Consider the following 57,671-nt stretch of genomic DNA (forward strand, 5'->3'; position numbering starts at 1 on the left):
CATGTCCTGTGCGGTTCATATCGTGGATACTCGCGGAGAAGGTATTACCAAAGTCAAAGTGCTTTAGACCCAAGCACTATCTAAAAGAGAGGTATCCCCAAATACCTCTCTTATTTTTAACTTCCGTCAGAGAAGTAAATAGCGATACGAGGAGAAAGATGTGAATGTATTGATATTAGGTGTAGGTAACCTTCTCTTGAGTGATGAATCCATCGGTGTTCATGTCATCAACCATCTTGAACAAAACTATCAGTTCCCAGAAGGCATTGAGCTGATGGACGGTGGCACAGCTGGAATGGAGCTACTGGATTACATTGCCAGCAGAGAACATGTCATCATTATCGATGCGGTACTGACCGGAGATGCTCCGGGTACTGTCGTTGACTTGTATGACGATGAAGTACCAGCCCTGTTCAACAATAAAGTCTCACCCCACCAGCTAGGATTATCTGATCTTCTTGGTGCTCTCAAGCTAACAGACGAATCTCCTGAGAACATCTACCTTGTTGGCATTATCCCAGAGTCAGTAGAACCTGGACTCGAAATGACCGATACCGTATCAGGACAGATGGAAAACATGACACAACGAGTTCTTGCTTATCTCGATAAGATCGGTGTTCAGCCAGAATTCAAAGAAGACGCTGTATGTGTATAGGCGTACCCGCTAAGGTCATCAGCATATCGGAAGACGGAAATTCAGCAATTGTTGATGCTGAAAACAAAGACTATCCAATAAGCCTTCTAATGATGGACGTTGATGTCCAGGTAGGCGACTACCTGCTCATTCAAGTAGGTGGTTTTGCTGTAGAAAAAGTAGAGCCCGAAGAGGCGATAAAAGCGATCGAACTACAGAAAGCTTTAGCAGAAGGAGATTTTGAACGTGCCGCAGAACTATATTGATAATCCCTCTTCTATCATTGAGGAAGTATTCGGGCAAATTCATCAAAATCAGATGAATGAAATGCCATTTGTAAATGAAAAATTGCAGGTTAAAGCTGTCGGTTTTTCTGAGTACGAAGGTGACTGGCTTGGCGTTCTTCTTACTCCTTGGACTTTGAGCATCATGCTACTTCCTGGTGAAGATAGAGATTGGCGTGAGTTTGATATCGGAGAAAAAGTCGGAATTCGCCTGCCTGCTGGTGATTATAATTTTATCTATGGTGAACATGAAAATCTTGGGCATTACTTATCCTGCTCGGTCCAATCACCTGTTCAGGACTTTACTAGTCAGGAAGATGCTCTAAGAGTAGCTGGAGATGTTCGAAAGTTGATCACAGCGATTCAGACCACAGATATTGCCGATAAATCCAAGCGGAGCCTGTTTAGAAAACTGGCCAGCGGTCAGGCTGCACTAGAGAGTGAATAATGACAGCAGGTTCTTCAGCTAATTTCGTCGGAAAGTTAGTGCTCACTATAGAGCTTAATGAGACATGTACGATTACAAGTGTCTCAATCGATAACTCTCGCCCGACGAAAATAGGACAGCTACTCTGCGGTAAAACTCCAGAGCAGGCGATCCAGTTGATACCTAAGGTTTTCTTACTCTGTTCTCAGGCACAACAAGCTGCTGCCACAGGTGCTATCTTTAAAGCTCAATCTCGTGAACTATCACCCGAAATGAGTGACTCTCTGGCTGAGAGATGTGCATTGGAATGGCTGAAAGAGCATTGCTGGCAAACGTGGCAGATGCAGAGAGAACTGTTTGGTAGTGAGTATGCGATGAAAGAGAGCATTAGCCTGAATAGGCTGTTGCTGCAATCGCTACAGGCACTTCCACCTGTAACACTAGATGATCAGGGCAGTTCTAAGGTTTCTGCGGATAAATGGATTCAGATTGAAGCTCAACTTGAGTCGTTATTTGGAATTCGTCCATCTAAGTTTCGCTCTCTGAAGTGGTCTGAGTTTATAGACTGGACGCAGACAGATGCACCTTATGCGCACCACTTTTCAGTGAACTTACATAATGCGGCTTCACTGGGATCGGATGATAACTGGTCAGAAGATCTTGAGTCCGGAAGTCTGGTAAGACAGAAGAATCACCCATTAATCCAGCAAGCTCTCGATTGCTGGGGCTCAGGCATAGTTACCCGTATGTTAGCTCGGTTTATCGAAATCAGTCGGATTACCGAAAATCCGGAGTTAGCCAGAATGCCAGAGCCAGGTATGGCACATGCTTCTCGAGGTGTTTTAGCACATACCGTGAAGCTAAGTTCTGATGGAGTTATTCAATCTTATGAAATCAATGCCCCAACCGATCGTTACTTCGACAAAGGCGGCGTGGTTGAACAGGCATTAATGAATCAACAGTTGGAAACCAGCGATCCTAGCTGGGTTCGACAGCTTATCTGGGCTATCGACCCTTGTGTCGAGTTTCAGATAGAAGTTAAGGAGTAACAGACTATGCATGAGATGTCTCTTTGTGAAAGTCTGGTTCAGGTAATCGAAGAGCAGGCCACGGCTCAGGGATACAAGCAAGTGAAAACTGTATTTCTTGATGTTGGCCCCTTTGCAGGCATTGAAACCGATGCAATGCATTTCTGCTTCGACGTTGTTTGCAGAGGTACTATCGCTAACAACGCAAAACTAGAAATAAACGAGCTTTCTGGCAAAGCATGGTGCTTTGACTGCCAGAAAGAAGTCAGTATCAGTGACAGATTAGACCCCTGCCCTGACTGTGCTGGCTTTAGCCTTCAAACCAAGGGTGGGGATGAAATGAAGATTCGTGAATTGGAGGTAATCTGATGTGTACTACATGCGGTTGCGCAGCAGGCAACGTTAAAATTGAAGGTGGTCATAGCCATGACCACGACCATTCACATGAGCACTCACACGATCATCACCATCATGATCACTCTCATCAGGCACAAATAGTTCACCATCATCACTATCACGGCCCGGTTCATATTCATTATCACGTCAATGGTCAGGAGCCTCATTCTCACGACCATCCGCATCATCACGAACCACATCACCATGACCATGGGCATAGTCATGATCACCATCATCATTCACATGATGACCATACACATGATCACCATCACGAGGCTTTTAAGCCAGAAAAAGACGGTGATGACCTGCATTATGGGCAAGGGCCTGCGCACTCTCATGCACCGGGCATGACTCAGAGCAGAATGGTGCAGATCGAACAGGATATTTTGGCTAAAAACGATGAGATAGCGGAAAAGAACCGTTCTTTCCTGGCCAACAGACAGATCAAGAGCCTGAATATGGTATCTAGCCCAGGTTCAGGTAAAACCACCCTTCTTACGGAAACGCTGAAGAAACTTGATCATACTAAATGTGCAGTCATCGAAGGCGACCAGCAAACCACAAATGATGCGGATAGAATTCGTGAAACCGGAGCAAAAGCCATTCAGGTCAATACTGGTAAAGGATGCCATCTGGATGCTGCAATGGTTTCGGAAGCTATCGCGAATCTGGCACCTGAAACAGGTACAACACTGTTTATTGAAAATGTAGGCAACCTAGTTTGCCCTGCCGCATTTGATTTAGGAGAAACACACAAAGTAGCCATTATCTCGGTAACAGAAGGCGCGGATAAACCACTTAAATATCCTGATATTTTTGCCAATGCAGAACTGATGGTAGTAAACAAAATAGACCTTCTGCCATATGTAAACTTCGATGTGGAAGCATGTATTCAGAATGCTCAGCGTGTTAATCCAAATATCAAACATATGACACTTTCTGCGACAACAGGAGAAGGTATGCAGAGCTGGTTAGACTGGCTGGAGGCTCGTTAATTATGTGCTTAGGTATCCCCGGAAAAATCGTCGCTATCACTGATGCGGAAAGCATGCTCGGTACGGTAGAAGTAAGCGGAATTAAACGCGAAGTAAACCTTTCATGCGTAGTCGATGGTGACCCAAATGCACTTATCGACAAGTGGGCATTAGTACACGTTGGCTTTGCTATGTGCATTATTGATGACGCACAAGCTAAAGAAACACTGGCAGCGCTGGAATCTATGCAGGCGCTGGATCATGAAATCGATGACTTTAGTCAGAGGCAAGCAGTAGGTGATTAGAGATGCAATATGTAGATGAATTTCGCGATCCGGAGCTCGCAAAAACGCTGGTTAAAAAGATAGAAGCAGTACTGGCAGAAATCCCACATGAAAAGAAACCTCTGCAGATTATGGAAGTCTGTGGTGGTCATACCCATACCTTGTTTAAATTCGGTATCGTACAACTTATCTCTGATAGTCTTGAGTTTGTTCATGGCCCGGGTTGCCCGGTGTGCGTTTTGCCTAAATCGCGCCTAGACGAATGTATTTCGATAGCCGATCAGCCTGACACTGTTCTTTGCACCTTTGGTGATGCTATGAGAGTACCCGGCTCTAATGGTTCTCTCCTTGATGCCAGAGCTAGAGGCTGTGATGTACGAATTGTATACTCGCCAATGGATGCTCTGCTACTGGCAGAAAAGCACCCCGATAAACAGGTTGTGTTCTTTGCGCTTGGTTTTGAAACAACGATGCCCGCAACGGCAATGACTCTTCTGGAAGCGAAAAGAAAGCAAGTCCCTAATTTCAGAATCTTCTGTCAGCACATCACCATAATGCCAACCTTAGAGGCGCTGCTGGATCAAGATGATGTTCGTATCGATGGCTTCCTGCTTCCGGGCCACCTTAGTATGGTTATCGGTAAGAACCCATATCAACCTCTGGCGACCAAATATCACAAGCCGTCTGTTATTACCGGGTTCGAACCACTCGACATGCTTCAAGCCCTGTTAATGGTCATCACTCAGATCCGAGATGCTAAGTGTGAAATTGAAAATCAGTACTCCAGAGTGGTTTCGGATCATGGCAACCCAAATGCTCTAAATGCTGTCTCTGAAGTCTTCGAAGTGAAGGAAGAGAGCGAATGGCGCGGGTTAGGCGTGATCAACGAGTCAGGTGTTAAGCTGACAGAGCAGTTCTCTGAATACGATGCAGAGCTATTCTTCGAAACTAAGAAATCAGACTCCAAAGATCCTGAAGGTAGCCGCTGTGGTGAAATCCTAGCAGGGCGATGTAAGCCAACAGATTGCCCATTGTTTGGAACCAGTTGTAAGCCTGAAACTGCCATCGGTGCATTGATGGTATCTTCTGAAGGTGCATGTGCCGCTTACTATAACTACGGGGCTAAATATCCAGAGAAAGAGGGAGAAGCGTAATGACTGACAGAATCACCCTTGCACACGGTAGCGGCGGTAAAGCGATGCAACAACTTATCGCTCAAATGTTTGTTAAACACTTTTCTAACGACACACTGGATAAACAAGAAGATCAGGCAAGACTACCTATCGACCAGTTTTCAGCTGTTGGCGAGCAGATTGCGTATTCTACGGATTCATTTGTAATAGACCCTATCTTCTTCCCTGGTGGCGATATTGGCAAGCTGGCTGTTTATGGCACTGCTAATGATGTTGCTATGAGTGGCGCTAAGCCTTTATTTCTGTCTGCTGCATTTATTCTTGAAGAAGGTCTGGCAATTGATGAACTTGAGCAAATCGTTGCTTCTATGGCCAAAGCAGCAAGTGAAGCTGGCATCACAATAGTAACCGGAGATACTAAAGTGGTTCCGAAAGGTGCTGCTGATAAAGTTTTCATTAATACAAGCGGACTTGGTGCTGTGCCTCAAGGTATAGAATGGGGAGCCGACACCATACAACCTGGCGACAAGATTATTGTTTCTGGCACAATAGGTGATCACGGGGCAACCATACTTAACCTTCGGGAAAACCTCGGGCTCGATGGACAGTTAGAAAGTGACTGCCAACATCTATATCCACTTGTAGAATCTCTTATTCCCTTAAAAGGTGTCAGATGCCTGAGGGATGCAACCCGAGGCGGTGTTAACGCGGTATTGCACGAGTTTATGCAAAGCTCAGGCTGTGGTCTTGAGCTAGATGAAGATGCTATTCCGTTGACACCTCAGGTAAGAGGCATCTGTGAACTGCTGGGTCTAGAAGCTATTAACTTTGCAAACGAAGGTAAGCTGATTGCCATCGTATCGGAAGAAGATGCTCAGGCCGCAGTCGAAGCATTACGAAAAACACTTGGAGGCGAGAATGCAGCTATCATCGGTAGCGCAAATGGCTCGAAGCAAGTGACCATCAAAAACCTGTTTGGTGGAAGCCGCTGGCTGGATCTTCCTTCCAGTGAACCTATGCCAAGAATCTGCTAAGGGTATTGGTTATGAATGGTGTTGAGCTAAGAGTAAAAGGAAAGGTTCAGGGCGTTGGCTTCAGACCCTTTGTCTGGCAATTAGCTCATGAGCTAGCACTATGTGGTGAAGTTCTTAATGACGGTGAAGGTGTTCTGATACGCTTTGTAAACAGCGACAATCTGCATACGTTTCAGACTAAGCTTGTTAACGAACTACCTCCATTAGCTCAGATAGATTCGGTGCATTCTCAAGATTTTGAGTGGGATACCGTTCCTAGTAATTTCAGTATCGCCAAGTCAGAAGCGACTGCAATGGATACTCAGGTAGTGCCTGACGCTGCTTCCTGTCCGGAATGTATTCAGGAGCTTCACGACAATAAAGACAAACGCTACCAGTACCCATTTATCAATTGCACTCACTGCGGCCCAAGGTTCACCATCATCAATGAACTGCCTTATGATCGTCCAAAGACCGTTATGAAAGATTTTCCTCTCTGTCCAGATTGCCTATCAGAGTATGAAAATCCCGGTGATCGACGTTATCACGCCCAACCTGTAGCATGCGACGACTGTGGTCCTGAGGTATGGGTATGTAACTCAAGTGGCGACAAGCTAGAAGGTAATTGGTTAAGTCATGTAATTAGCGCATTAACTGATGGAAACATTATTGCGATTAAGTCAGTAGGGGGATTCCACCTCGCCTGTGACGCTACCAATCAAACCTCTATTCAGTTGTTAAGAGACAGAAAACACCGGCAATATAAGCCGTTCGCTATTATGGTGAACGAGTTATCCAGCATAAACGAGATTGCTTACTTCAATGAGCAAGAGCAGGAATTGCTTGAGAGCCGTATAGCACCAATCACACTCTTAAGTAAAAAAGGCAATAACTACATCGCCGAAAACATTGCACCAGAGCTGAATGAAATAGGAGTCATGCTTCCTTCCAATCCGGTCCAGCATTTGATAGCAGATGCATTCAAGAAACCACTGGTTATGACATCCGGCAATGCTACAGGACTTCCACCGGCACTTTCTAACGAAGAAGCAATACGGAACCTCGCATCAGTTGTCGATATCTTTGTGCTTCATAACAGAGAAATCGTCCAGCGCTGTGATGACTCCCTCGTCCGGGTTAATAAAGACTCCTATGAAACTCTCAGACGCTCCAGAGGCTTTGTACCAGACGCAGTGAATCTACCAGAAGGTTTTCCAAATGCAGATGGGTATCTGGCTTATGGAGGCGATCTTAAGAATGCCTTTGCTATCGGAAAAGGCAATCAGATCATAGTAAGCCAGTACCTTGGAGATCTGTCCAATATAGAAACCCAGACTCAATACAAAGAGGCGATTAACCACTTTGAATCTTTGTATCAGGTCAACATAGACAACCACGTCTTTGACAAACATCCTGGATACTTTAGTCATCAGTATGCTAAGTCTCGTAAAGGATCTCACATAGAGATTCAGCACCACCATGCTCATATCGCTAGCTGTCTTCTAGAGAACGGCTGGCAACCAGAACAAGGTAAAGTCATGGCACTTGCCCTTGATGGTTTAGGTTACGGAGATGATGGGGAGCTATGGGGGGCAGAGCTGATGATCGCTGACTACTCTGAATGCCAGAGAATTGGAGGCATTCCATCTATAGACCTTGTAGGAGGTGACTTCGCCGCTAAGCAGCCCTGGCGAAGCTTACATGCGCACCTGCATAAGTTCTGTAATCTCTCTAAAGAAGAAATGAACAGGCTGTTTCCGAACAAACCCTTGGATCTTATTGAAAAAGCTGTCGCTCAAAACCTGAATTGCCATCCAACAAGATCTGCCGGACGATTATTCGATGCAGTCGCAGCATCTCTTGGTATTGGATTTGATGGTATTGAGTACGAAGGGCAAGCAGCTTGTCAGCTTGAAGCTCTGGCCTCCAAAAACACTGAATCAAGTTTCGCTGTAGAGATACCAACGAAAGGACTAGAACTGGATATCAGTTCATTCTGGAATAGTTGGTTAAATAATCGCTCAGAAACCAGCGCGAAAGCCTGGGGGTTCCATCATGCTATGGCGAAAGCCTTAGCGGAAATATCAATTAAAGCTAAAGAGCAAAATCAACTAGAGCACTTGGTCGTTACTGGGGGAGTATTCCACAACAAGCTTCTTAACACGCTTCTCGAAGAGCACTTAGGTGGGCAAGTAAGTATATTGAAGCACCAACAATTTTCATGTGGCGACGGAGGTTTGGCCTTAGGCCAGCTCGCTATCGCACTAAATCAGAACAATTATCCCAAACAGGGAAATAGCTAAACAATAAAGGAAAGAAAAATGAAAAAACTACTAACTCTGATAACGTTATTCCCAACGCTTGCTCTGGCTCACCCAGGAGCAGCACATACCCATCCTGAAGAGCTAACTGGTGGTTTAATCTTGTTAGTAGCAGCTGCAAGCGCATACTACTTGTGGAAGAAAAAGTAGCTAGCTACTGGATTCAATGAAGTCTCGAAGCCCCACAACCTGGGGCTTTTTTTGTGTATCGCCGATATAGAGCCTATTGTGGAGAATACAATACTGTTTCGTTCGTTGACTTCAAACGCAAAAAAGCCTTGTCTTACGACAAGGCTTCAGAAGAAGTGGCGGAGCGGACGGGACTCGAACCCGCGACCCCCGGCGTGACAGGCCGGTATTCTAACCAACTGAACTACCGCTCCGCACTGGTTAGACCTAAAGTCTAAATTTAAAGCCTGGCGATGTCCTACTCTCACATGGGGAAGCCCCACACTACCATCGGCGCTATTGCGTTTCACTTCTGAGTTCGGCATGGAATCAGGTGGGTCCACAACGCTATGGTCGCCAAGCAAATTCTTTAATTCGGAAAACTGATGTTAATTAACTGTTCTATACACATTCAACGTTCTTATTCGAGTCCACAAAACCCTTTGGGTGTTGTATGGTTAAGCCTCACGGGCAATTAGTACAGGTTAGCTCAACGCCTCACAACGCTTACACACCCTGCCTATCAACGTCGTAGTCTACGACAACCCTTTAGGACACTTAAAGTGCCAGGGAGAACTCATCTCAAGGCTCGCTTCCCGCTTAGATGCTTTCAGCGGTTATCGATTCCGAACTTAGCTACCGGGCAATGCCATTGGCATGACAACCCGAACACCAGAGGTTCGTCCACTCCGGTCCTCTCGTACTAGGAGCAGCCCCTTTCAATTCTCCAACGCCCACGGCAGATAGGGACCGAACTGTCTCACGACGTTCTAAACCCAGCTCGCGTACCACTTTAAATGGCGAACAGCCATACCCTTGGGACCGACTTCAGCCCCAGGATGTGATGAGCCGACATCGAGGTGCCAAACACCGCCGTCGATATGAACTCTTGGGCGGTATCAGCCTGTTATCCCCGGAGTACCTTTTATCCGTTGAGCGATGGCCCTTCCATTCAGAACCACCGGATCACTATGACCTGCTTTCGCACCTGCTCGAATTGTCATTCTCGCAGTCAAGCGGGCTTATGCCATTGCACTAACCACACGATGTCCAACCGTGTTTAGCCCACCTTCGTGCTCCTCCGTTACTCTTTGGGAGGAGACCGCCCCAGTCAAACTACCCACCAGGCACTGTCCTCACCCCAGATAATGGGGCTAAGTTAGAACATCAAACATACAAGGGTGGTATTTCAAGGATGGCTCCATGCATACTGGCGTACACACTTCAAAGCCTCCCACCTATCCTACACATGTAGGCTCAATGTTCAGTGCCAAGCTGTAGTAAAGGTTCACGGGGTCTTTCCGTCTAGCCGCGGGTACACTGCATCTTCACAGCGATTTCAATTTCACTGAGTCTCGGGTGGAGACAGCGTGGCCATCATTACGCCATTCGTGCAGGTCGGAACTTACCCGACAAGGAATTTCGCTACCTTAGGACCGTTATAGTTACGGCCGCCGTTTACCGGGGCTTCGATCAAGAGCTTCGACCTAAGTCTAACCCCATCAATTAACCTTCCGGCACCGGGCAGGCGTCACACCGTATACGTCATCTTACGATTTTGCACAGTGCTGTGTTTTTAATAAACAGTTGCAGCCACCTGGTATCTGCGACTCTCGTCAGCTCCATCCGCAAGGGACTTCACCAATAAGAGCGTACCTTCTCCCGAAGTTACGGTACCATTTTGCCTAGTTCCTTCACCCGAGTTCTCTCAAGCGCCTTGGTATTCTCTACCCGACCACCTGTGTCGGTTTGGGGTACGATTCCTTACAATCTGAAGCTTAGAGGCTTTTCCTGGAAGCATGGCATCAATGACTTCACTACCGTAGTAGCTCGACATCGTGTCTCAGCCTTAAAAAGAGCCGGATTTACCTAACTCTTAAGCCTACGCACTTGAACCTGGACAACCGTCGCCAGGCCCACCTAGCCTTCTCCGTCCCCCCATCGCAATTGTAAGAAGTACGGGAATATTAACCCGTTTCCCATCGACTACGCCTTTCGGCCTCGCCTTAGGGGTCGACTTACCCTGCCCCGATTAACGTTGGACAGGAACCCTTGGTCTTCCGGCGTGGAGGTTTTTCACCCCCATTATCGTTACTCATGTCAGCATTCGCACTTCTGATACCTCCAGCAAACCTTACGATTCACCTTCAACGGCTTACAGAACGCTCCCCTACCCCGCAATCAAAGATTGCAGCCGCAGCTTCGGTTTATTACTTAGCCCCGTTACATCTTCCGCGCAGGCCGACTCGACTAGTGAGCTATTACGCTTTCTTTAAATGATGGCTGCTTCTAAGCCAACATCCTAGCTGTTTTAGCCTTCCCACATCGTTTCCCACTTAGTAATAATTTGGGACCTTAGCTGGCGGTCTGGGTTGTTTCCCTCTCCACGACGGACGTTAGCACCCGCCGTGTGTCTCCCGGATAGTACTTACTGGTATTCGGAGTTTGCAAAGGGTTGGTAAGTCGGGATGACCCCCTAGCCTTAACAGTGCTCTACCCCCAGTAGTATTCGTCCGAGGCGCTACCTAAATAGCTTTCGGGGAGAACCAGCTATCTCCAGGTTTGATTGGCCTTTCACCCCTAGCCACAAGTCATCCGCTAATTTTTCAACATTAGTCGGTTCGGTCCTCCAGTTGATGTTACTCAACCTTCAACCTGCCCATGGCTAGATCACCTGGTTTCGGGTCTATATCCAGAGACTGAACGCCCAGTTAAGACTCGGTTTCCCTACGGCTCCCCTAAACGGTTAACCTTGCCACTGAATATAAGTCGCTGACCCATTATACAAAAGGTACGCAGTCACCCCACAAAGGAGGCTCCTACTGCTTGTACGTACACGGTTTCAGGTTCTATTTCACTCCCCTCACAGGGGTTCTTTTCGCCTTTCCCTCACGGTACTGGTTCACTATCGGTCAGTCAGGAGTATTTAGCCTTGGAGGATGGTCCCCCCATATTCAGACAGGATATCACGTGTCCCGCCTTACTCGATTTCACTGAAAATGGTTTGTCGGTTACGGGGCTATCACCCTTTATTGCCATGCTTTCCAGCATGTTCACCTGAACCATTAAAAGCTTAAGGGCTAATCCAATTTCGCTCGCCGCTACTTTCGGAATCTCGGTTGATTTCTTTTCCTCGGGGTACTTAGATGTTTCAGTTCCCCCGGTTCGCCTCATTAACCTATGTATTCAGTTAATGATAATTGCTTATGCAATTGGGTTTCCCCATTCGGAAATCGTAGACTCAAGTGGCTTTTACTGCCTTATCTACGCTTATCGCAAGTTAATACGTCCTTCATCGCCTCTGACTGCCAAGGCATCCACCGTGTACGCTTAGTCACTTAACCATACAACCCCAAAGAGTTTCCAAGAAACCTTTAAGATTGTTTAATCAAACAACCAAAGTTGTCTGCAATTTTTATACATGTGCAGACACGATTTTGCCGGACTCAAATTCCAAGAACACTTGAATGTGTGTTGGTACCTATATCTTTAAAAGACATAGGATTTGAGAACTTTTAATTGAATAACAACGCATATCTAAAAGATATGGGGATTGTTGTTATTCGTCAGCTTTCCAAATTGTTAAAGAGCAAAAGTACATAAAGCACTTTCTAAATAATCTCAGAGTCGTAAAAACAACCAATAATCAACACCATTGGTTTGGTTACAGCACCAAAAATACTTAGAGAGTGGTGGGCGATACCGGGCTCGAACCAGTGACCCCCTGCTTGTAAGGCAGGTGCTCTCCCAACTGAGCTAATCGCCCACATTGTTTTAATTCCCGTGGAAGAGAATGGTGGGTCGTGCAGGATTCGAACCTGCGACCAATTGATTAAAAGTCAACTGCTCTACCAACTGAGCTAACGACCCAATGGTATCCCGTAGGGGAGTCGAACCCCTGTTACCGCCGTGAAAGGGCGGTGTCCTAGGCCTCTAGACGAACGGGACACTAAAACTTGAAGGTGTTGGGCACCTTCTACTCTAAACTTTCTAAACCTAATCAATCTGTGTGAACACTCATCAATGCACAATCTATATCGTTAAGGAGGTGATCCAGCCCCAGGTTCCCCTAGGGCTACCTTGTTACGACTTCACCCCAGTCATGAACCACAAAGTGGTAAGCGTCCCCCCGAAGGTTAAACTACCTACTTCTTTTGCAGCCCACTCCCATGGTGTGACGGGCGGTGTGTACAAGGCCCGGGAACGTATTCACCGTAGCATTCTGATCTACGATTACTAGCGATTCCGACTTCATGGAGTCGAGTTGCAGACTCCAATCCGGACTACGACGCACTTTTTGGGATTCGCTGACTCTCGCAAGCTAGCAGCCCTCTGTATGCGCCATTGTAGCACGTGTGTAGCCCTACTCGTAAGGGCCATGATGACTTGACGTCGTCCCCACCTTCCTCCGGTTTATCACCGGCAGTCTCCCCAAAGTTCCCACCCGAAGTGCTGGCAATTAAGGATAAGGGTTGCGCTCGTTGCGGGACTTAACCCAACATTTCACAACACGAGCTGACGACAGCCATGCAGCACCTGTCTTACAGTTCCCGAAGGCACACCTGCGTCTCCGCTGGCTTCTGTAGATGTCAAGAGTAGGTAAGGTTCTTCGCGTTGCATCGAATTAAACCACATGCTCCACCGCTTGTGCGGGCCCCCGTCAATTCATTTGAGTTTTAATCTTGCGACCGTACTCCCCAGGCGGTCTACTTAACGCGTTAGCTCCGAAAGCCACTCCTCAAGGGAACAACCTCCAAGTAGACATCGTTTACGGCGTGGACTACCAGGGTATCTAATCCTGTTTGCTCCCCACGCTTTCGCATCTGAGTGTCAGTATCTGTCCAGGGGGCCGCCTTCGCCACCGGTATTCCTTCAGATCTCTACGCATTTCACCGCTACACCTGAAATTCTACCCCCCTCTACAGTACTCTAGTTAACCAGTTTCAAATGGCCTTCCGAGGTTGAGCCCCGGGCTTTCACATCTGACTTAATTAACCACCTGCATGCGCTTTACGCCCAGTAATTCCGATTAACGCTCGCACCCTCCGTATTACCGCGGCTGCTGGCACGGAGTTAGCCGGTGCTTCTTCTGCAGCTAACGTCAAATGATGAGCGTATTAAACTCACCACCTTCCTCACTGCTGAAAGTGCTTTACAACCCGAAGGCCTTCTTCACACACGCGGCATGGCTGCATCAGGCTTGCGCCCATTGTGCAATATTCCCCACTGCTGCCTCCCGTAGGAGTCTGGACCGTGTCTCAGTTCCAGTGTGGCTGATCATCCTCTCAGACCAGCTAGAGATCGTCGCCTTGGTGAGCTCTTACCTCACCAACTAGCTAATCTCACTTAGGCGTATCCGATAGCGTGAGGCCCGAAGGTCCCCCACTTTGCTCCGAAGAGAGTATGCGGTATTAGCCATCGTTTCCAATGGTTATCCCCCTCTACCGGGCAACTTCCTAAGCATTACTCACCCGTCCGCCGCTCGACGCCCTTAACGTTCCCCGAAGGTTCAGTTAAGTCGTTTCCGCTCGACTTGCATGTGTTAGGCCTGCCGCCAGCGTTCAATCTGAGCCATGATCAAACTCTTCAATTAAAGTTTTTTTGCATCTAAGATGCGGCTCAATGAATACTGACTTCAAAACTACATAAGTAATTTCAAAGCTATTATCGTTCCAACAGAACGATAATGAATTGACTGTGCCGAATAACATAAGTTATTTCGTTTGGTCACTCAGTTCATTGATAAATCTTTTAGATTATCATCAACGAGTGCCCACACAGATTGATAGGTTTAAATTGTTAAAGAGCTTTGCTTTCAGCACCTTAGCGCGTCAGCGAGGTGCGTATAATACGCTTCTCACTTTGAAAGTCAACATAAAATTCTAAGTTTATTTAGAACCCTATGGTGACTTGCTTGAATCTCAAGCAAGTGCGAAATAAAGCCTGGCGATGTCCTACTCTCACATGGGGAAGCCCCACACTACCATCGGCGCTATTGCGTTTCACTTCTGAGTTCGGCATGGAATCAGGTGGGTCCACAACGCTATGGTCGCCAAGCAAATTCTTTAATTCGGAAAACTGATGTTAATTAACTGTTCTATACACATTCAACGTTCTTATTCGAGTCCACAAAACCCTTTGGGTGTTGTATGGTTAAGCCTCACGGGCAATTAGTACAGGTTAGCTCAACGCCTCACAACGCTTACACACCCTGCCTATCAACGTCGTAGTCTACGACAACCCTTTAGGACACTTAAAGTGCCAGGGAGAACTCATCTCAAGGCTCGCTTCCCGCTTAGATGCTTTCAGCGGTTATCGATTCCGAACTTAGCTACCGGGCAATGCCATTGGCATGACAACCCGAACACCAGAGGTTCGTCCACTCCGGTCCTCTCGTACTAGGAGCAGCCCCTTTCAATTCTCCAACGCCCACGGCAGATAGGGACCGAACTGTCTCACGACGTTCTAAACCCAGCTCGCGTACCACTTTAAATGGCGAACAGCCATACCCTTGGGACCGACTTCAGCCCCAGGATGTGATGAGCCGACATCGAGGTGCCAAACACCGCCGTCGATATGAACTCTTGGGCGGTATCAGCCTGTTATCCCCGGAGTACCTTTTATCCGTTGAGCGATGGCCCTTCCATTCAGAACCACCGGATCACTATGACCTGCTTTCGCACCTGCTCGAATTGTCATTCTCGCAGTCAAGCGGGCTTATGCCATTGCACTAACCACACGATGTCCAACCGTGTTTAGCCCACCTTCGTGCTCCTCCGTTACTCTTTGGGAGGAGACCGCCCCAGTCAAACTACCCACCAGGCACTGTCCTCACCCCAGATAATGGGGCTAAGTTAGAACATCAAACATACAAGGGTGGTATTTCAAGGATGGCTCCATGCATACTGGCGTACACACTTCAAAGCCTCCCACCTATCCTACACATGTAGGCTCAATGTTCAGTGCCAAGCTGTAGTAAAGGTTCACGGGGTCTTTCCGTCTAGCCGCGGGTACACTGCATCTTCACAGCGATTTCAATTTCACTGAGTCTCGGGTGGAGACAGCGTGGCCATCATTACGCCATTCGTGCAGGTCGGAACTTACCCGACAAGGAATTTCGCTACCTTAGGACCGTTATAGTTACGGCCGCCGTTTACCGGGGCTTCGATCAAGAGCTTCGACCTAAGTCTAACCCCATCAATTAACCTTCCGGCACCGGGCAGGCGTCACACCGTATACGTCATCTTACGATTTTGCACAGTGCTGTGTTTTTAATAAACAGTTGCAGCCACCTGGTATCTGCGACTCTCGTCAGCTCCATCCGCAAGGGACTTCACCAATAAGAGCGTACCTTCTCCCGAAGTTACGGTACCATTTTGCCTAGTTCCTTCACCCGAGTTCTCTCAAGCGCCTTGGTATTCTCTACCCGACCACCTGTGTCGGTTTGGGGTACGATTCCTTACAATCTGAAGCTTAGAGGCTTTTCCTGGAAGCATGGCATCAATGACTTCACTACCGTAGTAGCTCGACATCGTGTCTCAGCCTTAAAAAGAGCCGGATTTACCTAACTCTTAAGCCTACGCACTTGAACCTGGACAACCGTCGCCAGGCCCACCTAGCCTTCTCCGTCCCCCCATCGCAATTGTAAGAAGTACGGGAATATTAACCCGTTTCCCATCGACTACGCCTTTCGGCCTCGCCTTAGGGGTCGACTTACCCTGCCCCGATTAACGTTGGACAGGAACCCTTGGTCTTCCGGCGTGGAGGTTTTTCACCCCCATTATCGTTACTCATGTCAGCATTCGCACTTCTGATACCTCCAGCAAACCTTACGATTCACCTTCAACGGCTTACAGAACGCTCCCCTACCCCGCAATCAAAGATTGCAGCCGCAGCTTCGGTTTATTACTTAGCCCCGTTACATCTTCCGCGCAGGCCGACTCGACTAGTGAGCTATTACGCTTTCTTTAAATGATGGCTGCTTCTAAGCCAACATCCTAGCTGTTTTAGCCTTCCCACATCGTTTCCCACTTAGTAATAATTTGGGACCTTAGCTGGCGGTCTGGGTTGTTTCCCTCTCCACGACGGACGTTAGCACCCGCCGTGTGTCTCCCGGATAGTACTTACTGGTATTCGGAGTTTGCAAAGGGTTGGTAAGTCGGGATGACCCCCTAGCCTTAACAGTGCTCTACCCCCAGTAGTATTCGTCCGAGGCGCTACCTAAATAGCTTTCGGGGAGAACCAGCTATCTCCAGGTTTGATTGGCCTTTCACCCCTAGCCACAAGTCATCCGCTAATTTTTCAACATTAGTCGGTTCGGTCCTCCAGTTGATGTTACTCAACCTTCAACCTGCCCATGGCTAGATCACCTGGTTTCGGGTCTATATCCAGAGACTGAACGCCCAGTTAAGACTCGGTTTCCCTACGGCTCCCCTAAACGGTTAACCTTGCCACTGAATATAAGTCGCTGACCCATTATACAAAAGGTACGCAGTCACCCCACAAAGGAGGCTCCTACTGCTTGTACGTACACGGTTTCAGGTTCTATTTCACTCCCCTCACAGGGGTTCTTTTCGCCTTTCCCTCACGGTACTGGTTCACTATCGGTCAGTCAGGAGTATTTAGCCTTGGAGGATGGTCCCCCCATATTCAGACAGGATATCACGTGTCCCGCCTTACTCGATTTCACTGAAAATGGTTTGTCGGTTACGGGGCTATCACCCTTTATTGCCATGCTTTCCAGCATGTTCACCTGAACCATTAAAAGCTTAAGGGCTAATCCAATTTCGCTCGCCGCTACTTTCGGAATCTCGGTTGATTTCTTTTCCTCGGGGTACTTAGATGTTTCAGTTCCCCCGGTTCGCCTCATTAACCTATGTATTCAGTTAATGATAATTGCTTATGCAATTGGGTTTCCCCATTCGGAAATCGTAGACTCAAGTGGCTTTTACTGCCTTATCTACGCTTATCGCAAGTTAATACGTCCTTCATCGCCTCTGACTGCCAAGGCATCCACCGTGTACGCTTAGTCACTTAACCATACAACCCCAAAGAGTTTCTAAGAAACCTTTAAGATTGTTTAATCAAACAACCAAAGTTGTCTGCAATTTTTATACATGATGCAGACTCGATTTTGCCGGACTCAAATTCCAAGAACACTTGAATGTGTGTTGGTACCTATATCTTTAAAAGACATAGGATTTGAGAACTTTTAATTGAATAACAACGCATATCCGAAGATATGGGGATTGTTGTTATTCGTCAGCTTTCCAAATTGTTAAAGAGCAAAGATTTCTTTCGAAACCATTTTTAAACACACTCGCAAGAATGCTTAAAGATGGTGGAGCTATGCGGGATCGAACCGCAGACCTCCTGCGTGCAAGGCAGGCGCTCTCCCAGCTGAGCTATAGCCCCATCTAGTGGTGTTGCTTATTTTGCTTTAGGCAAGGCATGAAGTGAGGAAGTGTAGTTCACTACACGACGAGCTTCATAACGCAGCATAAAGTAAAATTGGTGGGTCTGAGTGGACTTGAACCACCGACCTCTCGCTTATCAGGCGAACGCTCTAACCACCTGAGCTACAGACCCACGTTTGCTTCTTTACTTTCTAAACCTAATCAATCTGTGTGAACACTCATCAATGCACAATCTATATCGTTAAGGAGGTGATCCAGCCCCAGGTTCCCCTAGGGCTACCTTGTTACGACTTCACCCCAGTCATGAACCACAAAGTGGTAAGCGTCCCCCCGAAGGTTAAACTACCTACTTCTTTTGCAGCCCACTCCCATGGTGTGACGGGCGGTGTGTACAAGGCCCGGGAACGTATTCACCGTAGCATTCTGATCTACGATTACTAGCGATTCCGACTTCATGGAGTCGAGTTGCAGACTCCAATCCGGACTACGACGCACTTTTTGGGATTCGCTGACTCTCGCAAGCTAGCAGCCCTCTGTATGCGCCATTGTAGCACGTGTGTAGCCCTACTCGTAAGGGCCATGATGACTTGACGTCGTCCCCACCTTCCTCCGGTTTATCACCGGCAGTCTCCCCAAAGTTCCCACCCGAAGTGCTGGCAATTAAGGATAAGGGTTGCGCTCGTTGCGGGACTTAACCCAACATTTCACAACACGAGCTGACGACAGCCATGCAGCACCTGTCTTACAGTTCCCGAAGGCACACCTGCGTCTCCGCTGGCTTCTGTAGATGTCAAGAGTAGGTAAGGTTCTTCGCGTTGCATCGAATTAAACCACATGCTCCACCGCTTGTGCGGGCCCCCGTCAATTCATTTGAGTTTTAATCTTGCGACCGTACTCCCCAGGCGGTCTACTTAACGCGTTAGCTCCGAAAGCCACTCCTCAAGGGAACAACCTCCAAGTAGACATCGTTTACGGCGTGGACTACCAGGGTATCTAATCCTGTTTGCTCCCCACGCTTTCGCATCTGAGTGTCAGTATCTGTCCAGGGGGCCGCCTTCGCCACCGGTATTCCTTCAGATCTCTACGCATTTCACCGCTACACCTGAAATTCTACCCCCCTCTACAGTACTCTAGTTAACCAGTTTCAAATGGCCTTCCGAGGTTGAGCCCCGGGCTTTCACATCTGACTTAATTAACCACCTGCATGCGCTTTACGCCCAGTAATTCCGATTAACGCTCGCACCCTCCGTATTACCGCGGCTGCTGGCACGGAGTTAGCCGGTGCTTCTTCTGCAGCTAACGTCAAATGATGAGCGTATTAAACTCACCACCTTCCTCACTGCTGAAAGTGCTTTACAACCCGAAGGCCTTCTTCACACACGCGGCATGGCTGCATCAGGCTTGCGCCCATTGTGCAATATTCCCCACTGCTGCCTCCCGTAGGAGTCTGGACCGTGTCTCAGTTCCAGTGTGGCTGATCATCCTCTCAGACCAGCTAGAGATCGTCGCCTTGGTGAGCTCTTACCTCACCAACTAGCTAATCTCACTTAGGCGTATCCGATAGCGTGAGGCCCGAAGGTCCCCCACTTTGCTCCGAAGAGAGTATGCGGTATTAGCCATCGTTTCCAATGGTTATCCCCCTCTACCGGGCAACTTCCTAAGCATTACTCACCCGTCCGCCGCTCGACGCCCTTAACGTTCCCCGAAGGTTCAGTTAAGTCGTTTCCGCTCGACTTGCATGTGTTAGGCCTGCCGCCAGCGTTCAATCTGAGCCATGATCAAACTCTTCAATTAAAGTTTTTTTGCATCTAAGATGCGGCTCAATGAATACTGACTTCAAAACTACATAAGTAATTTCAAAGCTATTATCGTTCCAACAGAACGATAATGAATTGACTGTGCCGAATAACATAAAGTTATTTCGTTTGGTCACTCAGTTCATTGATAAATCTTTTTAGATTATCATCAACGAGTGCCCACACAGATTGATAGGTTTAAATTGTTAAAGAGCAATTTAACTTAGCCATTTAGCGGCTCAGTTAGGGATGCGTATTCTACGCTTCCGTTTTGTTGAGTCAAGATCTTTTTAAAAAATCTTTTTTCTCTTTCCTAACTCAAAGTGTGACTAGCGCCTCACTCCGTGTCGGTGATGCGGCATTATAGGGAGGATCTTTTTTAGTGCAAGATCTTTTTTCAATTTTTTTTCCAAGCGTTGGAAAAACAATCAATACCTTGTTTATTGGATAAAATTTCAACATTTGAAGGCGGTCACACCATTACATTGGCATTCATATGTGGATAAACGTAAGATTCATGTGTTCGTTATGTTAATAACGTTAATCCTTAATTTAACTATTAAAAGTTGTATTCTTATATGAACTCTAAAAAATCTACTGTTCTACTGGTTGCTTTAGCTGTTCTTGGTGCGGCTATCTTCTACATGATTTCACCAGAGCAACCTTTACCATCAATTTCATTCATCATTGGCGTAGCCGCTACTTCTTTCGTTCTTTCACTTTCTAACTCCTCTACAGACAAGAAAGAAAAAGGCAAGCCATCAACTAAAACTCTATATGTGGGCAATCTGCCATATAAGGCTAACGAGTCGAACGTTCGTGAGCTCTTTTCTGAACATGGAGAAGTATTCGCTGTAAGGCTAATGAAAGACAAACGCACAGGGAAAAGGAGAGGGTTTGGTTTTGTTGTTATGGCAAGTACAGATGCTGAAACAGCAATCAATGCATTAAATGACAACGACTATATGCAGAGAACCTTGAAAGTGCGTATTGCAAACGATCCTAAACATCCTGAATCGGAAGCATCTCAATAGGAGCAAAGTTAAGTTTTTCTACAGCTCTGTTTAGTGCAGCTTTATCCGTTAAAGCTGCACTACAAAATATCTTAAATCGGGTATGACTTCTCTGACCTACAATTACGGGTAACAAAGACTTAACTCTCCGTGCTATCGCTTCACCAGAATCGATCAAAACAACTCGCTCATTAAACACCTGATTTATCTCTTCTCTTAATAGTGGAAAATGAGTACAACCAAGTACAGCAACATCGATTTTGTTCACTAGCGGAGAAAGTACTTCCTTTAGCTCATCCAAATCGACTTTTTTTCCGCAAAGCTTTTCTTCTGCCATATCAACTAACCTGGTTGTTCCAAGTAGCTCAACAGGCATAGCTGAAGCGAAGCTTTCTATTAGCTGGTGTGTGTATTCTCTATTAACCGTAGCGGGCGTTGCTATCAGGCCAACTGCTGTATGTGCGATAAGACTAGCAGGCTTTATTGCAGGAACAACACCAACAACCGGAATATCTAACACCTTCCTCAGTACTGGTAAAACGATAGTACTCGCTGTATTGCAGGCAATAACGACCAAATCCACACCTTCTTGCTTGACCGCTTTAACCACCAGCTTTTCGACACGAGAGATGAGCACATCTTTGGGTAGCTCACCATATGGGTAAGCTTCATTGTCAAATAAATATATGTACTCTAAATTTGGCAGCAATCTTTTTATTTCTTTGTAGACAGAAAGGCCACCGACACCAGAGTCGAAGATTAAAACTTTAGAGGAAGTTTGGGCTAGATTTGACAAGATTAAAAGGAAGCTAAGAAATTTCCCACGATGATACTACTGTTCGACAACTTAGCAAGTCAGCTATTGAACAACAGGGAGCCGAAATACTCCGACCCCCTATAACTGTTTATTTAAAATGAGTAAGAGACACTTAAGTTAACTTCTCTTCCATGCCCCACGTAGTACCCTGAACCAAAACTGGAATAGCTTACAAAATCTGCATATTTTTCATCCGCTATATTATCAACCCTCAGATTTGCCTGAAATGATTCGTTAATATAGGAAAGCGCCAAATTTCCAAGCCAGTATGCATCTAACTTGTCGTTTACATTACCACTATCGCCATTTTCATATTTCTCACCGACGTAAACGGCTTCTGCGAACAGCTTCCAGTTAAAAGTTAAATCGTAGTTAGCAAAGCTTCTACCTGAATGACTTGCTACCCAAGGAATATCATTTCCTTTGTTGTCACCTTTGCTGTATTCCGCATTTACATAGCTATACTCGGCACCAAGCATTAGCTCTTCCGTGACATAGGCATCGAAGTAGAATGTTCCACCAAACCTTTCTGTAGGATCAGAGTTTACATTCGCCCCGGAAAAGTTACCGCCCACGGGTTTCTCTGCACTGGAGTCGAAAACTATTTCGTCTTCAAGCTTTAAGTTGTATATATCAAATTTAACTGAATAGTCGTCCCAGATATAGTCAACACCCGTTTCTATCGAAACACCAGTTTGTGGTTTCAATCCAGCAACCCCTGGAGACGTATAAGCTTGCTCATCAACTTTAGCAAAACGAAAGTTGCTTTCTGCACGAACATAATAACGTGTATTGTCGTTTGGTTTGATATTTGCCCCGAGCTCTAGTGCTGTTGCATCCTCTTTGAGAGTCGCTCCACCAGCATAAGTGGACGAATCTTTAATATCGTCTTCTACTTTAGAGTAGCGGCCGCCACCAATAAGAGTAACGCTATTGGATACGGGGTAATTTATCTGAGAGTATAAGCTAGACATTAGTTGCTTATTTTTTCTGGTTGATGCGTCATAGTCGGAATGGCCAATATCCAGACCAACTAAGAGGTTGCCCCTCCCTGCATCTACTGACAAAGCTCTTTCAGCCTGAAGTTGAACAGCTTGTTGAATGCTATCTATTTCTCTTTTTGAGCCCCAACCAATACTGTTTATGGAAGTGTCATCAAAACTTAAATCCGCTTTAGCCAGCCAATCTTTATTGATATCACGCTTATAACCCAATCGAGCTGCCTTTGTTATTTCATGAGCATAGTCGTTTGCGTTTGCAGGGTTCACCTGCTTTGGATTTTCTTCGAATTTAGTTTTTGACAGGCTACCTGCATACTGACGGTAATTATCGTAGTAGCTGAATTCTGTATAAAAAGCTTCATCTTGTTCTGCATAGTCGATACGAGCCAGAAGCATCGCTGTATCGCGGTCATTATGATCCCGATAATTCTCATCACTATCCTGACTAACAGATAAAGAATAACTCCATGTATCAGATATCTGTCGGGACAGATTAATTCCACCACCATAAGCGCTATTACTTCCCAAAGATGCATTTAGCTCTGTGACTTCACCACCTTTTTTAGTGATGATATTAATAATACCACCGACAGCTTGATCACCGTGAAGAACACCAGAGCTACCCGATACTACTTCAATGCTTTCTATTTGGTTGAGCGGGATTGAAGAAAGTTGTGGGGCGGATAAATCTGGCTTGTTAAGCTTTCTTCCATCAACAAGGATTAGAGTGTTGTGTGCTGCTTGGCTACCAGAGAAGCCCCTCATTGCTATCGTAGGGCCTGAGTTTGAGTCAGAGATCTGGATACCGGCTCGACTACGGAGCAACGAAGACAATGAGGTCGCGCCACTGGCTTTTATTTCTTCCTGACCGATGACAACGATATTAGATGCAATATCTGAAACAGAGTTTACATTTTCACTTCTTCCAAACACGACAATCGTTTCTTCATCTGAAGCTGAGTTTTGCGCGTATGAAAATGAGGTATAAGAAAGAAGCGATGCCACTGCTATCGCTATAGATGATTTTCGCATTGTAATTCCCTAAATCGCGTAGAATTTTCCAAGTATTTTTATACTTAACGTTGCTGTCAGATATTCGGACTTAAGAGCTCAATACAACACGTACTACCTAGCATCTCACTTCCCACTTTATTCAAGCAGTGTTTGGCTTTTAACCTAAGATGTTCGTTCTCTATTACCGCTGCGCGTCAGTTCCGGAATTACACCGGATTCCCTGTAATGCAAATGATTTATATAAAGCATCGCTATCAGCAATCGGGAAAATACTATCTATTCACTGATTAAGTGTCTAGATAGAAAGTTAACCTCCTATAATAAAAAATCGTCATAATACATGCGTATATCGAATTACACTTTAAATAAAGCAACACAAAGCTGGACATGCTCCTGCTATTGAATAAAATCTGCGCTCTCCGTGCGAATGAGTAAGGCAACGATATGGCAATTCCTGAAATGAACCCTCAAAGTTATCAAGAACAACTAGAAGAAAAAAAGCTTCGTATGAATGAGCTGTTTTCCGAATATGGTGTTCCCGAGCTTGAGGTATATGAATCACCAGAGAAGAATTACCGAATGCGTGCGGAGTTTCGAGTTTGGCATGAAGGTGATGACCTTTATTACATCATGTTCAATCAGGAAACTCGCGAAAAGTATCGAGTTGACCAATTCCCGGCGGCAAGCAAACTAATCAACGACTTGATGCCTAAATTAGTAGAGCTGGTTAAAGATAAAGAGTCGCTTCGTAAAAAACTATTTCAGGTAGATTTTCTATCCACACTCAGTGGTGAAATCCTTGTATCACTGTTATACCACCGCCAGCTTGACGAGCAGTGGACTGAAGATGCAAAAAACCTAAAAGCGCAGTTAGAATCGGAAGGGTTTAACCTGAACCTTATTGGTCGCGCTCGTAAGATGAAGATCGTTCTCGACAGAGATTTCGTTGTTGAAAAGCTGAATGTTAATGGCCAACCTTATATCTACCAACAAGTCGAAAACAGTTTTACTCAACCTAATGGTGAAGTAGCACAGAAAATGCTGGAGTGGGCGATAGATTGCACTAACGAGAGTAAAGGCGATCTTCTAGAGCTGTACTGTGGTAATGGAAACTTCTCACTAGCTTTAGCTCAGAACTTTGAGCGTGTACTGGCAACAGAGCTAGCTAAGCCATCAGTCGATTCTGCTCAATACAATATCGCAGCCAACAACATTGAAAATGTACAAATCATTCGCATGTCTGCGGAAGAGTTTACCGAAGCAATGGAAGGTAAACGAGAGTTTCGTCGTCTAAAGCAACAGAACATTGATCTTAAAAGCTACAACTGCAATACCATTTTTGTCGATCCACCTCGTGCAGGGATGGATATCGATACATGCAAAATGGTTCAGGGGTACGAGCGTATTCTATATATCTCATGTAACCCTGAGACACTAAAAGACAATCTAGACATTCTTAAAGAAACACACGCAATCAAACGATTCGCTCTGTTTGATCAGTTCCCATACACCCACCATATGGAGGCGGGCGTACTGCTAGAGCCTATAAAATAAGGAACTAGCACGAAACAAGGCATTATAAATTCCACCCCGGGTACGGCTCGGGGTACGGGGCATTCAATTATTCTATAATTTCAATCCCCCTGCCCTAGTAAAAGCTAAGTTAAGCACCTTGAATCAATTCGAGTCTCACATTCAAATATATCGTTTATGAATCAAGCCATTATTGCAAGCCTCTCGCCACAGATGGTAATAATTCATATTATCACAACCTCGTTGTGCTAGAGGCATTCCCTACTAATTAACCAGCCACCTATTCTGTACTCTGTACAATATAAAGAGAGCTAACCCCAGCGGTGACAATGGCGGACGCTTACCCTTATACAGCTGTGTTTGCGCGGGCTTTTTTGTCAACTACCAAACTTTGAACACAAGACAAATAGCATATAGATGCTTCAGGCTTGTTCAACAATCGGGATTCAGCGCTGACTGCGGAGCATTTAATTCTTACTTGTTAACTCTCTAGAATTCGAAATCTACCCAGTCATCACAGTCTACAGCTGGACTATCAACTAAAGAGCTTTGGTTAGGCTCTAGCAAATTTACAAGTCTTTCACCTTGGTTTAAAAGGTGATCATAAGTCATTATAGATAAGCTAGTTAACCTAGAATTTAACCCATGCAATGCTTTGTGTTTTTCAGGACTCCAATCATAAGAACGACCAATAACAATCGTTGCCCTAGGATGGTATGCAACGATTTCGGGGTGATCTGCTAGCCCTTTGGATGCAACATCATTAAACACGTCCATGTATCGATGGCATTGGCCAATTGCCTTCGACACTTCTGAGGAAAAGTAAAAATTCCGGTGAGAATTATCGTAGTTTAAGACTTCCATATTTGGCCTTTTTAACTCAATAATATCTCGAAAACCACCGATTACATTCGACAGCATCAGATCTAAGTGATCGTGAGGAGAGATAGCCCTAACGTCATCATTTACGACATAAGCATTACCGAATGCCCATGGATATTCCTCACACCACTTTTGATATATTTTTTCATCATTTTCTTGGTTATTTAGATGATTGCGCAGCTGGTTAACTGCCGACTTCATATCTTTTAAGCGGATTGAACCTTTTAAAGCATTAGCTAGTTCGTCTGATAAATCAGTATTCTCCAAATGCTTAACTATTTCACTTTGTGATAAGACCGCCGTCAATGCGTTTGCTACGGATTGAGGATCATGTTCAGCTAGCTGAGCTGTACCATCATTGACTCGAATTAATAGAAAGTCACCCTCAGTTTCATCTTTTACTGCAACATGTGATTTTATGGCTTCGTACAACTTAAGCAACGATCCGGCTTGTAATGAGACTGATTTCTCATCGACAGGAAGCCAGCCAAAAGGTGTCTTATCTTTTTTATACGTAATTATTTTCCCAGCAAGCTCTACACCTTGGGATTTAGTTATGTAGAAGGGAACAAAGTCTATTCTTGAACGAGTAGTTTCATGGATCGTAACTGGATCACTGTACCCAACATTTCCAGACTTTGCTTGTTTTTTACCGATTGAGCCTACTGACAAACTTACCTCCAAACTCAACATAGAGTTAACGCCCAGTGAAGTAGTGAGCAGCGCGACCTACTAATCTAAACCACTGCGCCGTAAACACTCACTCTGATTCAGTTTGATAAGTGTTTACTTCAACATCTTCCAAAATTGTTCTAATTACAGATATTGGGCTTTGTCCATGGAACATAACACGTAAAAAAATGCCATCCATCAAGACAAATTCTTTGTTGCCTTTACCTATAAATACTGCTTTGCCTTTGTGTTTATATGGTCGCTTACCCGTTTGATTTAAGCGACCTTGTTCTTTGTTAGTAGCAAACCTTACAGAGAAACCTGCTTGTTCACATTCACTTAATAGTGACTCAATACAGATCCCCATACAAACTTGCTTTCTCCCGAACAACACATCAAATTTATCTTCATCTGAAATGTTCCGACTAAATATAGGTAGCGCTAAAGGATTACGCATGCAGTCAATTAATAGAGACCTTGGGCATTCGGGAGTCCCCCCCATTTCGTCAAACCACGCGTTGAACATAATGTGTCCGCCAACTCGCATATGATCTGATGTATATACACCAAGAAAAAGACAATTATCAATAACATCTAGAGCCCAACCCTTACTATTTGCTTGCTCTAGTGTACTGTTGAGTCTGTCATCCCACATCTGAATGGGGAAGAATGGCTCTGGTATTCTAACTTTTTCATTTGAATCAGGGTCAACACCGTACCCCTTACTAAGAACTGATGTTACATGGGACATTCTATTGACTTGACGAGCCATTCGCTGAAGCTGCTTAACCGCTTGCTCACCCTCGCGATTGGAGAAATAATAAAGAGCTCTATCGCAACGAGATTCTGCGTAGAATTTCATGAAATCGCCAATTTTGGCATTCATAGCCCCCTCTTTAACTTCGGCAATCGTTAAACCTTTTTCTGGTTCATATACGAGTAGATCCCCAACTTGTATAAATGAAGTTAAATCTGATATAAGTGACACTGCATTAGGCTTATCTTTCAGTGATTCTCGAGCCGCAAACACCACAGACTCAAAATTGCTGTTATATAGATCTGGCTGAGCTGTTGATTTGAAAAATCTCCTCGCATGAGCTAATTGATGCCCTAAAAGTTGCCATGCAATTGCATCTGCAATGCCTCGAAGCAATAACTCCTTTGGGAAATCGAGCTTGTCTTCACTTTGAACCATAGCGACGATATCATCTTGTGCTGACATCATGCCCCTATTTGCAGTGCTGTAAAATTGCTTTCTAAGCTCAGGGGTATTTTGCAATTCTTCTAAACTGTTGATTTTTCCCCATAATTCTCGAGAACCCTGACACGCTTTCGCATAAAGAGACTTTGTAAACTCTTCATATTCAACTGGGAATGCCATTGGACTTAGAGTTTTAACCAAGTCATATTTGGACTTTTTGCGCTTCTTTTTACCCAACCTACCTACCTCTTTATTTACCGACGCAACAACTAAACACCTAGACAACTAGACACCTTTTTAAGTGAGAGGCACGCAATACCTATGTTTCCGCATACCACCTTAAAAACTGAACGTAACGCACAGTAAAAATGCCAAGCGTTGAGAATCACTCTTAAGTTTTGTTAGCACTCAGGGGTTTCGAGACGATACATTAAGTGATTGAATTCGTGATATAATTCTGATTCAAGAGTGTCTGTATAGTTTTCAAAGTCATAGGATACGCCTTTAAACATTGCTTCTAAGTCTTTGACTAGCCGAACAATGGGAAGCTCTATTTCATTTGCCACATGAAGACCTTTGTTAGATTTATGATATCGTGACCATGTGGGCGCAACTTCATAGCGTTGAATCGACTCAACCACAGGATCAAACAAGAAGTTCGGCACAACAGTGTCGAGTTTTTTACAATTAACCTTTAAGTCATCGTATAACTTATTTATCTCATGACTACTTTCAAAGCGTTTTAACTGCTTATTCGAGGGCAACTCGGCTTCAGATTTCTCACTTCCATCTAGATCGTGTCGCATTTTTAACACGTCATAAGCCAAACCAAGTAGATCTTTCAGTTTAAGCTCGGTTGCATGGCGCACCATATAGAAAATGGGTAAACCAAACTCATCAAGTTGATTAGTGGAAATCGCATTATCTAAGAGTACTTTCGCAGAATTTAGATATGCTCTTGAATAACTGGGCTCTCGAAAATTGCCTCCAAACCTAGAGACTCCATTTTCAAGATCTTGTGCAATCTGCTCTTCAGACTTACCAAAAACTATTACGTCAGATTCTTGTTTGGAATCTTTCGAGTAAATCATTTTGCCTCCAGCTTTTTTCTAAGATGCTGGTCAATCTACGATTAAGAGTGCTAACGCCGCACTAAGGTGAGCAACGATGACACTAAAAATGCCAAACGTTGGGAATTTCTCTTAACTACTTGCTTAGCAAGAAACTTATGCGACTAATCTTTGTTTACGTTATTTGATTCCTGTTTGTCAGGGTTTGACCGAACATAATCTTCACCATTTACATTTACTACGTGATGGTTAGGGTGCTTTCCTGCGTTGACCTCATCGACAAGCTTTTCTCGACTAACAACCCCTCGACCTTGAATTGTATAAGAGTCATTTTCACCATGATCGCCGTCGTTATTGCCACGTATATTTTTAGCCATAAATCCTCCAGTGATTAAATGTGAGTATAGTTTCACAACACTAGAATTAACAAAGCTGAAGGTTAATTCAAATGATTGGTGTAGAACTTTGAGTGTAGCCTTGTTAAGGGCAGAGCAACGCGATACCAAAGTCGCTGCAAGCAGCGTAAACACAAATCTTAACGGATAGCAAAAGTGCCATGTGTTGAAAATCCTTATTGAGCATTTGCTATATTTTTTTGTCCTTAAAACCTTTTCTAGCTTCTGTCCTAGTGAGGTGTTCAGCGCACGCTTTGGTTTTAAGTCACCAGACTTTTTATCACGCCTATATACAACGGCTTACCATATGTAATTTTACTTGTTATCAATAAGATAGCGAATAAATGCAATACCTGTATGTAGAGCCAATTCAGCTTCTTGTAGGGTGACGTCTACAACCTCTCTATTTCCGTGACGAACGGTACTGTTAGCATATGCATAAAGCTTATCCATCGAATCTAGTAACAGTCGAGGACACTGCTCTTTTCTCTTCATTTGCTTGATAGCTTCACCTAAAGTCGAAGCACTTGTATTTTGAACTCTTGCTACACTTTCCAATGCACTTACTATCTCCTTTATTGCGTTTGATGGATCTATCGGGTGCTGATAAAGGAATTTAACCGCTTTTTTGTAATGTGCGCGAGCAGGTTGGTACTGAGCTTCAATGTCAGATGAAACACTATTTAACCTAGAAACAAGAGCCTCTGGTATGTGTCTGTAGAGTTCACCGGACTCGTTTAGCCGCCAACCGACCGCGTCTTCTTCAAACAATGCGTTAAGTTTCGTTTGATAGCCTTGGTAGCGATATAAATCATTTGCGAACGGATCACTGTTGTATTCGATTAAGATTTTCGCAACCATCTCGACTAAGTCGTAGAACTCAAACCAATCACAAAGCAGTAAATGGCTGTAGAGTGATGTTCGACCATCTTGATCGTCGTAGTCCCACGGCAAATTCTCATCACGAATAAGCTTACAAAACTGTTCATGAACTTCATAGCAATCAAGAGGCTCAAATTGACCTTGCCTACCAGACTTTAAATAAGGCTCTAGAACATTGGAATAATAACCAATTCGAGTTTTCTTAGGAGCATCTTCGAAGATGATCTCTTGCTCGCCTTTGGCTTTTATAAACCTTGACGAAAATCTCATATTTACTCCTTGCAAATGACGTCCAATTAAGATGTCTGCCTTAAATGATTGTATGCGGATTTAACGACCAACCTTAGTTTGCCAAACTCTAATTGGTTCACCTGTAGCTTCATCCACGCTGTCTGTCGCTGGCTCACCAAACAACTTTTCAGCAACAGCAAGAGATGCTTCGTTAGAGATATCAACACTAGTCTCGATATAAAACTCAGAGAGTTTTTTCGGCAGACCTTTCGTGAATTCAGCAAGTACCTTTTGAATATACGGGACAGTTACACCCGTGCCTCTTAATGATTCTAGAGTTCCGTAGTACAAACCAAAACAAGGTAGCCCGTTAAGTTCTTCTTTTCCATTCAAAACAACAGTCTGTAAGACTTTTAGCTTATCTAGGCGAGCGTAAGTGTAGCGGTAGTATCCAAGAGCTCTATCTCTAACAAAATAAATATCCTCCGTGAACGGTACTCGCTTCATTCGAAACCCTTCGGAAAACGCCATCTCTAATGTCTTAAAGCCTGTCATCGGATCTTGTTCGTAATTCATCGTAAGTTCTCAACATTGAAAATCAGCAGTATACAATGCCATCAACTATTTACTCTAGAAAAATGCACGCAATTGCATAGCCACATATCTAAACCCCATTACAGAACAATTAACTAGAGTTGATGAGGGAAGCGATAGCCGGGTGGAAGCAAAACTAACAAGGTAGACTTCGCCGATTTAACGACTTAGCAATTACTACCGCACTGATAGTAAAACGAGTTTTCTCTATGCCATTGAGAGCGTTTCGAAGTCTTCTTTAGCTCAGTTTTTAAGCTGGCTAATATCCCGCTTATTTACCCGAATTACACCTGTATAAGCCGTCATGCTAAGGAAGTTAAGGCGTGAGTCCGTTTTAAAAGCTTTTTTATAACAAAGCTTTCATGATTGGTACAAAGACATGTAAAACTAGCGCTATTACTGCAAAAATGAACAACCACTGCGATAAGCTACTGAAACGACGAAACATACTATGTTTTTTCAGAAGCGAGTTAATCTCAGCATCGAAACCATGATGCGCAACTGCCCATATGGAATTTAGAATAAGAGCCTGTGCAAAAAAGATTGTTGCCCAAAACAAAAATACGCTTGAAGTGATCAGATCAACCTTATCAATCACAGCTAGGAAATAAGCAAAACTAGCTCCCGTAAAGGCTGCATGAATCCATTTACCATACTCAGATTTTTCCATGGAACGTCCTCGGTTTTATAACGCCCAATAAGTAGTAGCAACGCATTGATAAACTCAAGCTAGCCAACGTAAACACATTAGCCAACTTGATTGCTAAAACCACCACGCGTTGACTGTCCACTTAAGTTGTTATGAGCAAACTCTACTTAAAATAGAATTTATCTGCACTGCCCTTACCAAAGTACTTTTCATACTCCTGAGCGGCATATGAATCCATCATGCCTGATATGTAGTCAGTAACTACGCGAGTTTTACAGTCATTAATTGCACGCAACTCTGGTGGTAGTAAGATGTTATCTTTGTTGTAATTTTCATCAGAATAAACCTCAAACAAGCCACGAATAATCTGCTCGCCTCTTCGTTCGTAAAGCTGGATATCTTTCTTACGAAGAATTGCTTTAAACAACAGTTTCTTCAAGCCCTCAGCTAGCTTTGCATGTTGTTTGTAACCCAAACAACCACCAACTAAACCAATGTCAGAGCATAAAGTATTAACTATTTTTGACGTCAGCTCTTTCTTGAGAACAATTGCATACTCTTCAGATGTCCCACTCCGACTAGCTTTCATAGCTACATTTTGTGCGTCTTTTGCAATCTTAGCCATCGTTGGGTATGCATCTTTAAACTTGTCGCTAATGCTAAACTCATGAACTATTTCACCTAAACTAATCATGCCAAAGCTTAGTGCGTCTTCTAGGTCGTGAGCTGCATACGCAATTTCGTCGGCTAAATCCATTATTTCAGCGTCGATACTCTTGGTGACAGCAACTCCTTTACTTTCGAGTGCCCCTTTCAAAAAGTCATAATCAGCATCGTATAAGAACTTTTTACTGTTCTGCTGCTTATTGAAGAAGTATTTGGTTATAGCCATTAGTGTACGTACATTTAGGTTTAGCCCCGGATAAGCGTAATGTTTCTTTTCTAAAGTACGTAAGATTCGGAATGCTTGAGCATTTCCCTCGTAACCACCACACCCTGCACTCAAGTCGTTAAGCACAACTTCACCGTAATGTCCAAAAGGCGGGTTACATCATGCCGCCCATTTAAATGCAAATAACTGATATTAAAAAACATTACAAAAACACAACCAACAGGAACCCCGCATTATACCCTAAGTGAAAATATTACTAGCTTAAGACCAAATATACGATTAAAGAATGGAGCTGACTTGATGTTAGTATAAATAAGGTTCTCTGACTCTGAAACCAAACACATTCTTAAGAAATAGACTCCTGAACCTAGTCATTGTTACATAAGAATTTCACCGTTCAACATTAGAGCATAGCACCTAAAGTTGGAAGCAATTTTTAGAATATGTAATGATATGGTCAATTCAATTTTCTGCTATTTATAACTTGGCTCAATATTTTTGGTGAACCAGTGAGTAATACAATCCGATGTGAGCACTAAAGTTTGTTAGTATCAACTGTAGATGAGGAACTACTGGACCTTTGGTTAAATGTAGCAGCTCACTAAAAGTTCGTACCAAGGACAACAATAAACATAATGTTAATTGCTTGGTTAAAACTCAAAGTCAAATCCCCAAAACACAAACTTATAAAAAGTGAGATAGAGTCTATAATCAACTTAGTTCGAGCACTTGAGGGGCAGCTTTGTGATTAAAGAGAGCTAGCGTTTGAGTGCAGAGACAAGTTCAACGACGTCCAAAAAATTGCATCAATTTTTAAGCGCTTAGAGATCTAATGACTGAGCTCTTGATTCACCCCCTTAAGAGATAGCACGTTAACCTTTTCCGTAACAAAGCAATAGTCGCATTAAAACACTAAAGGATGAGAATGACTTTTAAAAGAAATGTATGGATGATATTTACTCTCGTTTTTATTACGTCGTTGGCAGCGTTTTCTTATTATGCGTATTACGGTTGGCAGTCTACTAAACAAGAAGCATTGAACAAGCAACAGGCTCATATAGAGCTATTTGGTAACTCAGTTCGTGCTTTTATTGAATCCCAGGAATCATTGCTCAGCGTTTTGGGGCTGTACTTAATTTCTCAACATCATTTACCAGACAAACCTATTCATGATGCCGTGTTAGACAGCACTATGGTGACCTATAACGCATTTCTTGGGCTAGGTCTAGTAGCGTATGATGGGCGAGCGTTGGTTGCCAGCTCGAATTTTGACTTAGAGAAACTTCCCAACTTAATGACACTGGAACAAACGCGAGAGTCATTCAGTATCGCGAGAGATAGCCAAAAGATCCAGACAGGGCCAACGTATGTCATCAATGCATTGGAGGCTGAGAACTACGCTATGCCTATTCGAAAAGCCATTTACCTTCCAGACGGGGCACCTCAAGCAGTCGCTGTCATGACAGCTGGGATTAGGTTAGACAATACCCCAATTTTTGATGGTCATGATTCGGAAGTTCAAAAACATATGGTTGAAATCATTCGACGTGATAAGTATCCCGTGTTTAGCACCGATGAAAATGTAGTATACACACAGCAAGTGGATGAAGCATTTTATTTGGCATTGAGAGAAAACACAAAGGCGAATCAAAATTTTACTGAATTCCAGTTTTCTGAGCGGGCATCAGACATACGTTATCATGTCGTCTCTTATTATGACGAGTTCCTGGACTTTTGGTTTGTCTCAAAAATTGACGAACAATATGTCATTGACAGCTTCGTAAATCGCATTACTTTCGCCTTTTATGTATTTTCTCTATATAACATTTTGCTTTTGACGCTAACACATGCGATATCGAGAAACGAAAAAGAACGAGCAAAAGTGCTTTTTAATCAAGCGCATCATGACTCGTTAACCAACTTGCCGAATCGCCATTTATTGTTCGACAAACTTCATGGGTTGATTGAAAAATGCAATAAAAGTAGCAGTTATCATGCTTTACTTTTTTTAGATATCGATGATTTTAAGACCATCAACGACACCCACGGCCATGAGCATGGCGATGCTCTTCTTAAAGAAGCGGCCATACGCATTCAGCGCTGCTTGCTCGTCGATGATACGCTTGCACGTTTTGGGGGAGATGAATTTGTTGTGTTGTTGCGAGATTTGGGAGAATCTTCGAAAGATGCAACTTCTCTTGCTGAGACTGTCGCCTCGAAACTGTTAGACACTTTGTCTGAAACATACGAACTGAATGAATATCAATACACAAGCAGCGCGAGTATTGGTGCTGTCTTGTTCAATAGTAACTCTTTTCAAGGCTCTGAGCTGCTTAAACAAGCAGATATCGCGATGTATAAAGCCAAACATTCGGGTAAAAATGCTGTCTGCTTTTTTAACCCTGAAATGCAAGCAGAAGTCGCTTCCTTGTTCGAGCTGGAGAATGCTCTACGCGTAGCTACCAGGGAAGCGCAGTTTGAACTTTTTTACCAACCTCAGGTCGACTACCATGGTAATGTCTTGGGTGCTGAAGCACTCCTTAGGTGGCACCATCCTGAACGGGGATTGATGAGCCCCTATGATTTTGTTTCAGCCGCAGAGAAAGCAGGCTTAATTGTGTCCATAGGCACATGGGTTCTGGAAGAAGCATGTCGTCAACTGTTATCATGGCAACAACTTCCTAGATTTAAAAACTTAACTCTGTCTGTGAACATTAGCTACAAACAATTGAGAGAGCCTGGATTTACTGAACTGGTAAAACAACTAGTTAGTGAGTATAAAATAAAAGAGGAAAGCTTATATCTTGAACTAACAGAAACGGTGTTCGTCGACAACATGGAATCGACCATTAATACTATGAATGAGTTACGAGACATTGGTATTTTGTTTTCTCTTGATGATTTTGGAACCGGATACTCATCGTTAAAATACTTAAAAAAATTACCTCTGAACCACCTTAAAATTGACAAGTCTTTTGTCGATGATTTGGAAACAGACAAGAGCGACCAATCCATTGTTCGGACAATCATTTTAATGTCAGAAGCGTTGGGGTTGCATACTATTGCTGAGGGTGTTGAAACGAAAGGTCAACGTGACTACTTAAACAACGAAGGCTGCTTGCACTATCAGGGCTACTTGTTTGGCAAGCCTTTACCTGTCGGGGATTTTCAACAACTAATATAAAGTACTAACTTAAGTTATTTTTTGAGGATTGTAACTTTAGGTAGCGGCACATCAAGAGAGCCTTAAGCGCATGATTCATAAGCACTCTTTCAACTATACTGGATGTTTATGAATTAAATAACCAACTTCTTTCGAGAAGACATATTGTTAGTCAAACTTAACTCATAGTTTGAAAGTTTTGGTTCCTAAGTGCTTTTGCAGCATTCGCGACACCCTCACTGGTACTGGCAAGTTATTCGGCACTGGCTTATGTGTCAATCGATATTTCATTGATGTGAGTGATTCGTGGAGTAATATCTTCGGTTACTTGTGATTGTTCTTTAGATGCTGTTGCTATCAATTGTTGCGTAGCCACTTAAGCTTGTTAAGTGGCTCTTTCGTAACTCGAAATTATAGTCGTATTAGATACAGATGCATCAAAGTATTGAGCTTTTACTTTTAAATACTCACTATCTGAAAAAAAAGCTTCTGCATCAGTTTGGCCAGGAAATTGAATCGTAAAAATTCGATTGATTGGTTCATCGACATCTGAATGTAGAACCTCAGAAACGACTAAATCGAAACCGAAACGCCCACCAAATAACTTCAGTAACGGTTTTATGGCCGACCGATAGTCCGAATACATTTCATCATTTGAAACTTCCAGGCCAACTAAAAGTTCGTACATATCTTGCTTCCCTATGTTAGATGTCTGATTATTGTTAAGCTTTAATAAAGTTACTATTTTTTAACAAGAAAAACTCACGCCAGTTTCGGTATTTCGTATGTTCTGTTATTCATTTGGGTGTTTAGGAAACTGTTTTGCACTGTCTCCAATTTTGAGCCAACGAGGTTTTTCAGAAACAAATTCATGAAATCTGTTCTCAATTTCAAATTCAGTATCTAGACAATGTGCATTAATTGGAAATGAATCCATCTTAGAAAGAATTTCCCCAAGAGATGTTCCGCAATTAGAACAGAAACATCGATCATATTGATAAGGAGGTTCCGCTTTAAAAACAGTTATTTTTTCTAGCCCTGCAGTAATTTTCAGGCTATTAGCTTTTACGAAAACCAATGAACTAGCACCAACCTTACGACAACGACTACAATGACACATTCCCATCATACTTGGTTCTTCCGATAATTCGAACTGAACCGTTCCACAACAACAGCTTCCTTTAATCATACTAACGCCTTAATATACACAATATGTTTGTAAAATTTGAAAATAGAAACAGACAAGTTATACAACTGATTATGAAATAGTTCCTTATCTACGTATTAAACATCTCGGTTTAGCTGAGATTCTCCATATGAAACTTAAAGCTCGCCATAAAGAAGCTTTGCAGCAGCGTATCCCATTTCATGTTTATCATGGCCAACACCTTCAACAATTTTTAAGTGCCAGTTAAAATCGAACCCTGATTCAATCGCTTTAGTTTTAGAGAAAGAGTAGAAATATTGACCTCGTTCGTATCGCCCCAAACCCTGTTGGTCAGTATTTGGAGTGTGCAGAAGAATCCCTTGTTTTGAATTCATATTGTCATTTTCACCAACCATAATAAACAAACGCAAACGAAAAGAACTTGAGAGATCCACTTTAGTATCGTTGATACCTTTCAATCCATGAGGGAACTCTAATTTATATGCTGGTAACGTATAAAACCCAGAGTTTGCGGCAACTACACGGTTTGCTAGTGAGTCTGGTTTAAATATCGCATACCTATGTAATAGTTGACCTCCTGCGGAGTGACCAAACAAATCATAGGTGTCTTGACTAAATCCAATAGCGCTCTTAAAAGCACTAAATATTTTATCGAAATCATGAAAGATGTAATTTCTAGAATCTTTAACATACTCAAAACTAATATCATGATCATCAAGTACATAACTATATATACGACCAGAATGACGCTTTACTTTAACATTTGAATAGTTAAGTTTCGTAATTACCCCCCCTAGATTGTAAGCTGCAAAGTCGTAATCATCCGGAGAGTACTTGGGTACGATAACCAAAACGTTGTATTCGTTGGCACTATCAATCCAGCTATCACGATAGTCAGCCGCATTTCGACCTGAACCCGGTATTACTATCAATACACTTGACTCATATCCAAAGTGTTTTGGTTTATAGAAATAAACTGGTAGCTCTCCCCTCCCACTATTTTTATCCAGTAACAGGTTTACTACCCCAACGCCTTCAGTAATACGAATTTCACCGGATACAGCACAAGCAGAAAAAATAAGCTGCAATATGATCAAGAGAAGAACTGGTCTACACATAAGAGCACCCACTACTTATCAACGCAATCATTTCATTGAGATACACCAATTTCACCCAAAAGTACTGACAAAAAGCTTATATGAGACCATGTACATTATAGCTGCGACTACTATATCAATGGATTGCTGCACTCTTGGCTTAGAAAGTAAACTTGACAGTCGAGCAGCCAATATTACCACACCAAAAAACCAAACAAAGGCCGAAAATATAGCTCCTGATACAAAGTAGATTTTATCCAGGTCTTCATATGTAGCACCAACGCTACCCAGAATAACGACTGTGTCCAGATAGACATGTGGGTTCAATAAAGTTACAGCTAACGTAGATAGAATAATTGCTTTTTTGCCAAAAGAAGCCGACGTAGTTTCAAATTCATCATATTCAAACTTACAAGCCCGAAACAAAGATATCGAGGCATACGTTAGCAAAAAAATGATGCCACTAACGGTGATACCATACAGAAGCAGATCGCTACTAGATATCAGGTGACTACCCCCATATACGCCTGAGATTGTCAAAACAACATCACACATTGCGCAAATAAACGCTGCTAAAACATGGTGTTGCTTCTTTATACCCTGACTAATCAGAAAGGAGTTTTGAGCTCCGATCGGAACGATCATGCTTATACCTAACGCTGCGCCCTGAAACAATGCTATAGACAAATTGACCTCTTTCAAATGGCTGAAAACTACTTTTACAAAGTAAAGTGGAGAGAGGGATTAGTAAAATTAGAATATCTAAATGCGCGTTATGATTTCTAATGGAAGCATCTTGAACGATACATTCGTCTAAGCTTTATCTACTTTCATACAAGCAAGACTCCGTCTTTAAAAAACTGCCCGCAATTTACAAACCATTCAACCAAGCAATCCATAAAAACAAGCTATAACAAACACTTGAAAATACATAGTCAATTGAAACATCCCAACAATAGCATGAGTTATTGGCGATTTTACTTTTCGCCACTGGAAAACAATGAGTTGCCAGCATAAAGACAGAAAAGCTCTATCAGTTCTGGACACCGAGTCAACTTTGTTCCCAATACAGCAGTGTGGGATGAAATCGGCGCGATGTCGCTAAAGGTGCAAACCGCTACAATGTTGCTTAAGTGATGACTTAGAAGACCTTGCCTGAGAACAAAGGCATTTTCCTAACCAATGTCAGCACCGATGTAAAAATAGCTCTTTCTCTTTTTGACTTTCTTGTTCGTGTGAAGATGTAGATACTTTACGAAAATTAGAGAAATGATATAGTCCCAACATAGTTAAGAAATTCTAAATTGAGTCCATGAGCTTATTATCTCCACAAGTTGTAGCTTTTATAGCAGTGATAGAAGAAACTAGTTTTGAACGCGCAGCCAAACGCTTATCGGTGACACCATCAGCAATCTCACAACGTATCAGGCAACTAGAAGATCGCGTGGGTCAATTATTAGTAGTCCGACAGTCTCCTTGTAAACCAACTCCAGCGGGCGAAAAAATGTTATCTCGAGTGAAACCGATGTCCTTGCTAGAATCAGAGGTCCTGAGCGATTTTCTGCTCAATGAACCAACTGCAGTTCATGCGAACACGTTCTCGATTGCCGTTAATGAAGACTCTTTTTCAACTTGGCTACTCAATGCGCTAGCCCCGCTTTATCAAAAGTATAACTATCAGTTTGATGTTCGAGTCGACAATGAAGATTTTACCTTGGAGCACTTAAGGAATGGCCATGTTATTGGAGCTTTGACTTCAGAGCCTAGACCATTGCAAGGGTGCGTTGTACATACATTAGGAAAGATGCGTTATTGTGCAGTAGCAACGCCTACCATATATGAGCGTTACTTTAGCAACGGGCTGACTATTGAAGCCTTTCAACAAGCACCCATGATCGACTATGACCATAAGGACTTTTTACAGAAACGTTTTATTGAAAAGGCCACAGGCCACGATGTTCTTCCCAACCAAGTACATTATCTACCAAGTGCGTCAGGGATTGTTGAAGCGGCTAGACTCGGGATGGGGTGGTGTGTAACCCTAGAAGGATTCCTAAAGAACACACTTGAAACGAAAGAATTAGTGAATATCGCGCCAGATATCTCACTGTATGCACCTTTATACTGGCAGCATGCTGGTATTCGCTCTCGCGTGTTATCACAAATTACGCAGGCTTTGATGAAAGAATCTGCTCAGGTTTTAAAGATATAACTGAATACTTGTAACCAATGTCAGTTACACCGAATTATTTACAGGGTCGATATAGGCTCTACATTTCACCTAAACGCAGCCTCCCTGTAACCCACTTAACCTTTACTATTTTTAAATTGGGTTTATCAATAAATTACATCATTGTTGTAGGGGAACTTAGCAAGCCCTAGTTGTTTGTTTCAATTAACTGCTCTAGTACTGACTTCGCCATACCTATAGATATATTTGCTTCTTTACTGTAACCTTTCCATGCCTCAATTCTCTTACCTTCTGTCAGCAAATTTGTAAATCTAGAGCGTTGTTCTTCAGTCAACTCGCCAAGAAGTTTTTTCGCTGTTAGAAGATCTTCTTTACGCCTCTTTTGCATTACACGATACCTTTCTAAGATATGTACTTCCGGACAGCCTCCAACTTGATAGAACTCTCCAGATTCCAGAATTAACTTTCTGTGTATAGTGACAAAAGAGTATTCACTTTTGGCAAAGTCGATTTGCATATCATGTGTAGGCAGGGCTGGATATGGCAATCCAATCTTACTAGCACCTTCGCGCTCTGTTTTAGCATTATCCACTGTAAGTTTTGAAAACGAAACTTTGTAATCAGGTGGTATGTTTCTTTCTAAATCTTTTTGAAATAACGAATCGAAGAAGTCTTGATTCTCATCAGAAATACAGTTGAGGTAGCTTGGATGAGACAAAGACTTAAGAGCTGACAGGCTTTTACTATTTATTGCGGTCACATACCGGTCTACATATTTTTGTTCTTCTTGTGCTAACTGATAGGCAAGCGTGAACGGAGATACAAGCACTAAACTACATAGGAGTATTTTGCGAAAAGATTCCATTTTATATCTAATCTCGCAGACTGAATTTACGCCAAACTCTAAACTAGTTTTGTCTATCTATAAAATTTCATGTTGTTTCTTGTTGGAAATTTATCAACCTTCCGACAAATACACCTAGAATCAATGTCTCTTTTATCGCTTTGGAATAAACAATCGAGCTTTTTATGGGTTATGTCAGCTTGAGTTTGGAAATCATTACTGTTAGCTTATTCGGATGAAACATAACCTGTACAAGAAAAGTTGAAATCTAGAACGTTGTACTCCTGTCAACTCATTAAGAACTTTTTTTGTTGTTGAAACATCTTTTTTATGTCTTTTTTGCGTTGAAGCATATCGCTCTAACATTTTACGTTCTATCTCTATAGACCATAAGCTTGTGGCGGTTAAGTAATCTAACTCTTATGACATCACGTATCTCATTGCTTTAATTTTTAGATATGTCGCCCTTTGTACTTGAGTCCAAGACACTATGTAAACTGCTTAGAAGTGATTCTCAACGTTTGACGCTTTTGAACCCTTCCTAACCTAGTTGGCAAGGACTCTGAAACCCCAACAATTGACTAACAATCGTGCAAGCATATGTGACCGAGGAAATATGAAAATTTCGTTATTAGCGGATTGTCCTGATGAAGTATTGAACATCGCCAATTGGTATTTACATGAGTGGGAACAGAATGATCCAGAAGCAACATTAGAAACTGTAGTACAAAAAGTAGTACGAGGTACCAACCGAAGTAAAATACCAATGGCTTTTGTTGTACATGATGAGAATAAGTTAGTAGGCGCTGGCGAGATCAAGTATCGAGAGTTAACAGAATATGATGGATATAATTATTGGCTTGATGGGGTCTATGTTCCCGTTACGCATAGAGGAAGAGGTATCTCTACAATATTGATTGAGTTTGCGATATCTAAAGCCATTGAGTTGGAGTTGCCAGCTTTGTATCTACGCTGTGAGGTACATAACGTTAAACTATATGAGTCTCATGGCTTTAATGTTGTTTGGTTGGAAGGGAGTAAGTTCATTATGGAGTTGGAATTGTCATAACCTTACAGGTATTTATTGACTGAGAGCTGCAATATTAATTACTGAAACGTTGACCAGCCTCAATTCCAAGGAAATACTTCCGAAGTCATCGACTCGTAAAAAGAGGCGACTTTTTCATCTAATGTTATTGTTGTTTGAGGATATAAACATCTAAGTCTATTCGCATCTGATTTAAACTTTAATATTTCGGTGTTATGTCTCTTTTTAAAGTAATCTTCCATAAAAAACATACTCCCACGGGCCTGATACAATGAGCAAACTGGGTATGGACGTTCACGTCCATGAACAGACAAATCAACTCGGATATATGCTTTATCGGGGCCATTCTTAACTTCTATAAAATCAACTTTAAACTCAATGTTTTTGATACTTCGATAACTCTTTGAGTTTCGCCATAACGGGAAACCATATTCTGAAACGACTTGATCTGGTCTGAACTCCACACGCCAATACGCCGTTAAGCAATAGAAAACAATGATAGTACTTAGCGCTAATACACAAAGGTCGCTTAGCGACACCGGGTTCATCATTCCCGGTTGGTATGCTATAGCGATTGCAGACATTCTATAAACAATCAAAGTAGCAATACAACATCCAACAATACGCAAAAATTTAAAGTTTCTTCCGTAGTCTAGTCTCAAATCTTTCTCCCGTTTATACTGACCTTTCGTAACTAGGTAACAGCCTCTTAGGATATCAGTCAGAGCAGCTAATTCGAATCAACCAAATCCCGTAGCACTGGAAACTAACAAGAACCATGAAGAATAGCAAAGTGAATAGGGGGACCTGAATAGACTAAAAATTTCCCATACTCCTAAGAGGACAAAGAGGGTAGTTTTAGCCACTTAAAAGCATTTCCATATCAAAGTTAATGAGCGTTGAGCCTTGTCTGTATATCTCATTTCTTTTGACAATTACGAATCCTCTTTTTTCAAAGAAAGGTAGTGCGACCAATGAAGCTTCAACGTAAAGTCGAGAAAGCTTTCTAGACCTTGCTATACTGAGCACGTGTTCGTAAAGAGCAGAAGCAACACCTTGTCTTTGATAATTAGGGTGTGTATATGTACAGTCTATGTGTCCATCAACGTCGAGTTCAATAAATCCAGCGACTTGATTATCAATAATGGCCAAAGATGGTTTCTTATCAATTAGTCGTTGCTCCCAGAATGCATAATTTGGTGGCGTTGGAGCCCAAACTTCTTTCTGCTCCTGCGTGTAAAGAGAAGAGTCTATCGAGTGCACAGATTGATGGTACAAATCTGCGATTTCGATTGCTCTATCTTGCGTATAGTTCTGAATTTCCATAGGAATAAATACCGATTAAATTTTTTTAAAGAGGACAGTCTGAGATAGCAAACGGCTTCGTGACAGCCCTCCTAAATCAGAGTGAAAAATTCGACTACAACCAATGCCACTCAAGATCAAATTGGAGCCCATGGGTTTGGGAAATACTTTCATATTTGATATTGCTACAAGTGACGAGAGGGGCTTAACGTGAACTTCGAGAATCCACTTTCATTCCCTGGCAGCCTCTTGGCTACGTGAGTACCTATTTGATTAACAACATCAACAATGGCATCCACACAATTTTTAGAAGCGTATGCATGAATTGAGGCTATCTGTTGATTTGACTCATTAAAACAGCGCGCGATTTCATCTTCGGAGATATACATCGTCTTTGCATCATACTCCTGATCTAATTCATAGAGTTCAGACGAGTAATCCAGCTCTTTCAATTTAAGCAAAAGTTGGTTGAGTTGATACATATCATTGAACTGTGCAAGATGCTCCCTTGAAAGCTCGCGTAAACGTATTAATCCGTCTTCCAGTCTCCCATTTTTATCCCTCGCACTCAGAATCATGGATTTCAACTCATTTTTTATTTTCTTATACTTTGCATCTTTTATCTTGGGTTTCAGCCAAGCAATCAATAATTGGTTTCTACTTTTTGTTGGAACACGCCTTTTCGAACTAGCCACATGAATCCATAAATAAAGTAGCGCATTGTCAACGGTAGCCGATAGCAACCGTTCGTAATCATTATCTATCATCATAAATACGGGGATTTACATCAGAGCTGACATCTTTGAACATTGAAAAAACTGCTCACAGATATCGACATTTATAGTTACGAATGTGAGCTTAGATGAATCTTAAGCTCACATTGATTCGGCTTTAGAACTTGAATCGATTCACTATCGTCACTAAATGCATATTCATTTCAGCGACATCTTCTGCATCTTTTAAAGCACTATGACCATTATCATCCAACTCATTGACAATTTCACTAATAGCCGACATGTTTCGACTAAGCTCTTGAGTGACACTACTCTGCTCCTCAGCAGCCGTGGCTATTTGAGTGCTTAAGTCATTTATTTCATCAACAAAATCACTCATTTTTTCCAAACTGACTGCTACTTCACCTGCACCATTAGCTGTATCCTGACAACGAGATTTAGTGTCTTCCATTGAGCTCACCACTGCGCCAGTGCCTTTCAACAAGTTTTCTAATGCCGCTTCTACTTCTTCAGTACTATCCTTTGTCCGACTCGCTAAATTTCTTACTTCATCAGCAACGACAGCAAACCCTCTACCTTGCTCTCCTGCTCGTGCCGCTTCAATCGCAGCGTTAAGCGCCAGCAAGTTAGTCTGTTCAGCAATCTCACCAATTACGCTCAGTACCTTGTTGATACTTTGCGTTTCTTCATTCATTTGTTGGACATTGGAAGCGGATAGATTGACATCATCAATCAATCCAGACACGGTATTCTGAGAGCGTTCGACTATTTCCCTAGACTCCGAACTTGTATCATTTGCTCTCTGAGTCAAACTCGCAGTGTTTGCAGCATCGCTCGCCATAGAGTCCGCTGTGGCATTCATCTCCTCAATAGCCGCTACTACTTGCTCAGTTTCGGATACATGATTTTGTAAAATATCACGATTCCTCTCCGAGTGGTCTCTCATTCTACCCACATTCGCATCTAGCTTTGTCGTCACACCTTGAATATCTAACATCACATTTTGCAGGTTTTCTATGAAACGATTAACCCCTTTTGCAATATCACCAAGGTCATCGTTAGATTCCACCTCCAATCGAGCTGTTAGGTCTGCGTCACCACTTGATAGGTTCAGAATGGTTTCTTTCAACGCCAGAATAGGCTTATAGAGCACCTGAATAAGGAGGTAACTCAACAGTAAACTTATTGCCATAGCAATAGCAGAAACATAAATAGCCGTATTCCTAGATTCTTCCAACTTGGCAAAGGCAATAGACTTGTCGACTCCTACGGAAAAATACCAATGTTTGTCACCTGCGTTTATTCGATGTGTAAAAAGAATCTTCTCCTGACCATTTAGCACATAATGAATCATCGACTTTTCACGACTTACTGCTTCATTAACGACATCTCTAAACCAATCAAAATCACTGCCTTTTTCACCAGCCTTAATCGCGTCAGATGAAGATGCTAAGAAAGTTGTATCCTGATTGAGGATAACAGCTGTCGCTCCCGGTATATCATTAGATTTAGCAACAAGGGCATTCAGAAAATCAAGCTTCATGTCGACAGAAACAGTGCCTCCCTTGATTTTTTCGATGATGGTTAACCAGTACACTTTTCCATCTGTTGAGTATGGTTCTGTGACTGTCACTGTAGAAGCGTTACGCCCATCTTGATACCAACTTCGCTGTGTGACATCACCATCAAATTTATGCTCTGGCCAGGTTTCTCCAGTCTGGTTCCAATACGCGTCACCTGATTCAAAGGCCAAAACAGCACTGTTTAAGTTCATAGCGTTTGCTAGAAAGTGCGTCTGTTCAATGATTTCCTGTTCACTGCCAGACATTTCTTTATTTTTGAATTGCTGGGCAAGTTTACTTATACCACCCACTTTTTCATTAACTAGCGTTTCCACAATGAGAGCTTTCGATTCAACGTACATTTCACTCTCTTGAATAACACTGGCAGTCAATGCTTCTTTTTGCTGAAGGTAGAGAACTAGACTCACTCCTGACACCGAGAATGCAACCAATATCATTACCGATAGGAGCAAGATCCTTTTTAATCCAAATTGCTTAATACTCACTACATATCCCTCTTATCATGATACTTCTCTCTCGAACACCTGTTCACTTAAGAAAACCGCTCAATTTGCATATCGGCAGAGTTGCCGGAATGTTAAATGGTATTTATGCCATTTATATTGAAGTGTTTAAACTAATTTTCTCAGATGCTAGAGTTAGCACCTTCCAAAAAAGTAAGATCACTTTATCTCTATCCCCAACGACACTCATGTGCACACCTCAAAGTTCCCCATCGGATAAGGCTTTTCCCAATAACATCAAGACGATTAACCGCCGCCCCCTTCACCACATGACACCGGAAAAGACAGTAACCCTGTCCTTCCTGTCTTGTTGCTTATGCTGAGAAGCAATTTTGCAGTTACCGGAGATTGTAGGAGCTACTTGGACTCCCTTGCGCACAGATTCTGCACTTGATGATCAACGGGGATATGACTTGTACGCTTAACAATTATTATGTCATGCTTATGACGCAGTTCGTACATTTGAGTTCTATTCAAGTTCAAACTAATTTTCCTTCGGTTTGACACGCAACAAAGCCATTAAAATTATGATTCGGTCAACACTCTGTTCCCGACGAGAACTCAAAACATTCAAGTCGGTCCCTTCCATTTTTTTTGCTTTATAAAGCGCTTGATCAGCCCGCAACATAGCTTGGTGGGACAGCTCATTTGAAGATTTCAAAGTAATGCCTATACTAGCCGTAAGATAGTTTCCAATCTTCAATTAGATAGACCGTGTTCGATTTAACAATTCATTTGCTATAGCCACGGATTTAGACAGAGCATCGCATCTAGTGCACAGAACGAATTCTTCCCCACCTAGTCTCGCAGAAAAAGTAAACAGGTTAGTCACTTTGACCATCAAGTTGGTGATCTCTTCCATTGAGATAGGGGTATCGTAAGTAAAAGTGATATCAAGGGTGTTAATAAATATAAAACCATCACCTTTGTCATTATCCTTCAATCGCTTAGATTGAAAAATATCAACTTGTTTCAAGTGATGGCTATCTACGAGGTCAGCATGTAGTGTCTCAATATTGGTTTGAGCTGATATGTAACCGCCTTTCTCAAACTTTCTTTTGACCTCATGGTTAAAGTAGGCTGAAAGCTGAGGCATGACAAATAAGACTTTTCTATTTGAGCTCTATCAGCAGCACCAACATATACGTGATTAAATAGTTCACTGTCATATGAAAAACCGTGGCGTCCTGAAAGGTAGTATGACGATTGACCACCACTAATATAATCAGATACCAGAATCTGGTCAGTATCTTGAGGAAAGAGTGACTCAAACATGCTTGCACGCTTGAGCGTGGGACAATGCCCTTTCTCTAAAGATAAAACTGCGTAACTGCCGTCATCCAGTTTTACATTTATTGTTTTTTCACAATCTAGTGTCAGTTCCATAATTACGCACAAGCTTATTCAAAGTGTTCGAGCAACTCTTCTGCGATAGCTTTAACCTGTGCTTCTTTGCCTCTTGGAATGGCAGGGCTTTCTATCGATGAATCGTTAAAATACACGACTCCATCTTCATCTTCAGTATAAGCGCCTGTTGAGAACGCCTCTTGCTGTGCTGCGATTCTTTTTTCAGCGGCTTCTATGGAAGAGGCTCGGCTATTCCCGTTAACAATATCTACAGCTGCATCTTGCGCCATTTCTTGGCGTAACGCTTCTTCATGCTCTTGTTGTGCTACTTCCACATAGTAGTTGGAACCGATCCCCATAAGTCCTCTCAATAAAAGTTAATGCTTGTAGTAAGCTGTCTATAGTGCAACCTTTTTCATTTGCCTTCAACCACAAATAAGTTGTTTAGCTGCATATTGAGGAGGGGTGAAGTTGATAGCCTTTCTTACGTACTGATAAAGACAGGGGGGAACTTCTACTATTGAAAAACCGCTATAAGTTTGGTTTAAATGAACGGCATAAAAAAGTGGCACCTATCACGTGCCACCTTTCGTTCTTCAGTCTAGTGTAAACGTCTAGTTCGATTAATCTAGACGGTACTGCCTTGTAAGATAAATTCTCGTAGAAGGTTATTCAGTTCGATATTCACTTTTGGTGGTATCAATGATTGACCTAGCTTTTGCTCCAAATACGCTTTTGCTTTTGCTTTATCTACACTTTCCTTTAGCTTATCAAATCGTCCGTAGTCGTTTAAGTTAGTAGCTGTAACGTTACCTAACATTAATGCTTTAAGTTGGTTTCCATCTAACCCCAAGGCATCAACAAGGACTTGTAGAGCTTGATCTTCTTCTTCAGCTTGAGCGCTTGTGATGTAGTCTTGCAAAGTTTTACCAGCTTCAATAATTAAATTTCCCGCTTGGATATCAATCAATAGCTTGCGAGCTTGTTTTTGCTCAGCTTGGCTAAGGCTAGCAAAAGACTTATGAAGCTCATCCCGTGCCTGCTGCATTTCTTCAGGAGTCACGTTAGGCTGTTCAAGCTGTTTCAAGAATTTGGTGAACTGCACATTCATATAGTCACGGTCAATCTTCCCTGTATTTTGCTCGGTGAGGTAGCCTAATATCGCATAGGGCAATATCCATCCAATTGAGAATAGAGACAAGTCACACAACTGAAAATGATTAATTTTCGGCTTCTTGTGGACGGACATAAAGCCAGCAGCTTTCGCTACTGGCCTATGTTGTTATGCCCGGTTCTCTATCCATAAATCCAATTCATGCTCAACCCATGCTGAGGCTCGCTCACCAAGCGATACATTGTGTGGGAACTCCCCGTTAGCCATCATTTTGTAAATGGTAGATTTACTCAACTGCACTCTTTCGATGACCTCTTTCAAACGAACCAATCTCATGAAGTCTCTCCTCTATGGTTATCTCTCATGAGATAGAGCTGGAGTGTAAAAATTTCCCTAAGCGGATATCAGCTTGTTGATTTGTAGGGCGTCCCGTTATTGGTCTACATCTTTGCTCACAACATCAATCATGTTTGTGCTGGTGGGCAGAAGACAATGACTGTCTTTGTCTCGACTTCCTTCCCTTCTTTTTAGATTTACTAACAAATAAACCCAGCATGTTCTCTGCGTCAACGTCATGATTCCTGCCGATACTGGCTTGTCTACTTAGTGCGTAGAACAAGTCATGGTGTTGGTAGTCAAAATCCTCATGCTCTCTATTGAGTTCAAGCAGAGGTTGAATTAGGAAAGAGCAAAGGTCACTGACATCGTTTTTACTCATCCGTGTGGTCGTTGCCCACGTTCGTGTAATGTCTTTCGTCAGTTTTTTTCTGATTTGGTATTCATTTGCCATCAGCTGATAGGGAATCGCATCTAAAAACATCGTGAAGCGGTAGGTGATTGCGCCAGTGTCAGATATTTCCTTTTTCCATATCACACTAATCTTGTCACGCTGTCTGTAATGACAGAATCGATAAAACCACTGATTGAATAACATCTTGGCCTGATGGTTGTACTTTCCCGGTATGCCTAACCGGAACCGAAACACATAGCTGTGAGTAAAGCGACTTAGTACGCTTCGATAAGCAAAATAGAGTTTTTCTATTAGTGGCAACGAAAGGCCGCCATCCACCGTATCGATTTGGTACTCACGGAAAAATTCATTCTCAATCGTATTATCTGCCATAACGCTTATCCTGTTTTGCTTTCAACTCTGCCTGCTTGATTAACTTCTCGTCTCGCTCTTGAATCTTTTCCTGTATCCAGTCTTGAAGATCTTGATATCGCCAACCAATGGCTCTCGCGCCTAGCGACACGGATTGAGGGAAAGAGCCGTCTTCCATGAAACTGTAAATCGACGCTCTGGAAAGGCCGCAGATATGCATAACCTCTTTTAATCTCATCAAGCGATTCGGGTGTTCAGTGTTTAAATGGTTTGGGTTCATGATTGTTGCCTTTGTTGGTATCACTCAAACAAAGACGCAGGTCTGTATTTTTTATCTCAACAAGTCTCAGTTGGTCTCATAGTGGATTGGGATTCGATTGAAGAATTATTCACATCTATATCATCCCCTTGAACATTGCATTTATTGATACAAGGAGAAGATATGGAAACGCTATATACCTTCAGCGCTCCCGTTACAGAGCACCAGATCTTAGAGAAAGCTGTCGAGATCTTAGAGAGCCGATTAGTGAGTGGGGATGCCTTTACACGTCCTATGGACACGAAAGCCTTTCTGCGTTGCAAGCTAGGAGAATATGAAAGGGAAGTCTTTGGGGTGATGCTGCTTAATAACCAGCATCAGTTGATTGAATTCAATGAGTTGTTCTTTGGCACGGTGGACAGTGCTTCAGTGTACCCACGAGAGGTTGTGAAGCTGGTACTAGAGAAAAACGCCTCAGCGGTGATTTTTGCTCATAACCATCCATCCGGTGATGCAACCCCTTCACAAGCAGATAGACGCATTACAGAACGTTTAAAGGATGCTTTAGCCCTAGTTGATGTGCGAGTACTCGACCACATTGTGGTGGGCAGTGATTGTGTGTCTTTTGCTGAGAGAGGCTGGTTATGAATAGTGATATCAAACGTAACTTCAAGCTCGACCAATTCCACCAGCTTGTCGAATTATTGATTAACCAATACGACATTCCTACTGAAACAAAACGAGTGGCACTTAACCTTAAGGTCGCAAGCTTCTATCGCAACCGAAGCGGGATACAGCCCATAGAGGTACAGCTTGAACGAGCTAACGCTAATGAGCCTTGGGAAGTACGATTCATCGCTTCTTTTGATTACCCATCACCAGAAGCTGAGAGTGTTGATGTGGCTTTGTATTTCAACTTCAAATACCAATGGTTCTATCAACCCGACATCCAACGATGTGAGCTCAATAGACCTGAAGTGCAGTCGCTCTTCGTTAGTTGGCTCAAAGCATTCACCAATCACCTAAAGGCATCACAGTTCGATATACAGACGTTAACAGCCGTCAGTCAATTCTAGTCGTTGCTTGTCCATCAAGCCTTAACAACCCCAGCCACATTCGATTCAAACTAATTTCAGATACATATCATTCGATTGAATAGCCAACTATTGAAAGGAAAAAACGATGAAACAACAACCATTGACCATTACATCATCATACTCACCAATATCTCAGAAGCTTAAAAGCTTGCTGAAAAGTAAAGTCGAGACATTCTGGAAACAGAATCCAAACAAGGAGAACTGTGAAAGCCTCACCATTAACTTTCGAGATACCACTTACAGTGCTGACGCTGGTGGCTATCACCCAGTAGAAATCATGTTGTTAAAAGAAGATGAGAGCCAATATCAAATCCAATACCTCACGGACTTCGCTTACATGGGCAACGTCTACCCAGAACTTGAGCGTAATGTGGATTTTGATGTCGCTAACGGGCAAGCGTTCATTGTCCCTATGGGATGGAAAAGCTGTCACGACAAAGCCATTGTGGAGTTCTATTCACTATGGGAAAACAATTTTCTCGCTTACGTACAAATGGAGGCCTATGACGAAGTTAAAATAACGATGAGCTAAATACGCTATCGGCCAGATAGTGACGCACCCATCGCTAGGATGGTTGCCATTCTATCAATCAGCCACCAGCAGTGACCTAACAATGACAACAAGGGATAAAGCCAGTACCACAGAGCAATTATCATTGGTGTTTGAGTTGTATCGACGTATTCCACAAGGTCGAAAGGTGACGGCTAAGCAGCTTCAGGCTGAGTTAGCCGATGCAGGGATGTATCGCGGCATCAGAAGCGTACAGCGTAATCTTGATGTCATCGTCGATTATTTTGATGTCGATAAAGACACTCGAAGTAAGCCTTTCGGATATAGTCGGGGAATGTACAGCCAACCAACTTTAGGCGCTAGGGAACTTGTCTTACTACAGCTTGCTAAAGCCATCCTTAGTCAGAAACTTCCACCATCCTTAGAATACGCCATTGATTTTGCATTCAGCCTGTTACGAGTCCAACCTCGCTCTCATACAGGAATGAGATCACCACAAGGAGATACAAGAAAAGCACATGCCTTCATTGATGAGCTAAACGCACCAACGGCGCTAGGGGAGTTTTTCGAGCCCATTTCAGTTGCACTGGTGCATCAAAAACAAATCACGCTTACCCTTAAATCCGGTGAGCAGATAGAGCAAATCTCACCAGTCGGTATGACTACGACCACAAGTGAGCTATATCTGGTCTATCAAAACACACTCAACGATTACGACGACCTTCCTTTAACGTGTATTGCTAAGTTGAAAGTTCTGACCTTCTACTTTGATTACCCGTCAGACTTTCAGTTGCACCAATATCAACTCAAATCAGAGCCTGAGCGCTCAACACTGCAAACAAACAACATCACTCCGTTGATTGCATCGGACAGATAGTGACGCAAGCAGTGATACCTTACCTTTGTTTCACAAATTCAATGGAATCTACGGGATGCTTACTCCCTTTCATGTTCCATTGAGCCATAGCGCAATCAAAGTAAAGCATGGGGCACTAACCTTACTTCAACTCCATTAGGTTAGTGTGCAAGGCAGAACTGTGCTTTAACAATTGATTGCGCCATTAACCGTCTCTAGCTAGGACGAGCAATGTTAAGGGGGGCGGCCGCCCCCTTAGTATGGCCTAGTCGAAACAACCACATCTGAGACGCATATTATTAAAGAAAACCCTGTTTTTCGACCATTTGCGTTTACCCCACCTGTCGTCACTTCGTTGAGTTTTATCTAATTAATACACACATCTCAATTGGAGAATTATCATGAAATCAATCATTACCAAAGCCATCTCACTAGCTGCTTTAACCCTGTCAATGAACGTAAGTGCTGCCAGCGCTGTTGATGCGCTCAGTGTTGAATCGATTAAAGCCACTCTTACGCCTGAGCAGATTCAACAATCTCTCAACCAGTGGAAAGAGGGGGAACTGAATCAGCTTGAGTCACGCGCACAAGCCATCTCAGATAGAGCACCTATTGAAGCAAGGCGAGAGCTAGTGAAATCTCAAATCGAACAAGAATACAAACAGACAGCTCAAGCCTTAGGCTTGTAGTCTGTTGATTATCAGAAAGGAGCATGACGCTCCTTTTTTTTTGCCTTAGTATCGTAAGTAGGGGCTGACTCTTCTCTCAGGGGGAACGTAATGAGGGCTTTTCTTCATTTCAGCCTGCTCTCGTTTGAAGATGCTTTGGCTAACCTTCTTCATTAAGAACTCATCCACCAGCGACTCCTCCCAACCCACTGCACGAGAAGATATTTGGATACTCGCAGGAAACTCACCAGTCGCAATTAAGCGATATAACGTTGCTTTGCTAAGGCCTGTTTTATCAAGTACTTCACGCATTCGAATCAATCTCATCATGACCTCTGTATCTTGTTGTAAAAGTAATGACTTCCTTGGATGCCAAGATATCTAGCCCCATTGGGAATCAAGTAGTCTCATACAATAAGGAACAACCACAGAGTTTATTTCGCATAGAAAGCCATACCACCAGACTACTTATGGCTCTAGCAGTCCAGTGAACTCATGAGCTATCACTGTAACCAACTTACTCAGATTCATAGAGAGCGTATCCATTGATTAAGAATGATGAATGAAGCTAGGTGATATGACTTCTAGATAGAATGTCATTGAATTGATTATTACTGACATTGGCTAGTATCAGAGTCTTGAGGACTCTTCTTGGTTGAGTAGTTCTTCAGAAAAAGAAGAAAAGAAAAAGATTTATAATGTTGTCGCATAGTCATGCTCCTCTAAGCATTATAAATCCTACCCAGTCTTCTCTACTCACTTAATCCAGCAGACACAACTGATTCTCTTCAGTCATGCCTGCTAGGTAAGAGCATCATGCTGATGCAGACACTCTCTATACAATAGGGGTGAGATGAGTATTTTTTTATCTAACTCTGTTGAGGTACATTAAGAACTCGATTTGCTGTATGCCTTTGGTCTCGGCATTGATGGCCATTATAGACGCTCTCTTCCTCTCGAAGACTGTGGTAATCGTGGAAGATAATGGGCTGATTTTGCTTCATCGCTTGCCTAGCAATTCAAATGCTTCAATGGTAAAGCCATCTTCATTCGGCGCTATACGAAATAAAGCATTCCTAATCGTACTCAAGCCAAAGTAATCAGTATATTTGGAAGCTACGCCTTCGGTAATGCTAAAGATCGTTTCAGTGAGTTGAGTAAAGGACTCTTCATCTGCAAATTCATTCCTCGCTGCAATGTCATCATGCCACTTCTTAGGTATACACTCTTCACCGATCTTGTTCTTCAAGTTGGCATAAGCTTCACTTTGCCCTTCTGACATTGATGAAATTGAAAGATGTTCCGCAATGTATTGTTCCAGTTTTGCTTGCAAATAGTCTGGAACTCTATTCATTTGTTGATCTGACAGGAAACACTTCATTAAATTAAAGGATTCACGATTATAAGAAGGCCACCATTCTTCTTGGTACTCTTCCTCCTGCAAGAGTTCCCTACTTACCTCTGATTCACTACCGTCAGTTAGTGGTGCCAAGCGATACAGGCTTTGAGCAGAGTATCTATCACCATCATGGGAGAGAGCTTCCTGATAAACCTGACGGAATGATGCCGTTTCCGAGCCTCCACCTAATACTTTTACGACGGTTTCTATATTGAGGTAGTAGATACCTGAAGACTTACCGAAGAGATACTTTCCAGTCACACCACTTGTATAGCTAAGAAGCACTTGATTGTTGACCAGATGACTAAGTTGGGAACGCAGCCTTAAAGAAGAGAAACTGAGGATCTTAGCTATCCTTGATGCTGGGATTTTTTCAACGACACCTAATTCATTCGCAAACAATACCAAAAGGCATATCAGGTAACGATTGGACACCGTGAACGTCGAGCTTTCAGTGCTAGGAGCTTGAAGCAACTTGATGACAGCTTTCTCCCAAAACCGACTTGTTCTAATGGAATCTATCCAATCTGATGACTCATTAAGTTTTTTCTTCAGCTCTGAGGTAAAGGTATACCGTCCGATAGGCCGACCTCGTTTTACTGAAAAATTTGAGCGTTTTGCATAGCCTGACTGCACTAAATACTTGAGTGTCGAGTTTACCGTTTTTAGAGAAACGCCATACTTCCCGCTTAGGTCTTTAGCTGATAACACAAAACCGCCCACGTTAAAGTATTCAAACAATAATCCTGCGATAAAAAATCGCATTTCTGGAGTGACATAATCAAACTTTACTAGTACAAACTTCGACAGATTCGGTGGAGGCATTCTTAATTAATTCTCTATTAACTACCTGTTTCGATAGTACTATAGGCATGTCATGTGACCAAGCTATAAGACTAAAAATGTGACAGTATTGGATTTTTTAGCTCTCACGTTTTTGTATGATTATCACTCCATGAAAACAGTCTACTCAGAGCCGCTTTGATAATAAGGATTCGACATTGCCTAAGAAAAAAGAGCTACCAAAAAGTTTCACAGAGACTAATAGTAATCTTCAATGGGCTCGCAATTACCTTAAGAAGAAAGTTGAAGCACCAGATGTAGATATCCCCATTACAGCGCTAATCGATAGCTACTCATTAAACGAACTAAGCTACTCAGAACTCATAGAGCTAATCAGTGAACTAAATGACTATGGTGACACTGGGCTGCGCTTTATCGGCACGATGAGTGATACTTGGCGTGCTAAGTATGCACGTCAAAACAAGAAGTTCTACAACTTGTCTCTTGATAAAACTACCCAAGATAAGCTTAAGCAACTCGCAAAAAAGAGCGCTAGACCTAATGCATCAATTAAGCAGGCTTTAATCGATCTTATAGACGAGACCTACAAGACGAAGCTAGAAACAAAAAAAAGCAGGCCAAAGCTAGATCATGACTTCTCTGCTTTATCGAATCGAAATGACAGTAAATATATTGAGTTAAAGGAAAAGGTTGAATCTCTAGAAAAGGATTTTAATGAACGAATCAATACGCTTTCAAACAGTGCAGAGAGTAATGAGGAAAACACAGAAGTCTTAGGCCGTATACCGACTGTAGAAGAGAAGCTCATTCAACTACAAAAGGAGCACGCTGAGCAGGAGTTACATTTGAAGTCTCTGCAACGGGAAAACCGTAACTTAATGCAAGAACTCAGTAAAGAAGCTAAAGAGAACTCAGAACTACAACAAAGAATTCGGCAGCTAGAGTCTAACGAAGATAATAAAGTTGACGGACAACCTCAGACTAAGGAAACAATGAGTGAGCAAAATAGCCATGGGGTTCAAGGGGCTGATACAGAACCTAATCTCGAAGGTAGTAATAGGAACGTCATTCAACACGGCATCCCTGTTAAGTATTACACAGTTAATAAAGAAAATTGACAGGTGACGCTCTAAGCTAATTTAGGCTGAGATAACTGAACTACATTCTCGATGGTAAGTGTTTGTAATTTTTCACCCCAAGCCTGCAATACAGATAACTGCTCATCAATATAGTCATGGTGATTATAAACCCTTAACATTCCGGGTAACTGGTGGCCTACCGTCTTTTCGATGGCAACAATATCCAACCCCATCTCACTACAACGGCTAATGAAGGTACGGCGCAAATCATGTGGTGAGAAGTGCTCTAAGTCTGTCGGGATATTACGTTTGATCAACGCACGCACTGCTGCTGGCTCTTGAACTTTATCGGCCGTCAACTGAGGCCAAACCAACTTCCATTTACTCGGCACGTTTGTACGCTGCTCTTTGAGAAGAGCGAGTAGATAGTCACTTAAAGGAACTTTGCGGTTTTCTTGGCTTTTGGTGTGACGCTCCTCTGAACTGGCTGGAAGTAACCACACCTTTTTTTCCAAATCTAATTCACTCCAGCGCATTTCGAGCACGGCACTAATACGTTGCCCACAACCGATTAAGAACTGCATTAAACGGATGTTAGATGGGTCTGTGCGCCAAGAAGGCATACTTATTAACAAAGTCTTTAGCTCAGCAAAGCTAAGGTGTCGTTTAGTGACCTTGGAGCCACCACCAACATCTCTTGCTTTCAACTGTGGTGCAGGGTGGGAGTCTAGCATATTCAATGCTAAGGCGTGATTGATAACCTGATTGATGATTTTATGGCACGCTCCGATAGCACCAGCCATCCTCTTTCCATCTTTACCCACCTTCGCATCAAAGACTTTATTAAGATCGACGATGCTTAAATCCGCTAATTTAATCCTACCGATATGTGGTTTTATATCACGGGTATAGATGGTTCTAGCCTGAGAGCCACGTAGCTGCTTAGATAAACGCTTGGCATCAAAACTAGCAAAAGCATCATCAAACGTCTTAGCTTCCTCTTTTTCACGCCGTTCCCTTGCAAGCTCTTCCTTTGGGTTTTTGCTATTTTCCAGCCAACTGCGATAGCGACCAGCTTC

The 57,671-nt window shown here is 42.9% G+C and carries 50 protein-coding genes, 6 tRNA genes, 6 rRNA genes, 2 pseudogenes and 1 riboswitch (2 of these 65 only partly in view); of the genes and pseudogenes, 24 read left to right on the forward strand and 40 right to left on the reverse strand.

All coding sequences use genetic code 11. The features are described 5' to 3' along the window. From hybC to SNR28_RS25750, 12 genes are all read left to right on the forward strand, one after another. A protein-coding gene (gene hybC / locus SNR28_RS25695; protein ID WP_375751787.1) for a hydrogenase 2 large subunit crosses the window boundary here: on the forward strand, positions 1–67 show its 3' portion. It extends 1,634 nt beyond the left edge of the window; the window shows 67 of its 1,701 coding nt (coding positions 1,635–1,701); the start codon falls outside the window, past its left edge; its stop codon occupies positions 65–67. A gap of 93 nt (positions 68–160) precedes the next feature. Then, complete coding sequence (locus tag SNR28_RS25700; protein ID WP_375751788.1) at positions 161–655, forward strand: HyaD/HybD family hydrogenase maturation endopeptidase; 495 nt, start codon at positions 161–163, stop codon at positions 653–655. Further along, positions 646–900 carry a HypC/HybG/HupF family hydrogenase formation chaperone gene (locus SNR28_RS25705; protein WP_375751790.1) on the forward strand — a complete coding sequence of 85 codons (255 nt, stop codon included), beginning with the start codon at positions 646–648 and terminating at the stop codon, positions 898–900. The genes SNR28_RS25700 and SNR28_RS25705 overlap by 10 nt, the downstream gene beginning before the upstream one ends. Then, positions 881–1,366 (forward strand): [NiFe]-hydrogenase assembly chaperone HybE, encoded by a 486-nt coding sequence (gene hybE / locus SNR28_RS25710; protein ID WP_375751792.1) that lies wholly within the window; start codon positions 881–883, stop codon positions 1,364–1,366. The genes SNR28_RS25705 and hybE overlap by 20 nt, the downstream gene beginning before the upstream one ends. Beyond that, on the forward strand, positions 1,366–2,394 hold the full coding sequence (locus SNR28_RS25715) for a hypothetical protein (protein WP_375751793.1): 1,029 nt from the start codon (positions 1,366–1,368) through the stop codon (positions 2,392–2,394). The genes hybE and SNR28_RS25715 overlap by 1 nt, the downstream gene beginning before the upstream one ends. A gap of 6 nt (positions 2,395–2,400) precedes the next feature. Beyond that, positions 2,401–2,742: a hydrogenase maturation nickel metallochaperone HypA gene (gene hypA / locus SNR28_RS25720; RefSeq protein ID WP_375751795.1), complete on the forward strand. Its 342-nt coding sequence runs from the start codon at positions 2,401–2,403 to the stop codon at positions 2,740–2,742. Further along, positions 2,742–3,764, forward strand: coding sequence for a hydrogenase nickel incorporation protein HypB (gene hypB / locus SNR28_RS25725; protein ID WP_375751797.1), 1,023 nt, complete (start codon positions 2,742–2,744; stop codon positions 3,762–3,764). The genes hypA and hypB overlap by 1 nt, the downstream gene beginning before the upstream one ends. Before the next feature lie 2 nt (positions 3,765–3,766). Then, entirely contained in the window at positions 3,767–4,048 is a 282-nt protein-coding gene (gene hypC, locus SNR28_RS25730) for a HypC/HybG/HupF family hydrogenase formation chaperone (protein WP_375751798.1), read from the forward strand. 2 nt (positions 4,049–4,050) lie between these two features. Beyond that, complete coding sequence (hypD, locus tag SNR28_RS25735) at positions 4,051–5,181, forward strand: hydrogenase formation protein HypD (RefSeq protein WP_375751800.1); 1,131 nt, start codon at positions 4,051–4,053, stop codon at positions 5,179–5,181. Next, positions 5,181–6,194, forward strand: a complete 1,014-nt coding sequence (hypE, locus tag SNR28_RS25740; protein ID WP_375751801.1) for a hydrogenase expression/formation protein HypE — start codon at positions 5,181–5,183, stop codon at positions 6,192–6,194. Before hypD ends, hypE begins: the two co-directional genes overlap by 1 nt. An 11-nt stretch (positions 6,195–6,205) precedes the next feature. Next, positions 6,206–8,476: a carbamoyltransferase HypF gene (gene hypF / locus SNR28_RS25745; protein ID WP_375751802.1), complete on the forward strand. Its 2,271-nt coding sequence runs from the start codon at positions 6,206–6,208 to the stop codon at positions 8,474–8,476. 18 nt (positions 8,477–8,494) lie between these two features. After that, on the forward strand, positions 8,495–8,644 hold the full coding sequence (locus SNR28_RS25750; protein ID WP_375751803.1) for a hypothetical protein: 150 nt from the start codon (positions 8,495–8,497) through the stop codon (positions 8,642–8,644). A 156-nt stretch (positions 8,645–8,800) separates the two neighbouring features. Here SNR28_RS25750 and SNR28_RS25755 read toward each other — a convergent pair. From SNR28_RS25755 to SNR28_RS25810, 12 genes are all read right to left on the reverse strand, one after another. Further along, a tRNA-Asp gene (locus SNR28_RS25755) sits at positions 8,801–8,877 on the reverse strand. A gap of 31 nt (positions 8,878–8,908) precedes the next feature. Beyond that, positions 8,909–9,024: ribosomal RNA gene (gene rrf / locus SNR28_RS25760) — 5S ribosomal RNA — on the reverse strand. Between the two features lie 92 nt (positions 9,025–9,116). After that, a 23S ribosomal RNA gene (locus SNR28_RS25765) occupies positions 9,117–12,006 on the reverse strand. A 346-nt stretch (positions 12,007–12,352) separates the two neighbouring features. Further along, a tRNA-Val gene (locus tag SNR28_RS25770) sits at positions 12,353–12,428 on the reverse strand. A gap of 28 nt (positions 12,429–12,456) precedes the next feature. Continuing rightward, positions 12,457–12,532, reverse strand: a tRNA-Lys gene (locus tag SNR28_RS25775). Positions 12,533–12,534: 2 nt separating this feature from the next. Next, a tRNA-Glu gene (locus SNR28_RS25780) sits at positions 12,535–12,610 on the reverse strand. Between the two features lie 93 nt (positions 12,611–12,703). After that, positions 12,704–14,255, reverse strand: a 16S ribosomal RNA gene (locus SNR28_RS25785). A 348-nt stretch (positions 14,256–14,603) separates the two neighbouring features. Further along, positions 14,604–14,719 (reverse strand): 5S ribosomal RNA (rrf, locus tag SNR28_RS25790). Positions 14,720–14,811: 92 nt separating this feature from the next. Then, positions 14,812–17,701 (reverse strand): 23S ribosomal RNA (locus SNR28_RS25795). Positions 17,702–18,000: 299 nt separating this feature from the next. After that, positions 18,001–18,076: transfer RNA gene (locus SNR28_RS25800), tRNA-Ala, on the reverse strand. Between the two features lie 97 nt (positions 18,077–18,173). After that, positions 18,174–18,250: transfer RNA gene (locus SNR28_RS25805), tRNA-Ile, on the reverse strand. Between the two features lie 70 nt (positions 18,251–18,320). Next, a 16S ribosomal RNA gene (locus tag SNR28_RS25810) occupies positions 18,321–19,872 on the reverse strand. The 16S, 23S and 5S rRNA genes sit together here with 6 tRNA genes alongside, the layout of an rRNA operon. Before the next feature lie 580 nt (positions 19,873–20,452). Here SNR28_RS25810 and SNR28_RS25815 point away from each other — a divergent pair. Then, complete coding sequence (locus SNR28_RS25815; RefSeq protein WP_375751805.1) at positions 20,453–20,908, forward strand: RNA recognition motif domain-containing protein; 456 nt, start codon at positions 20,453–20,455, stop codon at positions 20,906–20,908. Here the strand turns inward: SNR28_RS25815 and murI are convergent. Both murI and SNR28_RS25825 read right to left on the reverse strand, forming a co-directional pair. Beyond that, positions 20,877–21,683 carry a glutamate racemase gene (gene murI / locus SNR28_RS25820; protein WP_375751806.1) on the reverse strand — a complete coding sequence of 269 codons (807 nt, stop codon included), beginning with the start codon at positions 21,681–21,683 and terminating at the stop codon, positions 20,877–20,879. The two genes, SNR28_RS25815 and murI, sit on opposite strands and share 32 nt — an antisense overlap. 113 nt (positions 21,684–21,796) lie before the next feature. Further along, entirely contained in the window at positions 21,797–23,737 is a 1,941-nt protein-coding gene (locus SNR28_RS25825) for a TonB-dependent receptor (protein WP_375751807.1), read from the reverse strand. Positions 23,738–23,774: 37 nt separating this feature from the next. After that, positions 23,775–23,993, reverse strand: a riboswitch (cobalamin riboswitch). A 170-nt stretch (positions 23,994–24,163) separates the two neighbouring features. On the opposite strand from SNR28_RS25825, the gene trmA reads away from it, so the two are divergent. Next, positions 24,164–25,273: a tRNA (uridine(54)-C5)-methyltransferase TrmA gene (gene trmA, locus SNR28_RS25830; protein WP_375751808.1), complete on the forward strand. Its 1,110-nt coding sequence runs from the start codon at positions 24,164–24,166 to the stop codon at positions 25,271–25,273. 468 nt (positions 25,274–25,741) lie between these two features. Here trmA and SNR28_RS25835 read toward each other — a convergent pair whose 3' ends face one another. The 6 genes from SNR28_RS25835 to SNR28_RS25860 form a co-directional block, all read right to left on the reverse strand. After that, the gene (locus tag SNR28_RS25835; protein ID WP_375751809.1) at positions 25,742–26,806 is read right to left on the reverse strand and encodes a Shedu anti-phage system protein SduA domain-containing protein; all 1,065 of its coding nucleotides are present in this window, start codon (positions 26,804–26,806) and stop codon (positions 25,742–25,744) included. An 88-nt stretch (positions 26,807–26,894) separates the two neighbouring features. Continuing rightward, the gene (locus tag SNR28_RS25840) at positions 26,895–28,244 is read right to left on the reverse strand and encodes a hypothetical protein (RefSeq protein ID WP_375751811.1); all 1,350 of its coding nucleotides are present in this window, start codon (positions 28,242–28,244) and stop codon (positions 26,895–26,897) included. A 164-nt stretch (positions 28,245–28,408) separates the two neighbouring features. Further along, positions 28,409–29,098, reverse strand: a complete 690-nt coding sequence (locus SNR28_RS25845) for a hypothetical protein (RefSeq protein ID WP_375751812.1) — start codon at positions 29,096–29,098, stop codon at positions 28,409–28,411. A gap of 143 nt (positions 29,099–29,241) precedes the next feature. Beyond that, positions 29,242–29,454, reverse strand: coding sequence for a DUF3892 domain-containing protein (locus SNR28_RS25850; protein ID WP_375751813.1), 213 nt, complete (start codon positions 29,452–29,454; stop codon positions 29,242–29,244). Between the two features lie 333 nt (positions 29,455–29,787). Next, complete coding sequence (locus tag SNR28_RS25855) at positions 29,788–30,624, reverse strand: AbiJ-NTD4 domain-containing protein (protein ID WP_375751814.1); 837 nt, start codon at positions 30,622–30,624, stop codon at positions 29,788–29,790. Between the two features lie 60 nt (positions 30,625–30,684). Continuing rightward, positions 30,685–31,161: a hypothetical protein gene (locus SNR28_RS25860; protein ID WP_375751815.1), complete on the reverse strand. Its 477-nt coding sequence runs from the start codon at positions 31,159–31,161 to the stop codon at positions 30,685–30,687. A 158-nt stretch (positions 31,162–31,319) separates the two neighbouring features. Between SNR28_RS25860 and SNR28_RS25865 the strand changes: the two are divergent. After that, positions 31,320–31,500: pseudogene (locus SNR28_RS25865) on the forward strand (transposase); the annotation flags it as partial. A 25-nt stretch (positions 31,501–31,525) separates the two neighbouring features. On the opposite strand, the gene SNR28_RS25870 reads toward SNR28_RS25865, so the two are convergent. Beyond that, positions 31,526–31,849 (reverse strand): MFS transporter permease, encoded by a 324-nt coding sequence (locus SNR28_RS25870; RefSeq protein ID WP_375751816.1) that lies wholly within the window; start codon positions 31,847–31,849, stop codon positions 31,526–31,528. A 142-nt stretch (positions 31,850–31,991) separates the two neighbouring features. Next, positions 31,992–32,876, reverse strand: a pseudogene (gene dgt / locus SNR28_RS25875) (dGTP triphosphohydrolase); the annotation flags it as partial. A 769-nt stretch (positions 32,877–33,645) separates the two neighbouring features. Here dgt and SNR28_RS25880 point away from each other — a divergent pair. Next, on the forward strand, positions 33,646–35,904 hold the full coding sequence (locus SNR28_RS25880) for a putative bifunctional diguanylate cyclase/phosphodiesterase (protein WP_375751817.1): 2,259 nt from the start codon (positions 33,646–33,648) through the stop codon (positions 35,902–35,904). A 364-nt stretch (positions 35,905–36,268) separates the two neighbouring features. Here the strand turns inward: SNR28_RS25880 and SNR28_RS25885 are convergent, their stop codons facing one another. The 4 genes from SNR28_RS25885 to SNR28_RS25900 form a co-directional block, all read right to left on the reverse strand. Continuing rightward, positions 36,269–36,571 carry a DUF1330 domain-containing protein gene (locus SNR28_RS25885; RefSeq protein WP_375751818.1) on the reverse strand — a complete coding sequence of 101 codons (303 nt, stop codon included), beginning with the start codon at positions 36,569–36,571 and terminating at the stop codon, positions 36,269–36,271. A 105-nt stretch (positions 36,572–36,676) separates the two neighbouring features. Next, positions 36,677–37,072 carry a GFA family protein gene (locus tag SNR28_RS25890; protein ID WP_375751819.1) on the reverse strand — a complete coding sequence of 132 codons (396 nt, stop codon included), beginning with the start codon at positions 37,070–37,072 and terminating at the stop codon, positions 36,677–36,679. 134 nt (positions 37,073–37,206) lie between these two features. Beyond that, entirely contained in the window at positions 37,207–38,169 is a 963-nt protein-coding gene (locus tag SNR28_RS25895; protein WP_375751821.1) for a hypothetical protein, read from the reverse strand. A 51-nt stretch (positions 38,170–38,220) separates the two neighbouring features. Then, complete coding sequence (locus SNR28_RS25900) at positions 38,221–38,793, reverse strand: LysE/ArgO family amino acid transporter (protein ID WP_375751822.1); 573 nt, start codon at positions 38,791–38,793, stop codon at positions 38,221–38,223. Positions 38,794–39,460: 667 nt separating this feature from the next. Here SNR28_RS25900 and SNR28_RS25905 point away from each other — a divergent pair. Beyond that, a complete protein-coding gene (locus SNR28_RS25905; RefSeq protein WP_375751823.1) occupies positions 39,461–40,360 on the forward strand; it encodes a LysR family transcriptional regulator ArgP in 900 nt (299 codons plus the stop codon). Positions 40,361–40,526: 166 nt separating this feature from the next. On the opposite strand, the gene SNR28_RS25910 is transcribed toward SNR28_RS25905, so the two are convergent. Next, the gene (locus SNR28_RS25910; protein ID WP_375751825.1) at positions 40,527–41,204 is read right to left on the reverse strand and encodes a hypothetical protein; all 678 of its coding nucleotides are present in this window, start codon (positions 41,202–41,204) and stop codon (positions 40,527–40,529) included. Positions 41,205–41,799: 595 nt separating this feature from the next. On the opposite strand from SNR28_RS25910, the gene SNR28_RS25915 reads away from it, so the two are divergent. Then, entirely contained in the window at positions 41,800–42,252 is a 453-nt protein-coding gene (locus SNR28_RS25915; protein WP_375751826.1) for a GNAT family N-acetyltransferase, read from the forward strand. 59 nt (positions 42,253–42,311) lie between these two features. Here SNR28_RS25915 and SNR28_RS25920 read toward each other — a convergent pair whose 3' ends face one another. The 10 genes from SNR28_RS25920 to SNR28_RS25965 form a co-directional block, all read right to left on the reverse strand. After that, positions 42,312–42,893 (reverse strand): hypothetical protein, encoded by a 582-nt coding sequence (locus SNR28_RS25920; protein WP_375751827.1) that lies wholly within the window; start codon positions 42,891–42,893, stop codon positions 42,312–42,314. 196 nt (positions 42,894–43,089) lie between these two features. Next, entirely contained in the window at positions 43,090–43,557 is a 468-nt protein-coding gene (locus SNR28_RS25925; protein ID WP_375751829.1) for a GNAT family N-acetyltransferase, read from the reverse strand. Positions 43,558–43,721: 164 nt separating this feature from the next. Then, positions 43,722–44,306, reverse strand: a complete 585-nt coding sequence (locus tag SNR28_RS25930; protein ID WP_375751830.1) for a DUF2913 family protein — start codon at positions 44,304–44,306, stop codon at positions 43,722–43,724. Positions 44,307–44,427: 121 nt separating this feature from the next. Beyond that, a complete protein-coding gene (locus tag SNR28_RS25935) occupies positions 44,428–46,332 on the reverse strand; it encodes a methyl-accepting chemotaxis protein (protein WP_375754179.1) in 1,905 nt (634 codons plus the stop codon). A 727-nt stretch (positions 46,333–47,059) separates the two neighbouring features. After that, positions 47,060–47,452 (reverse strand): hypothetical protein, encoded by a 393-nt coding sequence (locus SNR28_RS25940; RefSeq protein WP_375751832.1) that lies wholly within the window; start codon positions 47,450–47,452, stop codon positions 47,060–47,062. Positions 47,453–47,756: 304 nt separating this feature from the next. Next, entirely contained in the window at positions 47,757–48,062 is a 306-nt protein-coding gene (locus SNR28_RS25945) for a hypothetical protein (RefSeq protein WP_215408211.1), read from the reverse strand. A gap of 269 nt (positions 48,063–48,331) precedes the next feature. After that, positions 48,332–48,904 (reverse strand): hypothetical protein, encoded by a 573-nt coding sequence (locus SNR28_RS25950; protein ID WP_375751833.1) that lies wholly within the window; start codon positions 48,902–48,904, stop codon positions 48,332–48,334. A gap of 81 nt (positions 48,905–48,985) precedes the next feature. After that, on the reverse strand, positions 48,986–49,153 hold the full coding sequence (locus SNR28_RS25955) for an AlpA family transcriptional regulator (RefSeq protein ID WP_017188469.1): 168 nt from the start codon (positions 49,151–49,153) through the stop codon (positions 48,986–48,988). A gap of 124 nt (positions 49,154–49,277) precedes the next feature. Then, positions 49,278–49,940: an inovirus-type Gp2 protein gene (locus tag SNR28_RS25960; RefSeq protein WP_375751834.1), complete on the reverse strand. Its 663-nt coding sequence runs from the start codon at positions 49,938–49,940 to the stop codon at positions 49,278–49,280. Continuing rightward, positions 49,930–50,199: a helix-turn-helix transcriptional regulator gene (locus tag SNR28_RS25965; protein ID WP_375751835.1), complete on the reverse strand. Its 270-nt coding sequence runs from the start codon at positions 50,197–50,199 to the stop codon at positions 49,930–49,932. The genes SNR28_RS25960 and SNR28_RS25965 overlap by 11 nt, the downstream gene beginning before the upstream one ends. A 162-nt stretch (positions 50,200–50,361) precedes the next feature. Between SNR28_RS25965 and radC the strand changes: the two genes are divergently transcribed. The 5 genes from radC to SNR28_RS25990 all read left to right on the forward strand — a co-directional run bounded on the left by radC (position 50,362) and on the right by SNR28_RS25990 (position 53,331). Further along, positions 50,362–50,826: a DNA repair protein RadC gene (gene radC, locus SNR28_RS25970; protein WP_375751836.1), complete on the forward strand. Its 465-nt coding sequence runs from the start codon at positions 50,362–50,364 to the stop codon at positions 50,824–50,826. Beyond that, positions 50,823–51,254: a DUF2787 family protein gene (locus tag SNR28_RS25975; protein ID WP_375751837.1), complete on the forward strand. Its 432-nt coding sequence runs from the start codon at positions 50,823–50,825 to the stop codon at positions 51,252–51,254. Before radC ends, SNR28_RS25975 begins: the two co-directional genes overlap by 4 nt. Positions 51,255–51,360: 106 nt before the next feature. Beyond that, on the forward strand, positions 51,361–51,807 hold the full coding sequence (locus SNR28_RS25980; RefSeq protein WP_375751839.1) for a DUF2787 family protein: 447 nt from the start codon (positions 51,361–51,363) through the stop codon (positions 51,805–51,807). Between the two features lie 82 nt (positions 51,808–51,889). Then, a complete protein-coding gene (locus SNR28_RS25985; protein WP_375751841.1) occupies positions 51,890–52,663 on the forward strand; it encodes a hypothetical protein in 774 nt (257 codons plus the stop codon). Between the two features lie 380 nt (positions 52,664–53,043). Beyond that, positions 53,044–53,331, forward strand: a complete 288-nt coding sequence (locus tag SNR28_RS25990) for a hypothetical protein (protein WP_375751842.1) — start codon at positions 53,044–53,046, stop codon at positions 53,329–53,331. Positions 53,332–53,376: 45 nt separating this feature from the next. On the opposite strand, the gene SNR28_RS25995 is transcribed toward SNR28_RS25990, so the two are convergent. Both SNR28_RS25995 and SNR28_RS26000 read right to left on the reverse strand, forming a co-directional pair. Continuing rightward, a complete protein-coding gene (locus SNR28_RS25995; protein WP_375751843.1) occupies positions 53,377–53,640 on the reverse strand; it encodes a helix-turn-helix transcriptional regulator in 264 nt (87 codons plus the stop codon). A 670-nt stretch (positions 53,641–54,310) separates the two neighbouring features. Beyond that, entirely contained in the window at positions 54,311–55,534 is a 1,224-nt protein-coding gene (locus SNR28_RS26000) for a hypothetical protein (RefSeq protein WP_375751845.1), read from the reverse strand. A 176-nt stretch (positions 55,535–55,710) separates the two neighbouring features. On the opposite strand from SNR28_RS26000, the gene SNR28_RS26005 reads away from it, so the two are divergent. Continuing rightward, the gene (locus SNR28_RS26005; RefSeq protein WP_375751846.1) at positions 55,711–56,631 is read left to right on the forward strand and encodes a hypothetical protein; all 921 of its coding nucleotides are present in this window, start codon (positions 55,711–55,713) and stop codon (positions 56,629–56,631) included. Positions 56,632–56,642: 11 nt separating this feature from the next. Here the strand turns inward: SNR28_RS26005 and SNR28_RS26010 are convergent, their stop codons facing one another. Beyond that, positions 56,643–57,671: the 3' portion of a tyrosine-type recombinase/integrase gene (locus tag SNR28_RS26010; RefSeq protein ID WP_375751847.1), read on the reverse strand. It continues 231 nt past the right edge of the window; the window shows 1,029 of its 1,260 coding nt (coding positions 232–1,260); its start codon lies off the right edge, out of view; its stop codon occupies positions 56,643–56,645.

This window comes from Vibrio iocasae, from assembly GCF_042245395.1.
Classification (GTDB): domain Bacteria; phylum Pseudomonadota; class Gammaproteobacteria; order Enterobacterales; family Vibrionaceae; genus Vibrio; species Vibrio iocasae.

Coding starts and splice junctions, on each gene's coding strand:
- SNR28_RS25995 (WP_375751843.1), bottom strand. CDS start 53,640: ATGATGAGATTGATTCGAATGCGTGAAGTACTTGATAAAACAGGCCTT.
- SNR28_RS25815 (WP_375751805.1), top strand. CDS start 20,453: ATGAACTCTAAAAAATCTACTGTTCTACTGGTTGCTTTAGCTGTTCTT.
- SNR28_RS26000 (WP_375751845.1), bottom strand. CDS start 55,534: ATGCCTCCACCGAATCTGTCGAAGTTTGTACTAGTAAAGTTTGATTAT.
- SNR28_RS25845 (WP_375751812.1), bottom strand. CDS start 29,098: ATGATTTACTCGAAAGATTCCAAACAAGAATCTGACGTAATAGTTTTT.
- SNR28_RS25965 (WP_375751835.1), bottom strand. CDS start 50,199: ATGAACCCAAACCATTTAAACACTGAACACCCGAATCGCTTGATGAGA.
- SNR28_RS25880 (WP_375751817.1), top strand. CDS start 33,646: ATGACTTTTAAAAGAAATGTATGGATGATATTTACTCTCGTTTTTATT.
- hypB (WP_375751797.1), top strand. CDS start 2,742: ATGTGTACTACATGCGGTTGCGCAGCAGGCAACGTTAAAATTGAAGGT.
- SNR28_RS25715 (WP_375751793.1), top strand. CDS start 1,366: ATGACAGCAGGTTCTTCAGCTAATTTCGTCGGAAAGTTAGTGCTCACT.
- SNR28_RS25905 (WP_375751823.1), top strand. CDS start 39,461: ATGAGCTTATTATCTCCACAAGTTGTAGCTTTTATAGCAGTGATAGAA.
- SNR28_RS25955 (WP_017188469.1), bottom strand. CDS start 49,153: ATGAGATTGGTTCGTTTGAAAGAGGTCATCGAAAGAGTGCAGTTGAGT.
- hypA (WP_375751795.1), top strand. CDS start 2,401: ATGCATGAGATGTCTCTTTGTGAAAGTCTGGTTCAGGTAATCGAAGAG.
- SNR28_RS25895 (WP_375751821.1), bottom strand. CDS start 38,169: ATGTGTAGACCAGTTCTTCTCTTGATCATATTGCAGCTTATTTTTTCT.
- SNR28_RS25930 (WP_375751830.1), bottom strand. CDS start 44,306: ATGATGATAGATAATGATTACGAACGGTTGCTATCGGCTACCGTTGAC.
- SNR28_RS25900 (WP_375751822.1), bottom strand. CDS start 38,793: ATGATCGTTCCGATCGGAGCTCAAAACTCCTTTCTGATTAGTCAGGGT.
- SNR28_RS25870 (WP_375751816.1), bottom strand. CDS start 31,849: ATGGAAAAATCTGAGTATGGTAAATGGATTCATGCAGCCTTTACGGGA.
- SNR28_RS25890 (WP_375751819.1), bottom strand. CDS start 37,072: ATGATTAAAGGAAGCTGTTGTTGTGGAACGGTTCAGTTCGAATTATCG.
- radC (WP_375751836.1), top strand. CDS start 50,362: ATGGAAACGCTATATACCTTCAGCGCTCCCGTTACAGAGCACCAGATC.
- SNR28_RS25925 (WP_375751829.1), bottom strand. CDS start 43,557: ATGGAAATTCAGAACTATACGCAAGATAGAGCAATCGAAATCGCAGAT.
- SNR28_RS25825 (WP_375751807.1), bottom strand. CDS start 23,737: ATGCGAAAATCATCTATAGCGATAGCAGTGGCATCGCTTCTTTCTTAT.
- SNR28_RS25985 (WP_375751841.1), top strand. CDS start 51,890: ATGACAACAAGGGATAAAGCCAGTACCACAGAGCAATTATCATTGGTG.
- SNR28_RS25885 (WP_375751818.1), bottom strand. CDS start 36,571: ATGTACGAACTTTTAGTTGGCCTGGAAGTTTCAAATGATGAAATGTAT.
- SNR28_RS25850 (WP_375751813.1), bottom strand. CDS start 29,454: ATGGCTAAAAATATACGTGGCAATAACGACGGCGATCATGGTGAAAAT.
- trmA (WP_375751808.1), top strand. CDS start 24,164: ATGGCAATTCCTGAAATGAACCCTCAAAGTTATCAAGAACAACTAGAA.
- SNR28_RS25705 (WP_375751790.1), top strand. CDS start 646: ATGTGTATAGGCGTACCCGCTAAGGTCATCAGCATATCGGAAGACGGA.
- SNR28_RS25940 (WP_375751832.1), bottom strand. CDS start 47,452: ATGCCTCAGCTTTCAGCCTACTTTAACCATGAGGTCAAAAGAAAGTTT.
- hypF (WP_375751802.1), top strand. CDS start 6,206: ATGAATGGTGTTGAGCTAAGAGTAAAAGGAAAGGTTCAGGGCGTTGGC.
- SNR28_RS25860 (WP_375751815.1), bottom strand. CDS start 31,161: ATGAATTACGAACAAGATCCGATGACAGGCTTTAAGACATTAGAGATG.
- SNR28_RS25980 (WP_375751839.1), top strand. CDS start 51,361: ATGAAACAACAACCATTGACCATTACATCATCATACTCACCAATATCT.
- hypE (WP_375751801.1), top strand. CDS start 5,181: ATGACTGACAGAATCACCCTTGCACACGGTAGCGGCGGTAAAGCGATG.
- hypC (WP_375751798.1), top strand. CDS start 3,767: ATGTGCTTAGGTATCCCCGGAAAAATCGTCGCTATCACTGATGCGGAA.
- SNR28_RS25945 (WP_215408211.1), bottom strand. CDS start 48,062: ATGGGGATCGGTTCCAACTACTATGTGGAAGTAGCACAACAAGAGCAT.
- SNR28_RS25975 (WP_375751837.1), top strand. CDS start 50,823: ATGAATAGTGATATCAAACGTAACTTCAAGCTCGACCAATTCCACCAG.
- SNR28_RS25915 (WP_375751826.1), top strand. CDS start 41,800: ATGAAAATTTCGTTATTAGCGGATTGTCCTGATGAAGTATTGAACATC.
- SNR28_RS25750 (WP_375751803.1), top strand. CDS start 8,495: ATGAAAAAACTACTAACTCTGATAACGTTATTCCCAACGCTTGCTCTG.
- SNR28_RS25990 (WP_375751842.1), top strand. CDS start 53,044: ATGAAATCAATCATTACCAAAGCCATCTCACTAGCTGCTTTAACCCTG.
- SNR28_RS25855 (WP_375751814.1), bottom strand. CDS start 30,624: ATGAGATTTTCGTCAAGGTTTATAAAAGCCAAAGGCGAGCAAGAGATC.
- SNR28_RS25960 (WP_375751834.1), bottom strand. CDS start 49,940: ATGGCAGATAATACGATTGAGAATGAATTTTTCCGTGAGTACCAAATC.
- hypD (WP_375751800.1), top strand. CDS start 4,051: ATGCAATATGTAGATGAATTTCGCGATCCGGAGCTCGCAAAAACGCTG.
- SNR28_RS25910 (WP_375751825.1), bottom strand. CDS start 41,204: ATGGAATCTTTTCGCAAAATACTCCTATGTAGTTTAGTGCTTGTATCT.